Annotated in this window: 53 protein-coding genes and 1 riboswitch (2 of these 54 cut by a window edge); of the genes, 13 read left to right on the top strand and 40 right to left on the bottom strand. The window is 46.8% G+C overall.

Annotation, left to right across the window (positions count from 1 at the left end; all coding sequences use genetic code 11):
- From arfA to AB4Z29_RS12540, 4 genes are all read left to right on the top strand, one after another.
- Positions 1-1,134: the 3' portion of an arabinosylfuranosidase ArfA gene (arfA, locus tag AB4Z29_RS12555; protein ID WP_441943533.1), read on the top strand. 363 nt of this gene lie to the left of the window's left edge; the window shows 1,134 of its 1,497 coding nt (coding positions 364-1,497); its start codon lies off the left edge, out of view; the stop codon is at positions 1,132-1,134.
- 979 nt (positions 1,135-2,113) lie between these two features.
- Positions 2,114-2,434 (top strand): ArsR/SmtB family transcription factor, encoded by a 321-nt coding sequence (locus AB4Z29_RS12550; RefSeq protein WP_441943396.1) that lies wholly within the window; start codon positions 2,114-2,116, stop codon positions 2,432-2,434.
- The gene (locus AB4Z29_RS12545; RefSeq protein WP_441943395.1) at positions 2,427-2,870 is read left to right on the top strand and encodes an SRPBCC family protein; all 444 of its coding nucleotides are present in this window, start codon (positions 2,427-2,429) and stop codon (positions 2,868-2,870) included. Before AB4Z29_RS12550 ends, AB4Z29_RS12545 begins: the two co-directional genes overlap by 8 nt.
- A 168-nt stretch (positions 2,871-3,038) precedes the next feature.
- A complete protein-coding gene (locus tag AB4Z29_RS12540; RefSeq protein WP_441943394.1) occupies positions 3,039-3,491 on the top strand; it encodes a cupin domain-containing protein in 453 nt (150 codons plus the stop codon).
- A 383-nt stretch (positions 3,492-3,874) separates the two neighbouring features.
- Here the strand turns inward: AB4Z29_RS12540 and AB4Z29_RS12535 are convergent, their stop codons facing one another.
- The 6 genes from AB4Z29_RS12535 to AB4Z29_RS12510 form a co-directional block, all read right to left on the bottom strand.
- Entirely contained in the window at positions 3,875-5,497 is a 1,623-nt protein-coding gene (locus AB4Z29_RS12535; RefSeq protein ID WP_441943393.1) for a glycoside hydrolase family 5 protein, read from the bottom strand.
- A 20-nt stretch (positions 5,498-5,517) separates the two neighbouring features.
- Positions 5,518-6,375 (bottom strand): carbohydrate ABC transporter permease, encoded by an 858-nt coding sequence (locus AB4Z29_RS12530; RefSeq protein WP_441943392.1) that lies wholly within the window; start codon positions 6,373-6,375, stop codon positions 5,518-5,520.
- Positions 6,372-7,259: a carbohydrate ABC transporter permease gene (locus AB4Z29_RS12525; protein WP_441943391.1), complete on the bottom strand. Its 888-nt coding sequence runs from the start codon at positions 7,257-7,259 to the stop codon at positions 6,372-6,374. The genes AB4Z29_RS12530 and AB4Z29_RS12525 overlap by 4 nt, the downstream gene beginning before the upstream one ends.
- A gap of 31 nt (positions 7,260-7,290) precedes the next feature.
- Positions 7,291-8,562: an ABC transporter substrate-binding protein gene (locus AB4Z29_RS12520; RefSeq protein WP_441943390.1), complete on the bottom strand. Its 1,272-nt coding sequence runs from the start codon at positions 8,560-8,562 to the stop codon at positions 7,291-7,293.
- Positions 8,563-8,673: 111 nt separating this feature from the next.
- The gene (locus AB4Z29_RS12515) at positions 8,674-9,756 is read right to left on the bottom strand and encodes a response regulator transcription factor (protein WP_441943389.1); all 1,083 of its coding nucleotides are present in this window, start codon (positions 9,754-9,756) and stop codon (positions 8,674-8,676) included.
- Positions 9,749-11,527, bottom strand: coding sequence for a sensor histidine kinase (locus tag AB4Z29_RS12510; protein ID WP_441943388.1), 1,779 nt, complete (start codon positions 11,525-11,527; stop codon positions 9,749-9,751). Before AB4Z29_RS12510 ends, AB4Z29_RS12515 begins: the two co-directional genes overlap by 8 nt.
- A 233-nt stretch (positions 11,528-11,760) precedes the next feature.
- On the opposite strand from AB4Z29_RS12510, the gene AB4Z29_RS12505 reads away from it, so the two are divergent.
- Positions 11,761-12,036: a hypothetical protein gene (locus AB4Z29_RS12505; protein WP_441943387.1), complete on the top strand. Its 276-nt coding sequence runs from the start codon at positions 11,761-11,763 to the stop codon at positions 12,034-12,036.
- 156 nt (positions 12,037-12,192) lie between these two features.
- Here AB4Z29_RS12505 and AB4Z29_RS12500 read toward each other — a convergent pair whose 3' ends face one another.
- From AB4Z29_RS12500 to AB4Z29_RS12470, 7 genes are all read right to left on the bottom strand, one after another.
- The gene (locus tag AB4Z29_RS12500; RefSeq protein ID WP_441943386.1) at positions 12,193-12,453 is read right to left on the bottom strand and encodes a hypothetical protein; all 261 of its coding nucleotides are present in this window, start codon (positions 12,451-12,453) and stop codon (positions 12,193-12,195) included.
- Positions 12,454-12,707: 254 nt separating this feature from the next.
- Positions 12,708-13,859, bottom strand: a complete 1,152-nt coding sequence (locus tag AB4Z29_RS12495; RefSeq protein ID WP_441943385.1) for a TolB family protein — start codon at positions 13,857-13,859, stop codon at positions 12,708-12,710.
- Positions 13,860-13,895: 36 nt separating this feature from the next.
- Complete coding sequence (locus tag AB4Z29_RS12490) at positions 13,896-14,585, bottom strand: metal-dependent hydrolase (RefSeq protein WP_441943384.1); 690 nt, start codon at positions 14,583-14,585, stop codon at positions 13,896-13,898.
- Between the two features lie 75 nt (positions 14,586-14,660).
- The gene (locus AB4Z29_RS12485; RefSeq protein WP_441943383.1) at positions 14,661-15,278 is read right to left on the bottom strand and encodes a cyclase family protein; all 618 of its coding nucleotides are present in this window, start codon (positions 15,276-15,278) and stop codon (positions 14,661-14,663) included.
- A 205-nt stretch (positions 15,279-15,483) separates the two neighbouring features.
- On the bottom strand, positions 15,484-15,735 hold the full coding sequence (locus tag AB4Z29_RS12480; RefSeq protein ID WP_441943382.1) for a hypothetical protein: 252 nt from the start codon (positions 15,733-15,735) through the stop codon (positions 15,484-15,486).
- A 162-nt stretch (positions 15,736-15,897) separates the two neighbouring features.
- A complete protein-coding gene (locus tag AB4Z29_RS12475; RefSeq protein ID WP_441943381.1) occupies positions 15,898-16,620 on the bottom strand; it encodes a hypothetical protein in 723 nt (240 codons plus the stop codon).
- Between the two features lie 127 nt (positions 16,621-16,747).
- Entirely contained in the window at positions 16,748-17,284 is a 537-nt protein-coding gene (locus AB4Z29_RS12470) for a GNAT family N-acetyltransferase (RefSeq protein WP_441943380.1), read from the bottom strand.
- 112 nt (positions 17,285-17,396) lie between these two features.
- On the opposite strand from AB4Z29_RS12470, the gene AB4Z29_RS12465 reads away from it, so the two are divergent.
- Complete coding sequence (locus AB4Z29_RS12465; protein WP_441943379.1) at positions 17,397-17,612, top strand: small, acid-soluble spore protein, alpha/beta type; 216 nt, start codon at positions 17,397-17,399, stop codon at positions 17,610-17,612.
- Between the two features lie 47 nt (positions 17,613-17,659).
- On the opposite strand, the gene AB4Z29_RS12460 is transcribed toward AB4Z29_RS12465, so the two are convergent.
- Positions 17,660-19,477, bottom strand: coding sequence for an APC family permease (locus AB4Z29_RS12460; RefSeq protein ID WP_441943378.1), 1,818 nt, complete (start codon positions 19,475-19,477; stop codon positions 17,660-17,662).
- Positions 19,478-19,605: 128 nt separating this feature from the next.
- Positions 19,606-19,766: riboswitch (cyclic di-AMP (ydaO/yuaA leader) on the bottom strand.
- 293 nt (positions 19,767-20,059) lie between these two features.
- On the bottom strand, positions 20,060-20,485 hold the full coding sequence (locus AB4Z29_RS12455) for a hypothetical protein (RefSeq protein ID WP_441943377.1): 426 nt from the start codon (positions 20,483-20,485) through the stop codon (positions 20,060-20,062).
- Between the two features lie 212 nt (positions 20,486-20,697).
- Here AB4Z29_RS12455 and AB4Z29_RS12450 point away from each other — a divergent pair, with 212 nt between their 5' ends.
- Positions 20,698-21,780, top strand: a complete 1,083-nt coding sequence (locus AB4Z29_RS12450; RefSeq protein WP_441943376.1) for a GIY-YIG nuclease family protein — start codon at positions 20,698-20,700, stop codon at positions 21,778-21,780.
- 474 nt (positions 21,781-22,254) lie between these two features.
- Here the strand turns inward: AB4Z29_RS12450 and AB4Z29_RS12445 are convergent, their stop codons facing one another.
- The 5 genes from AB4Z29_RS12445 to AB4Z29_RS12425 form a co-directional block, all read right to left on the bottom strand.
- Positions 22,255-22,545 carry a hypothetical protein gene (locus AB4Z29_RS12445; RefSeq protein WP_441943375.1) on the bottom strand — a complete coding sequence of 97 codons (291 nt, stop codon included), beginning with the start codon at positions 22,543-22,545 and terminating at the stop codon, positions 22,255-22,257.
- Positions 22,546-22,774: 229 nt separating this feature from the next.
- A complete protein-coding gene (locus AB4Z29_RS12440) occupies positions 22,775-23,755 on the bottom strand; it encodes an alpha/beta fold hydrolase (RefSeq protein WP_441943532.1) in 981 nt (326 codons plus the stop codon).
- A 265-nt stretch (positions 23,756-24,020) separates the two neighbouring features.
- Positions 24,021-25,388, bottom strand: coding sequence for a sensor histidine kinase (locus tag AB4Z29_RS12435; RefSeq protein ID WP_441943374.1), 1,368 nt, complete (start codon positions 25,386-25,388; stop codon positions 24,021-24,023).
- Positions 25,385-26,059: a response regulator transcription factor gene (locus tag AB4Z29_RS12430; protein WP_441943373.1), complete on the bottom strand. Its 675-nt coding sequence runs from the start codon at positions 26,057-26,059 to the stop codon at positions 25,385-25,387. Before AB4Z29_RS12430 ends, AB4Z29_RS12435 begins: the two co-directional genes overlap by 4 nt.
- Before the next feature lie 264 nt (positions 26,060-26,323).
- Positions 26,324-27,517, bottom strand: coding sequence for an MFS transporter (locus AB4Z29_RS12425; RefSeq protein WP_441943372.1), 1,194 nt, complete (start codon positions 27,515-27,517; stop codon positions 26,324-26,326).
- A 349-nt stretch (positions 27,518-27,866) separates the two neighbouring features.
- Between AB4Z29_RS12425 and AB4Z29_RS12420 the strand changes: the two genes are divergently transcribed.
- The gene (locus AB4Z29_RS12420) at positions 27,867-28,445 is read left to right on the top strand and encodes a TetR/AcrR family transcriptional regulator (protein WP_441943371.1); all 579 of its coding nucleotides are present in this window, start codon (positions 27,867-27,869) and stop codon (positions 28,443-28,445) included.
- Here the strand turns inward: AB4Z29_RS12420 and AB4Z29_RS12415 are convergent.
- The gene (locus tag AB4Z29_RS12415) at positions 28,432-28,602 is read right to left on the bottom strand and encodes a hypothetical protein (protein WP_441943370.1); all 171 of its coding nucleotides are present in this window, start codon (positions 28,600-28,602) and stop codon (positions 28,432-28,434) included. The two genes, AB4Z29_RS12420 and AB4Z29_RS12415, sit on opposite strands and share 14 nt — an antisense overlap.
- A gap of 814 nt (positions 28,603-29,416) precedes the next feature.
- Here AB4Z29_RS12415 and AB4Z29_RS12410 point away from each other — a divergent pair.
- Positions 29,417-29,608 (top strand): hypothetical protein, encoded by a 192-nt coding sequence (locus tag AB4Z29_RS12410; RefSeq protein ID WP_441943369.1) that lies wholly within the window; start codon positions 29,417-29,419, stop codon positions 29,606-29,608.
- A 163-nt stretch (positions 29,609-29,771) separates the two neighbouring features.
- Positions 29,772-30,623 (top strand): arylamine N-acetyltransferase family protein, encoded by an 852-nt coding sequence (locus tag AB4Z29_RS12405; RefSeq protein WP_441943368.1) that lies wholly within the window; start codon positions 29,772-29,774, stop codon positions 30,621-30,623.
- Positions 30,624-30,688: 65 nt separating this feature from the next.
- On the opposite strand, the gene AB4Z29_RS12400 is transcribed toward AB4Z29_RS12405, so the two are convergent.
- The 4 genes from AB4Z29_RS12400 to AB4Z29_RS12385 form a co-directional block, all read right to left on the bottom strand.
- Positions 30,689-30,961 (bottom strand): DUF2277 domain-containing protein, encoded by a 273-nt coding sequence (locus AB4Z29_RS12400; RefSeq protein ID WP_441943367.1) that lies wholly within the window; start codon positions 30,959-30,961, stop codon positions 30,689-30,691.
- A 184-nt stretch (positions 30,962-31,145) separates the two neighbouring features.
- A complete protein-coding gene (locus tag AB4Z29_RS12395) occupies positions 31,146-31,922 on the bottom strand; it encodes an Imm51 family immunity protein (protein ID WP_441943366.1) in 777 nt (258 codons plus the stop codon).
- A 107-nt stretch (positions 31,923-32,029) separates the two neighbouring features.
- The gene (locus AB4Z29_RS12390; protein ID WP_441943365.1) at positions 32,030-33,466 is read right to left on the bottom strand and encodes a glycosyl hydrolase family 28 protein; all 1,437 of its coding nucleotides are present in this window, start codon (positions 33,464-33,466) and stop codon (positions 32,030-32,032) included.
- Positions 33,467-33,735: 269 nt separating this feature from the next.
- Positions 33,736-34,866: a glycoside hydrolase family 88 protein gene (locus tag AB4Z29_RS12385; RefSeq protein ID WP_441943364.1), complete on the bottom strand. Its 1,131-nt coding sequence runs from the start codon at positions 34,864-34,866 to the stop codon at positions 33,736-33,738.
- A gap of 177 nt (positions 34,867-35,043) precedes the next feature.
- On the opposite strand from AB4Z29_RS12385, the gene AB4Z29_RS12380 reads away from it, so the two are divergent.
- Positions 35,044-35,889: an AraC family transcriptional regulator gene (locus tag AB4Z29_RS12380; RefSeq protein ID WP_441943363.1), complete on the top strand. Its 846-nt coding sequence runs from the start codon at positions 35,044-35,046 to the stop codon at positions 35,887-35,889.
- A 14-nt stretch (positions 35,890-35,903) separates the two neighbouring features.
- Here AB4Z29_RS12380 and AB4Z29_RS12375 read toward each other — a convergent pair whose 3' ends face one another.
- The 3 genes from AB4Z29_RS12375 to AB4Z29_RS12365 all read right to left on the bottom strand — a co-directional run bounded on the left by AB4Z29_RS12375 (position 35,904) and on the right by AB4Z29_RS12365 (position 39,275).
- Positions 35,904-37,127 carry an MFS transporter gene (locus tag AB4Z29_RS12375; RefSeq protein ID WP_441943362.1) on the bottom strand — a complete coding sequence of 408 codons (1,224 nt, stop codon included), beginning with the start codon at positions 37,125-37,127 and terminating at the stop codon, positions 35,904-35,906.
- 27 nt (positions 37,128-37,154) lie between these two features.
- Positions 37,155-38,186, bottom strand: coding sequence for an ROK family protein (locus AB4Z29_RS12370; RefSeq protein ID WP_441943361.1), 1,032 nt, complete (start codon positions 38,184-38,186; stop codon positions 37,155-37,157).
- A 162-nt stretch (positions 38,187-38,348) separates the two neighbouring features.
- A complete protein-coding gene (locus AB4Z29_RS12365) occupies positions 38,349-39,275 on the bottom strand; it encodes a nucleoside hydrolase (protein WP_441943360.1) in 927 nt (308 codons plus the stop codon).
- 141 nt (positions 39,276-39,416) lie between these two features.
- Here AB4Z29_RS12365 and AB4Z29_RS12360 point away from each other — a divergent pair, with 141 nt between their 5' ends.
- Positions 39,417-40,175, top strand: coding sequence for an AraC family transcriptional regulator (locus AB4Z29_RS12360; RefSeq protein ID WP_441943359.1), 759 nt, complete (start codon positions 39,417-39,419; stop codon positions 40,173-40,175).
- 103 nt (positions 40,176-40,278) lie between these two features.
- On the opposite strand, the gene AB4Z29_RS12355 is transcribed toward AB4Z29_RS12360, so the two are convergent.
- The 6 genes from AB4Z29_RS12355 to AB4Z29_RS12330 form a co-directional block, all read right to left on the bottom strand.
- Positions 40,279-41,172 carry a carbohydrate ABC transporter permease gene (locus tag AB4Z29_RS12355; protein ID WP_441943358.1) on the bottom strand — a complete coding sequence of 298 codons (894 nt, stop codon included), beginning with the start codon at positions 41,170-41,172 and terminating at the stop codon, positions 40,279-40,281.
- Positions 41,173-41,198: 26 nt separating this feature from the next.
- The gene (locus AB4Z29_RS12350) at positions 41,199-42,110 is read right to left on the bottom strand and encodes an ABC transporter permease (protein WP_441943357.1); all 912 of its coding nucleotides are present in this window, start codon (positions 42,108-42,110) and stop codon (positions 41,199-41,201) included.
- Between the two features lie 77 nt (positions 42,111-42,187).
- Entirely contained in the window at positions 42,188-43,804 is a 1,617-nt protein-coding gene (locus AB4Z29_RS12345; RefSeq protein ID WP_441943356.1) for an ABC transporter substrate-binding protein, read from the bottom strand.
- Positions 43,805-44,157: 353 nt separating this feature from the next.
- The gene (locus tag AB4Z29_RS12340) at positions 44,158-45,540 is read right to left on the bottom strand and encodes an ABC transporter substrate-binding protein (RefSeq protein ID WP_441943355.1); all 1,383 of its coding nucleotides are present in this window, start codon (positions 45,538-45,540) and stop codon (positions 44,158-44,160) included.
- A gap of 21 nt (positions 45,541-45,561) precedes the next feature.
- Positions 45,562-47,418 carry a sensor histidine kinase gene (locus AB4Z29_RS12335; RefSeq protein ID WP_441943354.1) on the bottom strand — a complete coding sequence of 619 codons (1,857 nt, stop codon included), beginning with the start codon at positions 47,416-47,418 and terminating at the stop codon, positions 45,562-45,564.
- Positions 47,419-47,436: 18 nt separating this feature from the next.
- Complete coding sequence (locus AB4Z29_RS12330; protein ID WP_441943353.1) at positions 47,437-49,041, bottom strand: response regulator transcription factor; 1,605 nt, start codon at positions 49,039-49,041, stop codon at positions 47,437-47,439.
- Positions 49,042-49,380: 339 nt separating this feature from the next.
- Here AB4Z29_RS12330 and AB4Z29_RS12325 point away from each other — a divergent pair, with 339 nt between their 5' ends.
- Complete coding sequence (locus AB4Z29_RS12325; protein ID WP_441943352.1) at positions 49,381-49,923, top strand: NADPH-dependent FMN reductase; 543 nt, start codon at positions 49,381-49,383, stop codon at positions 49,921-49,923.
- 143 nt (positions 49,924-50,066) lie between these two features.
- Here the strand turns inward: AB4Z29_RS12325 and AB4Z29_RS12320 are convergent, their stop codons facing one another.
- From AB4Z29_RS12320 to AB4Z29_RS12295, 6 genes are all read right to left on the bottom strand, one after another.
- Positions 50,067-51,173 (bottom strand): Gfo/Idh/MocA family protein, encoded by a 1,107-nt coding sequence (locus tag AB4Z29_RS12320; RefSeq protein ID WP_441943351.1) that lies wholly within the window; start codon positions 51,171-51,173, stop codon positions 50,067-50,069.
- A 121-nt stretch (positions 51,174-51,294) separates the two neighbouring features.
- Positions 51,295-51,417 (bottom strand): hypothetical protein, encoded by a 123-nt coding sequence (locus tag AB4Z29_RS12315; RefSeq protein WP_441943350.1) that lies wholly within the window; start codon positions 51,415-51,417, stop codon positions 51,295-51,297.
- Positions 51,418-51,536: 119 nt separating this feature from the next.
- Complete coding sequence (locus AB4Z29_RS12310) at positions 51,537-54,584, bottom strand: GAP1-N2 domain-containing protein (RefSeq protein WP_441943349.1); 3,048 nt, start codon at positions 54,582-54,584, stop codon at positions 51,537-51,539.
- Positions 54,584-55,843 carry a TRAFAC clade GTPase domain-containing protein gene (locus AB4Z29_RS12305; RefSeq protein WP_441943348.1) on the bottom strand — a complete coding sequence of 420 codons (1,260 nt, stop codon included), beginning with the start codon at positions 55,841-55,843 and terminating at the stop codon, positions 54,584-54,586. Before AB4Z29_RS12305 ends, AB4Z29_RS12310 begins: the two co-directional genes overlap by 1 nt.
- A 14-nt stretch (positions 55,844-55,857) precedes the next feature.
- Positions 55,858-56,493 (bottom strand): beta-mannanase, encoded by a 636-nt coding sequence (locus tag AB4Z29_RS12300; protein WP_441943347.1) that lies wholly within the window; start codon positions 56,491-56,493, stop codon positions 55,858-55,860.
- A gap of 19 nt (positions 56,494-56,512) precedes the next feature.
- Positions 56,513-57,671: the 3' portion of a vWA domain-containing protein gene (locus AB4Z29_RS12295; RefSeq protein WP_441943346.1), read on the bottom strand. 131 nt of this gene lie beyond the right edge of the window; the window shows 1,159 of its 1,290 coding nt (coding positions 132-1,290); its start codon lies off the right edge, out of view; it ends in the stop codon at positions 56,513-56,515.

The following is a 57,671-nucleotide window of genomic DNA, read 5'->3' as shown; positions in this document are numbered from 1 at the left end:
CTAGGTACGCGGGGCATTGATGCGGCACGAAACCTGGTAGAGTATTGCAATCATCCATCTGGATCCTACTACAGCGATCTGCGGATTTCGCATGGTTATAAAGATCCTCACAAATTCAAAACCTGGTGTCTGGGCAACGAAATGGACGGCCCTTGGCAAATCGGTGCGAAGACGGCAGTCGAATATGGCAGGCTCGCGAATGAAACGGCCAAAGCCATGCGCTGGGTAGATCCCTCCATTGAGCTTGTAGCTTGCGGCAGCTCATCCAGCGGAATGAGCACCTTCGCAGATTGGGAAGCAACTGTTCTCGACCTTACCTATGATCAAGTCGATTTCTTGTCGCTTCATACTTACTATAATAACAATGAAGGCGATAGCGCTAATTTCCTGGCGAAATCACTGGATATGGATCAATTCATATACGATGTGACGGCGATTTGCGATTACATCAAGGCAAAAAAACGGAGCAAGAAGAAGCTTATGCTCTCGCTTGATGAGTGGAATGTGTGGAAGTCGATCGGAACTAGCCGAGCGGAGGAGCTGTGGCAGGTTGCACCTCCTGAATTCGAGGATGTCTATACACTTGAAGACGCGCTTGCAGTTGGATGCTTCGCCATTACATTATTGAAGCACGCGGATCGCGTGAAAATGGCATGCCTTGCGCAACTAATTAATGTAATTGCTCCTATCATGACCGAAAATGGCGGGCCGGTATGGTTGCAGACTACTTATTATCCTTACATGCATGCTTCCATTCACGGCAGAGGCACCGTGCTGCAGCCTATCATCACTTCACCAAAATACGATTCTAAGGATTTCACTGACGTGCCTTATCTGGAGGCGATCAGCGTCCATAATGAAGAAAAGAACGAAGTGACGATCTTTGCAGTCAACCGTCATTTAACGGAAGGACTTGCCCTGGATGTGGACTTGCGCAGCTTCGGTGAAGTCAGCATCATCGAGCATATCGTTCTCGAGCATGATGATTTGAAAGCGAGCAATACGAAAGCGGCTCCTTCCAATGTTGTTCCCCATAACAATGGCAACGCCAAAGCGGAGCAAGGGAATGTTACGGCGGTACTGGGCAAAGCATCTTGGAATGTGATCCGGCTGCAGGTGAATGCAGCCCATTAGAATCCTTCAAATACTACAACTGGAAAGAGCAAATCAGCAAACTGCACATTTAAATATTCTTCCGATCGCCATTGCTCAGGGATTCCTTTGAATCAACGAGTAAAGGTTGGAATCCCCCTCACAAAAACGACCGCTGACGCTTCTCCAGAATCATTTAAATGCTCCGTTTACCAAAATTTGCTTAAGAAAGTAGCAAGAGAACTAGTCAAAAAAGCGGTGTAGGGATTGCCCTCTGCACCGCTTTTCATGGGATTTTCTTCTTCTTTTTGATTGTACGTGTAGAAAGAAAATAAAACGGAAGTTATAAAGCAACTAGGCTTGAGTCTGTTTATTTTGAAGCGAAAACGATGTAATACGGTTCCGGATTATCAGATGAATTCTTGGTCTATTGGGTATACACTCCTAGACTAAGGATTCATTTTCGTTCAAGGTGATCGGGTATATAAATCTATCCGCCCGGCGCGCAGGAAGACGCTTATCCTGTAGAAAATCAATCTTCGGATAGTCAACTTACCGTGGATGGGTGCTCGATTCCCCATAAGACTGTCGCGCTCGAAGTGTCGGAAGCTGAAGCTAAAAAACTGCGCGAAGAAGCTGGCTATTCATCCGAAGGAGTAAGCGGAGGAGTCATAGTCGAGTTCAAGAGACTGGTTCCTGCTCTTGAAAAAAATGAACGATCCGGGCTGAGCGATCGCACTTTAGCTATCTATAAGCCGCGAACCCAATTGGAACGATTTAAAAGGCTTAAAACGCAATCACATGGAGAGATACATTCAATGGTTATAACCCAAAAATGCAAAATCAAAGCACTGGAGAACGAGAACAAAGAACTATGAGAAGAAATGGAAAGGCTTATGCTCAGATTTATGAAAAATTTTAGTTGCACTTCATTGAACGGGCAGGATAATTTATTAAACTGTTTGGATATGCTTTACAGTGGCGCTTGACATGCAATCATTTAGTTGCATATAATAGAAACATGGACAAAGTATTTAAAGCACTTGCCGATGGAACTCGCAGAGAATTACTCGACCTCTTGTTCGCGAATAACGGACAATCCTTAGGAGAACTCTGTAAACAAATGACTATAACCCGTCAAGCTGTGACGAAGCATCTTTTGATTCTCGAAGAAGCAGATCTCGTTTCTGTTGTTTGGCATGGCCGTGAAAAGATGCATTATCTCAATCCTGTTCCCATAGGGGAAATTCATGAGCGCTGGATTGGCAAGTTTGAGCGTCACCGAATTGAGGCATTAAACACACTAAAGCAAGCCTTAGAGGAGGATTCTAACCATGAATAAAGCTTCATTTGTTTACACGACTTACATCGCAACTACACCCGAAAAGCTTTGGCAAGCCCTAACTAACAGTGAATTCACCAAGCAGTATTTTTTCGGTAGTGAATTTGTTTCAGATTGGCAGGTTGGCTCCAGCTTTAAATTGATGAATAAAGATAAGGTTGATCATTATGGTGAAGTTCTTGTTTATGAGCCCTATCGTTTACTCACAGTAACCTGGAGCGTCAAAGACGTTGAGGGAGATCGGATGTCTAGGGTTAGTTATGAATTAACACCCTTGAACTCTACTGTTAAACTGACGCTCCTACACGAGGATTTATTAGAGAAGGATATTCGCAAAGATGAAGGAAAGATTGATGGATTTAATAATGGCTGGCCTGTCATTCTCAGCAATTTAAAGAGCTTGCTCGAAACAGGCAACATCCTGCCAGCCTTTTAGTTTATCATTGGTCTTGGCTAAACCTCTGGAAGTCCCCCTACTGGAGTGTAATCGTAGTAAAAACCACGGTTGGCAACGTCTACGTCTGCAATGACAATGGCGTCATTGGGGTTGCTCTTCGAAGGACAATTATCACTCTGTTACTAATACAATTAAATCTAAGGTGAGGTGTACAAATTGGAGCCGAATCAAGCGAATTACTCTGTTAACCATGCAGGTGCATTTTCGAATTTTGGAAACGTCACGGAAGGAATGCTAAAAGGAAAAATTTTTCTAAAAGATTCCTTAAAACTTACGAGCATGGAAGTTTCACTCAATAATCTGCCCCCAAAGGCGGAAATCCCCTTCTATCACAAACACCAAGAAAATGAGGAACTCTACATCTTTCTTAAAGGACAAGGTCAATTTCAAGTGGACGGAAATGAATTAGATGTGTTCGAAGGAACTTCAGTTCGAATCGCTCCTGACGGAGTGAGAGCGTTGAGGAATACGTCCGCTTCAGAAGACCTGTTTTTTATCGTTATTCAAGCCAAAGAGAACAGCCTTACCCAATGGGTGGAGACAGACGGGGTAATCCTGACACAACCTGTCGAATGGGGGAAGAGCGTTGAATTCAACTAACGAGTGATGATAGTTAAACATAAAGGGTTCCACATATTACGCATGACTAATATGTGGAACCCTTTATGTTAATTGATTTTCTTAAGTTTAGGTCTTGATAATTTTCAGTCTAATGGTTTATTTTTTTGACAGTACGAGTTGTTTCGTCAGCGAACGAATCCCTTTTGAGACAGGCCATTTGTCTGTTTCCGCTGTTTCTGCTATTTTCTCATTTTCTCTTTCTGTTCTTTCTGTGCTTTCAGCTTCTTCAATTCTTTCAGCTCTATCGGCTTATTCTTGTTTATCTTCTTTTTATGCTTTTTATGCTTTTTCAGCTCCCTCTGCTTTTTCGATTTTTTCAATTCTTGCTATTATTTCATCTTATTATTCGATCACTATGACTGCTAAAGCTTAACGATACTCACCCTCAGAAGATCGACGGATTGCCCTTCTGCACGCAGCAATAACCGTTGGACGCCTTCCGTTTGAACAGCTGCTTGCATCTGAATAACCTGCCATTCCCCATCCCCAAGCTGCGGCGACCCGATGAAATCACCGTTTAGTGTAATCGACAGCCTTGCGCTATGATCGCCCCGAGCATCAATCTCCAAACGAAACCTTGCAGGAGAGACCAGGTTGGCATCAGGCACTAACCATTCATATTCAACCCAATCGGAGGCGGCTAACCTCACGTAAAGCAGCTCATCCGGCTGCCATGGCTCACCCTTCATATGCTGGAAATTCGGTTCGGATCTTCCGCTGTCTACAAAGCGGATATCAGTCCCATCCATACAGCGGAAACCTGTCTTGCTCTCCATTCGTTCATTAATTCCGAAGCTTTCTCCCTCGCCTCTATAGCCATAGAATATAGCTGGAATGCTGACTGGCGCTCTACGGAACAATGCATGAACCACTGCTGAATGATACGTACAGTGCTCGATAGCCAGATTATCCAAATAGGACCATAATATCCGTTCAGCAGACAGTGCATCCAGCTTACCGCCCTGCATATAGTCAATGAGCAGCTGCCAATCTTCCGGTATATTCACCGAGCATGGCGAATTGGTACAATCAAGCTTCTTCCATGTCCAAAAATTCCATGAGATCTCTTGATCCTCGTATAGGCGAAACGCACCTGTAAACCAATCGCAATTGTTCTCGCCGCCCTCCCCCATATAGATGGGCATATCGAGCTCTCTTCGTTTATCCAAATAGGGCTGTATGCTCTCCGTATCGGGGTTGTTCCAATACTTGTGAAACTGAAGCATAAGGTTAGAATCGAGCCGCTCATCAAATATCGACCAATCTGTCGCCCAGTGCGCGCCTTCCAGAATGATCATATGACGCACATCGACCTCACGAATAGCCTGAACGATATCCCGGTATAGCGGCATGATTCTCCCGTTGTATTCCGCGAACCAATTCGGAAGAGGCTCGTTTAACAGATCATAGCCCGCAACAATCCATTCATCCTTATACCGCTCCGCAAGCAGCCTCCACAATTGAATCGTCAAGCGCCTATACTGCTCATTCAAAAACAGTTCAGGCAGGTCATTCGCCGAATCATCGATATTTGTTCCCGTTTGTCCGCCAGGTGCTCCATGCAGATCCAGTACGGCATACAGCGAATACTTTCGGCACCAGCCGATAGCACGGTCAAGCAGCTCCAAGCGGCCTGGCTTCAGTTGGAGCTCTTCGCCCTCCTCGATCAGAAATCTCGCATTGATTGGGATTCGAACGGAATTAAACCCCTCAGAGGCTATCTGTGCCATATCTGCTTCCGAGATATAACGGTCGTAATAAAGCTCCCAGAATTCAGCCGCTTTCCGGCTGCCTATTAGCTCTTCTATCACCCGCTCGATGCGTCTAGGCCGGTCACCTGCATCGGGAAACCTCCACATGTACCCCTCTGGCAGCAGCCAGCTCCCTAATCCGACGCCGCGCAGCACGATTTCCATGCCGTCCCCGTTGACGATTTTTTGACCGGACGCCCTCAGAAATCCGCTCACTTCTTGATGCTTTTTCAACTAAGTCCACCCTTTCTGCGTTAACCTTTAATCGCACCCTCCGCTATGCCGCTCAATATATACTTCTGGAGCACCAGATAGACAGCCAATATCGGCAGCATGGTTAGAACCAAAGAAGCTAGAATCGCTGACCAATCATTATTGTACTCGCCGAACAGCATATTCGTAGATATCAGCAAGGTATAATAGTCCGAGTTCGTCAGCATCAGCAGCGGTAGCAGAAAGTCATTCCACATCCACAGCGCATTCAGAATCGCAACCGTTGCCGTGATAGGCAGCAGCAATGGGAAAATAATCGTGGCATACAGCCTCAGCTCTCCGCAGCCGTCCATGACAGCCGCTTCATCCAGATCCCTAGGAATCGATTTTACGAACCCATGATACAGGAAAATCGCAAGCGCTACGCCAAGTCCGATGTAGATGAAGCCGAGTCCATAAGTCGTGCCTTGCACTTTAAGCTCCTTGGCGATCTTCACAAGCGTAATGAGGATCGAATGAAACGGAATCAAGGAGGATAAAACAAACAGACTGAATAGAAAACGGCTGAGCTTGCCAGGCGTTCGCGACATTTTGTAACCGGCCATCGAGGCGAATACGACAATGCCGGTAACGCCGATCAGCGTCACGACAACCGTATTAACGAAGCTGCGCATGAAATCTATCTTCTCGTAAGCATCTGCATAGTTGGCGAATGTGACGGATGAAGGCCATGCAAGCACCTGATTCAGCATTTCGCCGTCTGATTTCAACGAATTCAGAACGGCCATATATATTGGAAATAAAGTGATGATGGCCGCAGCTAGAAGGAAGAGAAGGATAAAGGTATGACCTGCGCTGCTTCCCATCGTTGAACGGATCAACCTGCGCGGAGCCTTCATGCTTCCACCTCCCGCTTCTTCATGACCCACAGCTGAATAATGGTCAGAATCAATACAATGACGAATAAAATGATCGCTTTGGCGCTCGCATATCCATATCTCTGGTTGAAGCGAAAGGCTTCATCGACAATGTTGAGGGCAATCACCTGAGTAGACCTGCCCGGACCACCGCCTGTAAGCGCATATACAGCGTCGAACACTTTAAATGAGGTGCTCAGTGTCAGAAAAATACCAATCGTAATAGCCGGATAGATCATAGGCAGCGTTACATACCGAAAGGCTTGCAAGCTGCTCGCCCCGTCAATGGCAGCCGCCTCGCGCAGCGAAGCCGGAACGCCTTGGAGCGCGGCTATATAAATAACCATCTGATAACCGACGCCGCCCCATAGCGATAGAATAATAATCGAATAAAAGGAGTACGCGGGGTCGCCGATCCAAGATTGATCCAGCAGCTGTATACCCGTCTGTTCAGCTAGTATCGGAAGCACCTTCGTAAATATAAATACCCACATAAAACCGCCAATAATGAGACTTAGCATATTGGGCATGAAAAAAATAGTCCGGAACAGTACCTTGCTCCGCTTTCTTGATTCGATGAATACTGCAAGCGTTAACGCGATCGCATTCTGCAGGATTACCATAAAAATCACATACTTGAACGTGAAACCTACTGACTTTATGAAGCTCGGATCATTCGTCAGCGCTTCGGCATAATTGGCGAATCCGACCATCTCGTAGGTGGGATTCAATCCGTTCCAATTCGTCAAGCTGTACCACACGCCGCCGAAAGCGGGAGCAATCGTGAATACTGCATAGAACAGCAGAGCCGGAAGCACGAAAGCCAGAAGAATGACCGTTTGTTTATTTTTCCTGATTGTACTCATCCTCGTCGCTCCAATCGGTCCGCGGCCTTCATTATTGCGCGCTTTTGATGGCGGTAGCCCATGCTTTGTCCATGCTGCTAATAAACTGCTCCTTATTCACTTCTTTGGCAAAATAGCTCTGCAGCAGCTTCGCTTGCTCGTCTGTTACTCCGTTTGGCAGCTTTAAATCTTGATAGGCTTTGCCTTTGGCTACGTATTCTGACGCTTCGTTAACCCAAGGGAATACCTCATATTGATGCACGCTGGATACCGGATTGAATTTCAATTCTTGGAACAACGCGGACGAATCTTTTGCGTCATAGAAATAGTTCAGCAGATCAAGCGCGACTTCTTTGTTTTTGCTCGTTTTGGAAACGGCCAATGTGGTAGAGGTGGACAAATTAATCATCGTTCCCGCAGCATTATTGCTGACTGGCAGCGGGGCAACGCCAAATTCCATATTAGGATTGACCTTCAGAATCGTTTCTGCGTTCCATGGCCCTTGCACCCACATCGCTGCTTTTCCATTTGCGAACTCGGTTGAACCTGCTTCGTTGCCGACCTCAAATGGCTTGGCCGTACCGTTCTCCATAATAAGGTCGATAATGTTGAAAATATCCGATACGTCCGCATATGACGCTTCGCCTTTGTTCATCTTCTCGATCCAATCCTGATGCTCTGACGATACGAGTCCGCCCAAGGACAATGCCGTCATCAGCTGCGGTACCCACGACTCCTGAAAAGCGAGCAGGAAGGGTTTTTTATCGGCTTCGTTCAGCTTCTTTACGACTTCTTTCATCTCATCGAGCGTTTGCGGAGGCGTCAAACCAAGCTCATTAAATATTTCTTTGTTGTATAGATAGCCCCATGACAAGCTCTCAAGCGGAAGCGCAATGATACGCCCCTCATTCATGACTGTGTTCTTTACCGTCTCATACAATGTCTCGGTAGCTGGCTGACCGGTTAAATCCTCTAAATAACCCGCTTTGTCATACGTGTTCAGATCATTGGCATGAACGTCGAATATATCGGGTGCATCGTTCGAAGCAAGTCTTGCCTGCAGCACTTGCTTCGCCTGATCGGGATTCGGCATCTCCAGATCAATGGTGACGTCTATATTTTTCTCCGCCAGCTCCTTTGCCTTAAACTGCTCGAAATACTTCTCGAATTGGTCCTTGAATCTCGGTGAACCAATCTGAACTTTTAATTCCACCTTCTGCGCAGCTTTTCCGCCGTTGCCGCCGTCCGTTTCCTCCGAACCGCATGCCGAAAGCGACATCGCAAGAATAGCGCTTGCCAATCCCAGAACCAGCTTTTTCTTCATTCTCAAATCCCCCTAATTGATTCGGTTAGTTGCTTCTTCAGTATAGGCAGGCGAGAGGCTTGAAGCATTACAGCCGATTAGCAGCTTTTATTGCATAATATTGATAGCGCTTTATTCCAGCTTGCTGTTCTTCGCCTGGCCCGGCGTCATGCCGAAATGCTTCTTGAAGACACGGTGGAAATACGGAAGCTCCGTATATCCGCTAAGCAGCGCCGCTTCTTTAATCGAGACATGCGGCAGCAGCAAGAGATTCCTTGCATGATCCATTCGTTTGCCAATGATATAATCGGTAATCGTTTCATCTCGTGCAGCTTTAAAGGATCTGCTTAGATGTTCTTTGCTGACATAAAATTGCTGGGCAACGCTTTCAAGCGATATCGGGTCTATAAAATGTTTGTCCAAATAGGCTTTCACCTCTCCGATGAGGAGATTTCCTCTCTTTTTCAAAGTCGCTTCGATTCGTTCAATAGCCGCGCTGTATTGGAATCCGATGACTTCTATCCGATCGCTGAGGTTCGTAAGCAGCCGCATAGAATCAGAGCTTAGAATCTGTTCACCCAAATTGTATTCCCCTAAAAACTGCTCCAACAAGGCTGCATAGTCTTCATAGAGCCGCTCAAGCTGCTTGTGACTAAGCCCCTCGGGAAATGTTTCTGCTAATAACTGTTCCAATTTCCCTAGGTTCTGCAGTACTGCCGGCTTGTTCAGCTCAAACAACGCTGCTAGAGTCCGCTGCTTTAGCGATAGATAGCGATCCGACAGCGCCCTGCTTGGAAACGGCAATGGAACGGTGCGTGCCTTCTCATCCGCAACAGATACTGCTTCCAGTTCTGCAGCGCATTTGCGCAGCGCGGCAATCAGCTCATCCGGATCGACAGGCTTGAGCAAATATTCGACAGCCCGTGAGCGAATCGCTTGCTTCATATAGGCAAAATCATCATAGCCGCTCATCACGATAATTTTCACCTGTGGGAATTGCTCGTTCATTTGCTGCAGCAGCTCCACTCCGTCAACACCAGGCATCCTCATATCCGTTACAACGATGTGCGGGGAAAGCTCCACAATAGACCGCAGCCCCGATTTGCCATCCTCAGCTTCGCCTACAACCGTCATATTCAAAACGTCCCATTGCCCAAGAGCCTTTATTACTTCCCGCGACCAAGGCTCGTCATCAATAATAAGCACTTTATGCATAAGCATGTTCCCTCCTTTGCACGGGCAGCTTGATCGCAATGATCGTTCCTTCGTGAAGGCGGCTGAACATACGCAGGCTCGCGCCTTCACCATAATGCAGCCTCAGTCTTGCGTTAACATTCATCAGACCGATGCCTTTGTGGCTCCTCGGTTTCCCTTTGACGTCCTCTCGAGACTCCTCCCTCATGGCGATGCCATCGCTGAGTCTTTCTCTAAGCAATGCTAGACGCGCCCTATCCATGCCCACTCCATTATCCTTAATCAATATCACGCAAGCATCCTGCCTTACTTTAACGCGGATTTGAATGTCCCAGCTTCCCTCCTTAGGCTGAAGCCCATGCTCAAACGCATTTTCCACGATGGGCTGTAGAGTAAACCTCGGCAGCTGTATGCCAGCCACTGCACCTTCATATTCCATGCTGACGGTGCAGCGCCCTGCGAAGCGCTGCTCTTGAATGAACAAGTAATTGCGTATATGCTTCAGCTCATCATCCAATGCCGCAGCATCATTCCCGGAGCTTATGGCGTAACGAAGCAAGTCGCCAATGACATTTGTCAGCTTGTAGATTTCGGGCGCTCCCTTTACAAGCGCCATACCGCCAATGAGATTCAACGTATTATTCAGGAAATGCGGATTAATCTGGGCTTGAAGCGCCATGAGCTGCGCATTCTTCACTTCGATTTCTTTGCGGTATTCATTGTCAATAAGCTCCTTCATCCGCTGCATCATGGAATTGTAGCCTCTTTCAAGCAACCCGATTTCATCAATGCTTTGCACAGAAGTCAACTCGAATTGCTGGATGTGCGCCATTCGCATCGTTCTAGCCAAACGGACGATAGGCCTAGTGATTCGCAACGAGACCATGACCGAAAGTATGATGGAAGCCAGCGCGAACAGCAAACCCGTAACGATGCCCGCCCGAACCGTATTGTTAGCGCTCTCAGTAATGGCCGTGATAGGCAGCGCTTTGATCAAGACAAGCTCTCCGTCGTCCACTCGCTTAATAAAGATATAATGGCTATCCGTCTTTTGGATTTCCAGCTCCTTATTCTGCCTTTCTCCCTGGCCAATCAGCTCAGTAAAGGATGGCATGCCATGCAGCGGAGCTGCGCCAGAGAGCTGTTCCCCTTCGTCATTAATCAGGAAAACCGAGCTGTTCGTTTCTGATTCAAGTATGGCTCCGACACTCTTCCATACTTCCTCATTGATCCGGACTGACAGCCCCCCAAGCAACTCGCGATCTGAGAATCGGTTCATGCTGTGGAATGCATAGATGCCGTTGCCAGATTCCTTGAAATACATATTGATTGGCGTGTTCAGCATTCTGCTCCAGCTACCCGTCCGAATATCGAGTGAATAGCTGAGGCCGCTGCTCTCATTATTGACGGCATACACCTTCTGGCTCTCGTGCGAGTAAAGTGCCAGCTCGTCGATTTTTTTGGAATTGGCGTAATAAGCCTTGATTAGCGTGTCCTGCATGTATTTCTGCGTGCGGAACTGTTCGGAACCGGTTTGGCTGTCCAATACACTCACGCCATCGAGCAGCGGCTGATTAACTTGCAGGGAATAAAACAATACATCAATCTGCCGAATCACCTCATCCAAATATTGATCCGCTGACAGCATTCGTGAGCGGTTAGCCTCAAGCATCTCTTTCTCCACCGAGCTTCGGGTATTGTTCATCGCGATCCACGTGACCGTCAGCACCGGCAGTGTCGTCAAGCATATCATCAACACCATAAGCCTATAACGAATGCTGGCTCGCTTCATTTTCTAATCCCCCTTGCTGAATGCTTACGCATGCCTTGCCTCTATAAGTGTACCAAATCAACGCCTGCTTTCATTGTCTTTTATTAGCGATCAGCATTGCACTTTATTGATATACACCATTGTCCCCCCCTAATTGTCTTCGCACGTCATATGTCTCGCAAGGCTCTAGCACAAGCATTGTATAAGGTAGTTTCATATTGTATAGAAGACTACTAGAAGAGGAGCTGAACAACATGTCTTGCCAACCTTTTTGCCCAACAGTACGGGTGTACGATCCTCCTGTTACCGTCGTTAATGACGTTTTCCACCCGCAAATCGTAGAGGTCGTCCATCAAATCAACGTCGTAAATCGCCATCATTGCGTACCTTGCGAGAAGCACCTTTATCAGTACTGCTATCAGGATGAAGTCGCTTCCGAACAGGACAGCAACAACTCTAACCGTTCCCATAAACGTCATAAAAGCGGTAAATCTTATATATCCAAATCTAAAAAGAAAAAAATGAAATAACGGATTTACGAACGTTCAAAAAGAGAGGTTGCCTTTTCGAAGGCACCTCTCTTTTATTTGCCGCTTTTGCCTATACATATCCGTTCGTACATAACGAAAAAAGCAAAAAAAAAGACCTTTTCGGTCTCTTTCTTTGAAACTGCCTATGAAAATTAATCAATAAAACGATTCCTTGCGGTATTCCGTAAAATGAAATAAGCCCGTTCGATGATTGGAATCTCTTACCTTCTCGATTATTTCGCACAAGCTAACCATCGAGTCAGCATCTCTCGTCGACGAGGCGATCTGATATAGGGTGTTAAAGCTGCCCAAAGCATTTTCTTTGTTTACTGCCCCCGTTTTCAGATTCATTAATACGCGCTCAATTTCGCTGTTAATGAACCACACAATTCTTTTTCTAAGATTTGAATTATTCATGAGCAACCCTCCGCTGTCAATGAAATAGTACCTGTTTAGTATAGCCCTGACCCTGCCAAAACGTTGTCGAAGCGCGAAGTCGAAACACACTTATTTACCAACAAAAAGCCCGTTCCTTCACGCACATTGCGTAAGGGAAAAGGCTTCTTCCATAAAATATTCTGAGTCGATAGATTCAATTCGGCAGTGGATCATGAGGACATCTGTCGGATATTCCGTATTTCATATTTTTTTCGACAAAACGGTTGCTACACTTAAATCCGGTAGCTGACAAAGGCTAAATATCGGCTGTCTGGAGACCACGAGTTAACATTAATGGTCCCTTGACCTCCAAAAAGCTTCACCAATGTTCTCTCTTCACCGCCGTTGACCGGCATGATTCGGATTTCAACCTCTTTGTTAGCGGGATGGTCATTCGGTGCAACATCCCCTTTCCGATAGGTCAAAAACGCGACAGAAAGCCCGTCAGGAGAAACATGAGGGAACCAATTGTTGCTCTCATCGAAAGTCATTTGCGTCTGATCGCTGCCATCCGTATTCATCCGCCACACCTGCATGAAACCGGTTCTTGTAGAATTGAACCATATATGGCGTCCATCTGGCGAATATTCAGGTCCATCATCAAGGCCAAGCGTATCCGTTAACCGTGTCTCCGTACCTCCAACAGCTGGAATCGTATAGATATTATAATCACCGCTTCGTTCTGCACAATAAGACAGCGTCTTTCCATCTGGCGACCAACCATGCAGATAGCTAGGAGCAAGTGCCGTTAGCAATTCAGGATGACCGCCTTCAATCGGAATGATATAAATGCGGGAACGCCCGTCCTCCTGCGTATGATGGCTAATCGCCAGCTTCGTTCCATCCGGAGAGAGTACATGATCATTATTGCAATGGGTGGCATAGCCTGAATCGATGCGTGCACTCTCCAGCGTCTCAAGCTCAAATCGATACAGCTGACCTTTGCTGTTGTAAATCAAATATTTATGATCCGGCGTCCAATTCGGCGCCTCGATTAAATAATCGAACTCTGCCAGCGTTTTACGCTCACCTGTTTGTGTATCGACGATTTCCAATATGCTGTATAACGGTTGCTTTTCCAATGAATTGACCCCCGGTTTCTGCTTGTCCATTCCAGCATCTTCCTTTCTGCCCTGATCATGCGAATCATGCTCTATTCTTTTTTTATTCTCGTTATAACGCATAATGGCTACCGGAAGATTGCCAAGTCCCATTAACAACGTTCCAAATAGAGGTGAAAGCTGATAAAAGGTCGGCTTTTGTATGCCATTTCCGACTGGACCTGTTTTGGGCTGACTAACGTCCCAATAGATATATGCGATAAAAAAAAGCGGCATAACGATACAGAATACACTTGTCACGATATAAGTGACATATTTATTCATATGATCTCTCCAATGCCCAGTGTCCTCTGTGCAAGCTTATACCGTTGCTGTTTCACCTGGCTTTAGTACCAATCCCTTTATTCCTTTACTTTCCAGAAGCTGGACATAATGCTCTGCCTCTTGCTGGATAACCGGGAAGGTGTTGTAGTGCATAGGAATGACGAGCGTAGCATTAAACCATTCAGCAGCCTGCAGCGCATCTTCAATACCCATCGTGTAATGATCGCCAATAGGTATAAATGCAATGTCAATCGCATGTCTTTCGCCGATCATTTTCATATCGCTGAACAGTGCGGTATCACCCGCGTGGAGAACAGTTAAGCCCGCCATATTGACGATATAGCCCGCAGGCATGCCTCCGTAAATAATCGTTTTCTCATCGGATAATACGATCCCTGAGGAATGAAACGCTTGCACCATTTTCGCCTTGGCAAATCCAAGATCTACCGTCCCGCCGATATTCATATCGATTGTTTTTACGCCTTTCCAGGACATATAAGCGGCAAGCTCGGCAATCGCAACTACGGGCGCATCATTGCTTTTGGCGATAAGATCTGCATCCAATATATGATCCATATGTGCGTGCGTCAGAAGTATAGCATCTGTCTTGATCTCCTCTGGCTTGGTCACAGCAAGCGGATTGCCTCTCAAAAAGGGATCGATCACAAGCGATTTGTCTCCATCTACCATTTGAATACAAGAATGTCCATGATAAATCAATTCCATTGTACGCTCAGCCTCCGTTTGCGATATGGTCTATCCGATATTTACATGCATCATATGAAATGTCTTAGTCGAAACTTAAAGCCGTACAATTGCAATAACGCGGGCTACGGAAGAATCTGCTTGAATTCGCAGAGGAAGCGCAATAACCTCAAAGGCTCTTACGCCAATTAATCGGTCTACATGAGCTAGGTTTTCAATGATCGGAATTTGACTGCTGAATAAGGCCTGATGGCATTCGTATGGAAGCTTGTCTGGTGAAGGCGTATCCAATCCGAGCATTTTTACTTTTTTGCGAATGAGCAGATCAACAAACGCTAAGGACAATGTCGGATAGTCCTCAAAATAGGCAGGCTGGCCATAAAGCTTGCCATGCCCCGTGTGCACAAGCACGATATGCCCCTCCTGAATGAGGGCTTCGTACTCTTCCTTGTACTCGACAAGGTCAGTACCATTCGTATCAATCAAAGTACCTTCCCCAACAAATGTGGTGATCGGAATGTCACTTATGTACTGCTGCACATCCAGTAAGTGCATAGGTCCATCGATATGGGTGCCTGCATGCATATTGATGGACAATTGATGATTGTTGAAGCCGTCCACGCCGAATTGCTGTGTATGGATGATGCTCGTTTCGTCATCTCCAGGGTATACAGGCATTCCGGTCATTACCTTATGGGTTAAATCAATAACCAAACTGCCGCAGCTCCTTTCTGCATTGCTCATTCAACACTGCTTTCTTTGCGTTCCGATCTTACATAAAAACTATAACATATCTGTACTTATAGAAAAACAAGGAGCGGCGCAAGGATAAATGGACATTACCTGTATGTGCTAGAGGCGCGGATAGGAGACAATTGAGGAGTTTATCAGATAAACTGCGGAGATGCTTTCTTCGCCTTTAGAGCGCTTGCCGCAATAAGGAGGCTTTAGTGGAAAGTGAAGTTTGGATCACCTTGCGTTTCATTAGCTGCATGCGATGCCCGCACTCGTGCGTGAAAAACGCTTCATCATAAAGGAGTTCTGCCAGCGCGCTGGACGCGGCCTGAGAGGCGAGATCCTCGTCTTCGAGCAAGTAATATGCGACTTGATAGGCATAGTGTTCATGCTGCTTCAAAACCGCAGCCCTCTGCATCATCACGCTTCTTGTCATCGTGTCCAATCCCTCCCTGCAGCCCATAGTCGTCTCTTTAGCTCAACTATACACAAGACGGCAGCGCTCACCTAGTACCATATTTCTATGGTACCAGGCAGCGTCGGGAATGAAAAAACGGCAAGCATTGGAATGTCCAAGCTTGCCGTTTAACCTTGCCGCTTAAGCTAAAGGAACACGCTTAGACAAAGCTTCAAACTTCACTAAGTGCGGGTTGATCTGCGCTTGAAGATTTTTCAGATACGCAAGCGTTGCTTTGTTCTGCTTAATTAATGAAGGATTTTCGTTAAAAGCAATGGAGTAATGCTTCATAACGTTCCCCTTTTTGTACTGGATCAAAGGGAATTTCCCCGTTTTCCAAGCGTCCTTCATATTAACGTTCGTGCCTGTAATTTGCAGGTTCATCTTTGCATCTTTGTAGTTGTAGCTGTAAATAGGATCAGCCTTCTTATGTGCAACGGAGTAGCCAGCAGCAAAAATATCATTGGCAAATGTACCGAACTGGATTTTATGATATTCAACCACGCCCAAATAATCGGTAATTTTCGTATTTAAAGAACCATTACCTACTTTAATATCGTTTTTCCACTCACCATTATATGTAATAACAATATCTTTGCTATCTTCCTTGTACTTGTTCACATACGTACCCGTGCCGGTACGTTTGCCGTTAACCCAATCACCGGAATACGATTTCGTGGAATACCATGTCATTGTACCTTTACCGTGCGGTTGCCCATCTTTTACTTGACCGTAATAATTTTCGTATTTGGAAATTTGCAAAAACTCTTTTTGGGCGCCAGCTTCAACCTTTGAAGCAACTCCACCTACCGTTAACACAAATACCAATGCAAAGCTGAGCAACATCATGACCGTTTTTTTCATTGACCATCACTTCCCCTTATCTAGTTATATAGTATCATTCTATTAGGATAATAAACACGGTATGCAATTTCGAAACAGGCTTAAAAACATATTTAGGGTTTTATTTCATTTGTATATGCTTCGTCAGTTATACATCCTCCGTTGTTATGGCATACAATGCGTGGTCTTCCCATTCGCCGTTGATCTTCAAGTAGCGTTTGGCCAGCCCTTCATGCCGGAAACCAGCTTTCTCCAGAACGCGGACAGACGCCAGATTTCGCGGCATTACGCCTGCTTGGATACGGTGAAGGCCTATTTCCGAGAATGCATACTCAAGCACTAATCCAATTGCTTCCGTCATATATCCCTTTCCGTTATGCACCTCATCCATGAAGTAACCTAGACTGGCATTCTGAAAGGGTCCGCGGGCAACGCCGGAAAGCTCGATTCTCCCCATTAACGACTCTGATTGTTTTTCAAATACACCAAACACATAATTACGGTCTTCTTCTGCTCCCTGGATGCCAGCTTGGATAATTCGCCGCTGCTCTTCCAGCGTGAAATATTCATCCGGTCGGATCGGCTCGAAGGGCTTAAAAAAATAAAAGTTCCGCTGTCTTATTGCATGTAATTGTTCCGAATCCTTGTCAGCCATCAGCCGAATATAAACTCGGTTACCGTTCATTAATTTGATCTCCTCCGTGTTTTAAATTATTTTGAAAATTCTGTTCTCTTTTCTGTATAGATTTACAAAACTCACACATAATAACCTCACATCCCATGAAGGAGTGATTGAAATGAGCAGAAGAAATTCGAATACATTAGTTGTACCGCAAGCAAGAGGCGCGATTGAGCGATTGAAAACAGAAGCCGCACAGCAACTTGGCGTAGCCTTCTCACAAGACGGTTACAATGGCAATCTGTCCACACGCGATGCAGGTTCAATCGGTGGTTATATTACGAAAAAGCTTGTTCAAATTGCGGAGCAGCAACTAGGCCAACGCAATTTCTAAAGCAGCCTTCGAAAAGCCCTCCGAGCTGGAGGGCTTTTCTTCTGCGCTTACTTCCTTAAATGGTAAGGTACCGTTGCGATAACGACATCTTTTTGCGCGTACAGATAGGCACGCAGCATCAAGCTCGTTTGGTTGTGCAAGAAGTAGTGCCACCAATGCTTTGTAATAAACTGCGGGATAAGAACCGTAATATGATCCGTTTCGGAAGTTTTCCACTCAATCGTATCAATAAACCTCATGAGCGGCCGAATGATGCTACGATAGCTCGAACGGAGTACGATGAGCCGCACTCCAGGATTCCACTCCTCCCATTTTTTCTCCATCCGCTCAATATCCTCGTCGTCGAACCCGACATAGACAGCGACTACGTTGTCCGTCAATGACTTCGCATAGCTAAGTGAATGATTGACGACGCGAGTGATTCCAGCGATCGGCACAACAATCGTGCTCCCTTTGATAACAGGCTTATCTTCGTTCATGTTGATCCGCAGCTCATTCGCCATATTCATGTAATGACGATGAATGCCATAAAACAACATAATAACCAGCGGAAGGAAAATAAAGACCATCCATACATGGCTGAACTTCGTAAATATAAAAATAAGCGTAATCGCAAGCGTGGTGAGCATGCCGATCGTGTTTATGATAAGACGCGTCTTCCAGCCAGAAGGTTTCAGCTTAAACCAACGCACCATCATTCCAAGCTGAGAAAGCGTGAAAGGAATAAATACACCAACCGCGTATAATGGGATTAAATTTTCTGTGTTGCCATGGAAGGCGATAACAAGCAATGCGGATAATACGCCCAATATTATGATTCCGTTCGAGAACCCAAGCCGGTCGCCGCGTGCCATAAACATATTCGGCATGTATTTATCCTTCGCCAGCATGAAAGAAAGCAGCGGGAAAGCAGCATAGGCTGTATTCGCAGCCAGAAATAGAATGAGTGCTGTTACTCCCTGAATGATATAGTAGATCACGCCTCTTCCGAATGTTGCGTTCGCGATTTGCGATACAACTGTTTCTTTCTCATTCGGCATAATGCCGTACCAATAGGCCAGCAAGCTAATGCCGATGAACATCGCACCTAGAATCGTTCCCATCATGATCAGCGTCTTTGCTGCATTGCGTTCGGCAGGCTGTTTGAAGTTCGGTATCGCGTTAGACATAGCCTCCACGCCTGTTAATGCAGAACAGCCTGAGCTGAAAGCTTTCAATAATAAAAACAAGCTTATGTTCGATACCGTAGCGCCAAGCTCTGGGACGGCTGTATGTGCGCCGCCTGCCATAAACTTAACAACGCCTGAAATGATAAGGATAAAGATGGCAATAACAAACAGATACACCGGCATGGCAAGTACGGAGGCCGACTCTGTAATTCCCCTGAGATTAATGATCGTCAGTAAAACAATCATGACTAATGCGATGGCAACCCGATGGTCATGCAGCGACGGAAAAGCAGAAGTGATCGCGTCCGTTCCCGCAGACGTGCTGACCGCAACCGTCAGTATATAATCCACGAGGAGCGAGCCCCCTGCCAGCAAGCCCGTAGAAACTCCGAGATTATCCTTAGCAACGATATATGCCCCTCCGCCGGCTGGGTAAGAGAATATCGTTTGCCGGTACGATAAAATAAGCACTAGCAATAGTCCCAATACAGCTATTGATATAGGAATCGAATACCATACTGCCGCAAATCCGGCAACCATGAGTACGAGCAGTATTTGCTCTGTTCCATATGCAACAGATGATAGTGCATCGGAAGAAAGGACCGCGAGCGCCTTCAGCTTGCTAAGCTTTTCCCCTTCGATCTCCGAGCTTTTCATCGGACGCCCGATCAGAATCCGTTTGAACCTGCTAACCATGTTGACTCCCCATTCCTTAACCATAGGTGTTAATAACTTGCTTCCTTGTTTAACGGCAACAAAAAAAAGCCGCAGGAAAGTAAGGACTCTCCCGCAGCTTTCCAAAAAAAGTTGGATGGCTGGCGTTAAGTTCCTCTCTTGGACGCTTACGAGGTTAGCTGACGGATTCGGGCGCAAAAGTCGCCCTACGGTTGAAAAGCTCCAACCGATTCACCCCTGAGCACGGTCCACTTGGATCCACGCTCTTTGGTTCCCCCGATTCTTTGTCAGAATTCAGCGATTAAGGATTATAGCAATCAATCGTTTGCAATGATCACGCTCTGAATCTTACTCCTCTGCAAAGCCATTGTAAACGAGCATAAATGGCTAAATTATTTTAAATTGGAATATCGCGCATTCATTTAACCGCTTACATTGCGATGAATCTTTCCGTATCACGTTTATGCTCTTGTTATCTTCGCTTTACAACATATGAGCAGCGCTTACTGCACCTTGCACCGCTTAAGCAACGATTTCAAGTTTGCAAATCGAATTCCTTTTAACGCGCTACAAAAAAAGCAGCCATCGAAGCTGCTTTCTCATTTAACCTTTTTGAATTTTAAAATGAAACTCCCACTTCGCTACGTTCCCCGAATACCTGCCACGATTTTCTACAACCGAGACTTCAAGCTTCTTGTTCACCGCTTTTGCACCGATTGCCGATACTTTAACACTCGCGTCCGTCGCACCGTCGTCTGGATATTTATCCTGCTCCTGTGCCTCCGCTCGCAGCTTAACGAGATCGGTTGCTTTAAGGTTGAGGACTACCGATGCGCCTTCCTTTACTTCTTTCCCGTTTATCGTCGCTCCGCTCCACCATTCATTTCCGACACTGTTTTTCTCAATAAGCTCAGCGCTTACAAACGTTACCTTTATCTTGATCGTCTTGGCGGCTGCAAACAACGGCTGTGCTGATAAAGATAAGAGAAGAATGATGCTGATAATGGCCGCGGTAAATGATTTCTTCATTTCGGAATCCCCTTTATTATCTCTATTATTCCAATATATTCTATCACGACTATTGACTCAGGTCTACGGACTCTATCAAGTTTTTAACATACTCAAATGATTATGAGTAATCATGATTTATCCTTTCAAATGACGACCTCTCAAAAACAAGGAACCCGCGGCACTGATGTCGAATACAGCCGGAAGAGAATTCAATAGGAGGAGGATACTGTATGTCATTCCCGTTCAAAGCTGCCGATTATCCTTCGAGCCCTGGCTGCTATCTCATGAGAAATAAGGATGGCCGAATGATTTATATCGGAAAATCCAAAAATCTGAGAAGCCGGCTTCGCTCTTATTTTTCGAAAAAGCATACCCATAAAAAAATCATCCAGCTTGTGCAGGAGATTGCATCGATCGAGGTTGTTCTTGTCAATAATGAGGCGGAGAGCCTATTGCTTGAAAATAATTTAATTAAAAAGCATAAGCCTCCATTCAATAGAGCATTGAAAAAAGATAACAGCGGATACGCCTACTTGCAGCTTACGGCTGAACCGCTTCCAAGGCTGGACGTTTATTACCGGAACCGTACCGGCAAAGCACATCCCCGTGAGCTTACAGCTCCGCAGCGACTAGGACCATTCAAAAACGCGAGATTCCGGGATGCGCTGCTTGAATTTGTAACCGAGCACTACGGCCTCCGCACCTGCAAAACGATGCCCAAAAAAGTCTGCTTGCTCTATCATATCGGAAAATGCAGTGGCGTATGCGAGGAGAAAATTTCAAAACAGGAGTATCTGAGCCATGTCGATCAAGCCTCGGTGCTGCTTGCTCACCGCGGAAAGGCATTAATTCAAACGCTATATCAAAAAATGGACGACTATGCCTCCCGAATGGAATTTGAGAAAGCACAGCAAATGCTAGTCAGCATTAGAAATTTGGAGCAGGCTTCTGATAAGCAAATCGTTGACCGAGAAGCGTTCATCGATCAGGATGTTATTTACTTCGGGTCCTTGCACGCGATGGTCGCGAAGGTGCAGGCTGGCATGCTAACCGATTTCCAGCTGTATAAGCTTGAACCATGCTCCGAAAATGCCTGTGACCAGTTTCTAATGACTAGATACGCGAATGAAATGCCAGATGAGCTGATCGTGAACAGGCTTACCGACCGAAAGAAGGTTCAACAATTTTTCAAAACAAAACGCCGAGCTCCGCTCCTCACCGAGCCCAAACGAGGTTTAAAGCATGATCTGCTGCAGCTATGCAAGCATAACTATGAATATCGCATCGAACATTTGTCACCTGCGAGTAGGTAATCCGCTTAAGATCATCGTCGAGGTATGGGCATACACGTGATAATCCTTTCCTACTTCAAAATGATAGCCTCAATCACCGTACCCAAGCTCCGTATGTACCTTAAGCTGAGATTGTGCTGCTCCTTTCCATATTTGATTCGTTTCGACCAGCACAACTTAGAGCTGTTCGTCAATCAATTGTGCGCTCACTTATAACTTATTGACCATTGCCCTGCACGGAAACAGAACAGGCTGCCGATTAAATATCCGGCAGCCTGCTTTTGATATGTGTTTCTATATAAGTTGAACGAATGAATGATCTTTCAAGCGGAGAGAATAAAGTCGTTCTGGAGAAATGGAATGTTCGCTTTTGCAGACCAAATGGTACTTCGAAATATTCTTAAATATATTCTTGAAGGCGAGCAGAAGACCCGTAAGTAGTCCGCTTCATTGCCGAAGCATCCTTACTTACGGGTCCGTACTTGCTTGGAAGGACTATTTATTCGAACGTTTTTTGGAAGATACTTTAGCACGTTTCTTTTGTTTCGCACTTGAAACCATAACGTTTTTCTCCGTATGCGTATATTGATGCTGATAGACTGGGCAGCAATGATGCTGCTTCACCGTTTCGATATTTTGAATGACATTCACAAGCTGCGGATGGTAATAATTCTCGTATTGCGTAATTGGCGGATCATAAATCGTCTGCGTTGGACAATCGGGACAAAATTCAGCTTCGTTCACGCCGCCTACATTTCCCATATTATTGTAATAGTTACGGTTCACAATAATTATCCCCTTCCTGATTTGGAATACACCTTATTGTATTCACGAAGAGGGAAAACGACCTGTACGCTTGACCCGCAAGGCAATGGCCTGTTATGTTTCAGCGGTTTGCAGGCCGAGAGATTTACCGTGTAACTTGAAATTTACTCCATGCCATTTGTCCCCTCTTACCTCTGTCTCATGCATCTACTCCTTGCACCGTCGCTTTGCCAGCAACGTCAATTCAAGTCTATTGGGTTTCATCCATAAATGCTCTAAAGTTTTCAACGATTTCTTTGGACCTTGTATGATGCAAATAATGCCCTCCTTCAAAGGTCATCACTTTGCCATGCACAGAATCCTTGGCCTGCTCTTCGTGCAGCGGTATCCAATTCTCTACGTCTGTATTGTTCGCTTGTATAAAGAAAACAAGCGGAAGTTCTTTTGGGAACGCTACATTTCTTGCTGCTACAAAATTAGAATAAATATGTTCCATCTCATTTAGAGTGGTGGATTCATACATGTTTTTGAGAGAGAGCATTCTCATTTGTTCTTTAGTCCCCTCATCAAAAGGCAGGCCCGCATAGGGATCTTCTCCGAATTTCAGCATCAATCTGCCGAAGCCCGATTGTTTAAGCAGTTTAAACATTCCGATTGGAAATTCAACATCCATTCCGCCTTGCGTGGGAACGCTGCTGTCGATTCCAGCAAAAGCACTCACTTCGTTCGGATACGTATTGACATAATCGATCCCGTAAATGCCTGCAATAGAGTGACCCATTAGTATGTAACGGTCAATATGAAGACTCTGCAGCGCTTCGTGAATCTCACTTACAATATTTTCAGTCGTCCGTTCTTTCGTGGTTCCGTCACTTAATCCATAACCAAACGGCTCAATTACGACAACTTTATAAAACGGTGACAGCTCATCAATTAGAGGCTTAAAATCAAGTGCTGGCGCTGCCGTTCCATAGCCTGGCAGGAGCACGACTGTTTCCTCGCCTTCTCCTTGAATCAGAACATTCATCTGTTTCCCATCTACGGGTACGAGCTGACCATAGGCCTCAATTTTCCCTTGTTCCGATTTGCTGCTGACCTTGTTAACAATAAAGACAATGACAATAAAAACCATGACAGCTATAACGAGTACGGCTAACGATTTCAGTATATTCTTAACTATTTTTTTCAATTTACTAGCTGGATTCTTACCTGTTGTTGCATCCGACCCCATTTTCTTTGCCTCTCGTAATTTCACTCGCATCTTCTCCTGTCATCTTCTCTGTATTCGGCTCCCGCCACAAGGACAAGCTTACATGACCAAAATGTACTCTCCATGACGCCAATATGAACGGAATATGAACGGACAAAAAAAATGCTGCGCCATCATGCAAGAAAGCTTGCATATGCTACCGCAGCATGGAGAATAAGAGACAGCTTAAACCAAACATTTTATGTTATTGAGAAACAGCTTGTCAACATTCTCTATTGAAATGAAATTACGCTGTCGGAGCTTTGTTCGGCAACGTCACCATAAAGGTCGTTCCCTTCCCTGGTTCACTTTCCACTCGGATATCGCCTTGATGAAGCGATACGATCTGCTTAACGATGGCGAGCCCCATACCGCTGCCGTCATATTTGCGACTGTGAGAACGATCTGCCTTAAAAAACCGTTCGAAGATCCGCTTCTGATCCTCTAAGGAGATACCAATACCCGTGTCGGATATTCGGACAGTCACGTTTTTGGTATCTGATTTGATGCCAACGCTAATAATTCCGCCAGCCTTGGAAAATTTAATGCTGTTACCGAGTATGTTGGTCCATACCTGGTTGAGCTGATCATGATCAGCCGTTAGCGTAATTGCCTTCAAATGGAGCTCAAAATGGATGCTGCGCGCCGACCATTGCGGCTGAATCGCAACAATTACGCGTCTTATCTGCTCATCCAGTCTGAGCGTTGCCAGCTGCATCTGCTGCGACTGCGATTCTAGCAAGCTTAGCTTTAACAGGCTATCGCTCATCTTGGACATCCGCTCTGCTTCCGTAATAATGATATCAAGATAACGGCTTCGCATTTGAGCTGCAATGTCATCTTGCTTAAGTGCGATAGCATATCCGGATATCGAAGTGAGCGGAGACTGCACTTCATGTGAAACGTTCGCTACGAATTCTCTGCGCAGCTGCTCCAACTGCTGTAGATCGCGCATCATATCTTCGAAGCTGCGAGCCAAAGTGCCCAGCTCGCCTGATTGCTTGATATTCAACTTAACATCGAAATCTCCAGCAGCTATCCGTCTAGTCGCTATTGTCAGTTTTTTAATCGGCCTAACGAGAAATATAGAGGCAATCAGAACAAATATACTTCCTATAATCAAAGAAAAGCTCACGAAATATAATGCCCACTTTATGACAAAAGCGGCCGAAGGCGGCGCGAGTGGCTCGAGAAACATCGCTTTTGTTCCAATCTCCGTTTTCAAAGGCATCCCTAAAAGAACGGTAGCAAAACCAATCGTATTGTATTGAACCATTTCTCCATGGAGGACTTTCCCAACTTGTTCTTTCGTTACAGCAGCAATCTTCTGCCCGTGAACCTCTCCATAAGACTTGAATTGACCGTCTGCATCGTAAATTCGAATGTGATAGGAATTGAGCATCTTCAATTCGCTTACGAACGCATCCGCTTCACGCAGCGGAAAAGTCTCATAGATCTGTGCAATGTCTTGCCCAAAATTACGCAATAGAATTTGCGAGTTTTCGCTTAGTTTTTCTTCAAATAACCAAGTAGCCAAAAAAAACGCGATGACCGTTCCACCGACCACGGATACTAGAAAAATGAAGACTACACGTGTATATAAAGATTTAATCACGCTTGCACCTCTAGACGGTAGCCTAGCCCACGAACCGTTTCAATATGAAAATCAGGTGTAGTCGCAAACCGCTCGCGCAGTCGTTTAATATGTACGTCTATCGTTCGATCATCGCCTGCGTAATCGAGTCCCCATATTTGATCGATCAGCTGCTCGCGCGTATAAATTTGCCCAGGCGTTCCCGCCAGCTTATAAAGCAATTCAAACTCCTTTAGCGGCAGCGTGAGCGACTCCGTCCCTCTCATCACTTTATAAATCTGCCGATCAAGAACGACGCTGCCCAGACGAATTGTCTGCGTGGAACCAATCCGGTATCGTTTTAGCAACGCTCTAACGCGTGCCGTCAATTCCAACGGATCGAATGGTTTCGTCAAATAATCATCCGTCCCCAGCTGGAACCCTTTCACTTTCTCCCATGTTTCGCCTCTCGCAGTAAGCATTAGCAGCGGAAGATCCGGATTGCTCCTTCTGAGCTCCTTGCATAACGTCCAACCGTCCATAATCGGCATCATAATATCGAGAACGACAAGATCAACATGCGTCGAAGCATAAATAGCAAGTGCTTCCTTTCCATCCGCAGCTTCCACCGTTTCGAATCCGTCGTTGCGTAAAAACAAACAGACAAGTTCGCGAATGTTCGCGTCGTCATCCGTAACCACTATAGTAGCCATTCGTTCCCTCATTCCTTGTTTTCCATCCCATATCGTATTAACCATTATACTATACAAAGCCCATTCATGATTATGGAAGGCTCGTAAGCTCATTTCCATCTGAAAAGAACGACGTCTTAAAGCTTCGTTTCCATCTGAAAAGAACGATGTCTATAAGCTGCGTTTCCATCTGAAAAGAACGACGTCTTAAAGCTTCGTTTCCATCTGAAAAGAACGATGTCTTAAAGCTTCGTTTCCATTTGAAAAGAACGACGTTTTAAAGCTTCATTTCTTCTCTGTAAAGTAATAAAGCAGCGCGATGACCGGGAATACAATGCCGATCCACAAAGCTGCGCTCCAGCCTCCCCATGCGTAAGCCCATCCGCCTACCGCGGATCCCAAAGCCCCGCCAAAAAAGAAAATAGCCATGAAAAGACCGTTTAATCTGCTGCGGATCTCCGGACCAAGTGCAAAAATCGCGCGTTGCCCGAGTACAAGATTGGCCGATACACCTGCGTCCAACAGGATGGCTGATACCACTAAAACGGTTATTCCAATGTAAGAATTTGATTGTATGACCAGCAGTAGTAAAACGGAAACAATAACCATGCTAAGAGCTATACCTGTGGCGGATCTAGTCCAGCCGCGGTCAGCTAATCTACCAGCCACAGGCGCAGCTATCGCGCCTGCCACACCAACAAGCGCATACAAAGCAATCGCTTTTTGAGAAAAATGAAAATCGGGACCAGATAATAATAGCGGAACAGTAGTCCAGAACAAGCTGAAGGTTCCAAACACGCACGCATGATAGACGGCACGACGACGCAAGATCGGAGTTGTTCGCAGGAGATGCCACATGGAACTAAGCAGAGCTCCATAGCTTGTACTTGACGTTGGCCTTCTCTCTGGCAGCACTTTTGATAGGACGATCGCCAGCACAATGATAGCTGCAGCCGATACCGCGAATATACTAGGCCAGCTAAAGTAATCAGCCACCAAACTCGACAACGGTCGCGAGAGCATGATGCCAAGCAGCAGGCCGCTCATGACATTGCCAACGACGCGGCCGCGCGAGGAATCTGAAGCAAGGTATGATGCAAAAGGTACAAGCACCTGTGCTGCGACCGACCCCAATCCGATAAATAAGGAAGCTGCCAAAAAAAGAATTGGGCTTTTCGTCATGGCCGTAACAACCAAAGCAACTGACGTAAGAAGCAAGGATAATACGACTAGCCTTCGGTTTTCAACAAGATCGCCCAAAGGCACGATAAAGAGTAAGCCAAGGACATATCCGATTTGGGTCAAGGTCACGATTAAGCCAGCACTGCCAGCAGACAACCCGATTGAAGAGCTAATTAAGCCCACCAATGGCTGTGCATAATAAAGATTGGCTACAATAATTCCACATGCGGTCGCAAGAAGTACAGTTAACCATGTCGGAATATTCTGTTCGATTGTTTGTTTATTTGATGCATTCATAGCAATCACTCCTTAATTTTGGTAAGTATACAGAGCTTAATCGGTTGCCTGTTCATCATGTGTTGTTTAATAACATCCCCCTCGGCTCTTATTTTAAAATCAACGATTGACATGATGACGCGCCAGAGCAAAATCGAATCCATGAGTGGGAATAAGTAGTTTTGAACGAAATACTAATGTCCTTTCGCCTCCATCAATTAAATACTAAACGTATCGTTTATTAATTATGTTTAAATCATATACTGAACGTATCGTTTTGTAAATAGGCATTAATGCTTTTTATTCTGTCTTCATCTTTGATATACTATACGTACAGTTTATATATGAAAATCTGAAGGGAGTGATTAGCTTGGAGGCAAAAAGAGGACGGCCGCGTAACGTTAAAACGCAACATTCGATCCTTACCGCTTCTTATGAATTATTGCTGGAAGATGGCTTTGGATCGGTCACCGTTGAAAAAATTGCTGATCGCGCTAAGGTGAGCAAAGCAACGATTTATAAATGGTGGCCTAATAAGGCAGCTGTTGTGATGGACGGTTTTCTAGCTGCCGCTGCGGCAAGACTGCCCGTGCCTGACACTGGTTCGACATTCGATGATATCGTTATTCATGCCACAAATTTAGTTCGGTTTTTGACAAGCCGCGAGGGTACGATCATTAGGGAGCTATTAGGCGAGGGGCAGTTTGATTCCGGATTGGCGGACGCCTACCGGACAAGGTATTTCCAGCCACGTCGGCTTGAGGCTAAGAGCCTTCTAGAAAAAGGGGTTCAACGCGGAGAATTGAAAAAAGATCTTAATCTTGAATTAAGCACCGATCTCATTTACGGTCCTATTTTCTATCGTTTGCTCGTGACAGGCGGAGCATTGGACGCTTCCTATGTGCAGCATTTGGTGACGAATGCATTTGAAGGAATCAAGCCGAAGTAAAGCAAAAGACGATGACGATGACAATGACATAGTCAATGACAATGACAATGGCAATGACATAGTCAATGACAATGACAATGGCAATGACAATGACAATGACAATGACAATGACAATGACAATGGCAATGACTATGACAATGACCGACGGAGAACGCATTCCTCCAATGGTTATATCCCGCCATTACAGCGTTTTGAGGCGGTTTTATATTTAGACTAGCAGTTGTAATTAGGTTTCTTACTGTCTACATAATTAAGTCAAGGTCAGTGCAATGTACACTTTACTCCATAATCGATTGGTGAGTGAAAAAAGACAATAATCAGTTGGTGAGTGAAATATAATCGATTATGGAGTGAAATGAGACTATTCGCCCAACGTAGGACAAGCTACGCTGCACTTTGTACACTCTATTCGTCTTTTAAGTAATCAGAGCCTTGCTACGTTGTAGTTTTTGCAACAGAATGGCGCTGTTGGAACCATATTTCACTCGTAAGGCTGATTCTACTGCACTTTCTGCAATGTAGCCTCTCACGGTTCTCTTTATATGTGGTTTCTATTGTACAAAGTGCAATGTAACTGAAGTAATGGAAGGTATTGGTTGGCTATGGTTGGCTATGGTTGGCTATGGTTGGCTATGGTTGGCTATGGTTGGCTATGGTTGGCTATGGTTGGCTATGGTTGGTGATGGTTGGTGATGGTTGGTAATGGAAGTTAATCATAAGTATGGTTGGTTATCTCTGATTTTCTCCTGCAAATGTGTTTTTTATAGACTCGTTGGCTACTTCAGCTTTCTACAGCTTACCCAGCTACTTTGTCGTTTCTAGTGGTTGGTTTTTTTACTTGATTGGCTACTTCAACTTCCCCCTGTCGACTACCCAAGCTACGCTGCACATTGTACACTCTATACATTTGGAGACATAGCAATGAATTTGAGAATGATCAGAATTGGCAAGATATTAAGCGTTTTTTCCAAATGATGGGTGGTCAATCGGACATCTGGTATGCAACTAATATTGAAATTATTGATTATATGGATGCTGTCGAAAGGCTTCAGTTTACACTAGACAGCTCCGTCGTTCATAATCCAAGCAGTTTAGCAGTATGGATAACGGCCGAGGGGCAAACTGTTGAAATCGCAGCTGGACAAACCGTGCAGCTCGATTGAGTGTTTCGAAGACAAGTTGAAAAAAACGATTTCCGCTTGACTGTACCGGTACAGATCATCGTTTTATCTGTTGTTGCATTCCGACTAATCGTTTACGCTAGACACATCAGCCCCGCGAACTACTGCGACGGCATAGATAGTGAATCCGGCGAGGTGGCCCAATATGATTGCATTGACTGCACAAGAAATAAGAGCTTATTTAAACCGGATTGGCATCGTCGACATCGAGGCTCCAACTCCATCCTTTTTATTCAAGCTTCACAAAGCGCATGTGAGAGCCTTATCCTGGCAAACCGTCGATATTTACGGCGGGAAGCCTGCTTCCATTGATTACAAACAATCGATAGCACTTATCATTGGTGGCCGCAGTGGCTATTGCTTCCACTTGAATGGAGCGTTCAGCGCTCTGCTGCATTCCTTAGGGTACAACGTTTCGCTCCACCGGGCGGGTGTTCAGCCGATTGGAACGGAGCCGCGCATCAATTCTTTTCATCTCGGCGTATTGGTGAGGCTTATGGATAGAGCTTGGATTGTTGATGTCGGGCTTGGCGATATGCCATACGAGCCCTTGCCATTGGTTTACGGAACGTACGAGCAAGCGCCGTATACGTACCGGGTAGAATCGTCCTCCGTTTCCCCTGGCGGCTGGCGTTTGGCTCATGACCCCCATGCGTCCTTTATTGGTGCGGATTTTGACCCAAATGTCGTATTGGATATCGGAATTTTCAAAGAAAACCATCATTTCTACAGCACCTCGAAGAACTCTCCATGGCATAATGTATTCCTGCTTCGGAACCGGAGCGAAAAGGAAGGGCATGAGCTTCGTGGCTGCATTTGGAGAAAACGCGACAAAGACGGCATTCAGCTTACGGAATTAAATCAGAAATCGCAATGGCTTGACGTCATGGCTGAGCTGCTTGGCGAGACGCTTAAGCACTATAACGCCATGGAGAGGGATGAGTTATGGAAAAGAGTTCGCGAAGATCATGAAACGTGGAAAAAACAAAAAAAATGAACCATTTAAAAAGTGGCGGGTACTGTATGATAATCAGCAGCCCGCCTTGCTATTTTTGCAAAAGCTTATGCTGAGCCGAATCTTTTGGCATTTCGGATACGGGCGCGTTCAAGCTCTGTTTCACGGTCGCGCGGCTCAGCGTTTGTGACCAATGAATCCAATAGCTTCTGTGCCGCAACCGTTACTTCAAGAACCGCGAGCTGGAAGGCCGCTTCATTGGCTTTGGAAGGCGCTTGAAATCCGGATAGCTTTCTTACGAATTGCAGCGAAGCTGCTTCCACCTCATCTCCCGTAGCCGGCGGGTCAAAGTTGAATAACGTTTTGATATTTCTGCACATTGCCTATCTCCTCCATCATCAGAATAGGTTTTTTTATAAATTATAGAAGCTAGTGAGAGGATTAGCAACCAAATGAATGACCTCCATCTTATCCAAAAAAGCTAAAACACAGAGCTCGCTGCTCCGCGAGTTCGATCGCATACCAAGGTGCCTCCCAGCATGGCTGACAGAGCAAGCTTCTCGTTCAGTCCAGCTCCGCACGCGAAAATAAATCACTGATCAGCGCGTCGTTCTCGCAAGCTTCCTTAAAAGCGAGTGCGAAGCTGAACATCGCTTCTTTGTTGTCCGTATACGCTGCGAACATGTCTGCTTCGGGATCGAATCTTATGACACCAGCCAGCTCAGGCTGCTGTTCCTGCAGAAATACAGCGGCTAATGAAGCCCAATCATAGCCGTTGCCTTCGAAGCCCTCATCTGCCCTTGCATCGAATACCTCGCGTTTGTAGCTGCCAACGTTTAAGATTAGCGATATGCTGCCGCTATTATGCGAAACCAGCTTGAAAGGGGCCAACTTTCCTTCCTCCGGCAAGTCCGCTTCCGCTGCCAAATTCGCTGAAAGCACATGCTCTGGTTGTTTGCCCACAGCATTGCGGCTCAGGCTCAGAAACATCTGGCTGTCCCGATCATCAGGATCCAGCTCCAAAGCCTGCTCAAAAGCCGCCACCGCTTCTTCCGGCTTTCCGCCATAATAGTACGCATAGCCTAACCGGTAATGCCATAGCGGATCACTGGATCCCTGTTCTTGAACAGAGAGAAAACAAGCTATTGCTTTCTCATATTTGTCTAAATTATTCCAAGCCCTGCCCAGGTAAGAGACTAGCGAATAGTCGCGTTCCGCATCCGGAATGTCCGAGATCGCATTTATAATGTTCTGGTGCTTATCCTTTTCATGCCACAGATCAAGCTGCTTCTTAAGCTCCTTCTCCAAATCATTGACCTCATTTCTATCTTTATTTTCCAAAACCTCCCTTAACTATAAACACAACTCCGTCCTATTAAAACTGCCATTAGCACCAATTCGGGCATTTGCAAAAAGAGCCGCTATGCCAGCGGCCCATCCCTGCTCATTTATTCCTCATCCTGCTCGTTCACAAAAGTAATATTTCGTGCATACTGGTTAGCCGATATCGCCGGGTGATCGAGATTGTCAATCCGCACTCCATCTATTTTTAGATTCATAAAGGTTACGCCATCCACGGCTCGATCACCGTCAAAACCTTGTATGCGCGAAGGATTTGGTGTGTTCCCGGCATACGAAATGTTACGGAATATAATATTCTCGATTCGTTTCCCAGGCGCAGGATTGTAATCAGGATTATGAACGACGCGTATATCGAACAGCTGTCCCTGCTCGATGGCCTCTACCCTTATCCCGTCATAGACGATGTTCCTCACCGTATTCTTGTCACCTGCGTTGATGGACATTGCACCCCAATAGTTAGGCTGCGGCTCATGATGCTCCAGAATATCGATATTTGCAAATCGTATATCCTCTACGATGTCACCTTCGCCATCATAATCGCCGTGAGTACCAATCATCAACGGATGGGCAACATCTGCCCAGAGCACGGAATTGGTCACTGCAATTCGCCGGGAATCTCCTCGGTAGCCCCAGCGGCTTCCATATATGGCGATACAATCATCCGAATTCCTCATAAATACACTATCGATTTGAATATCCGAGCTCGACATGATGTCAATGCCGTCCGACCAGCCTCGCGTACTGAATGACTTTAGCCCCTGAATGCTTATCTCTTTGGAGCCCCCGACATAGACGCTGTAATGCGGCGGATCGATGATCATAATGCCGTCAACGCTTATCCTCTCCGAATGCATAATGCGAACGCCTCGGAAAGCCGAATATCGGTGGAAATCCGCCAAATAAACCATGCCGCGCCCGCGGATTGCAACATCATTGACATGATCGCACACAAACGAGCCAACGACTGCCGCGCCTCCGTCTATGTACACCGTTTTCCCTGAGCTCAGCTGTATGATCGTCTCTTCGATATAATGCATGCCTGGCGCAAAATAAAGGATGCTTGCATCCGTCTCCAGCCATTCCCTACGATGGATGCCAGGCTTGATAACAAGCACGTCTGGATCATCTGCCGAAGGGACGCTCTTATCGATATCATTCGCAAACAAATGCAAATTACGGAATCGATCATCGTTGAACTCAATGGACAGCATCACGGGATTTTCAATAAACAGCGTGATCACATTCCCTATTCTTTCATGCTTGATTTCCCGAGATAAGGGACGGATTACAATAGATTCAGCATCTGTATACAGGCATGCAATCTCCACCTCAACAGGCCCCGCCATATCAAAATACGCCAACGAAGCTTGACGCACGTCATGCATATCAACCTTCACGCCATAAACAGGCAAGCTATGCCAATTACCCTCACAGCTTCGAATTTTAACTTCATAATCGCCGCTTTTAGGTATATCCCGCAGAATGGGATACGTATGCACGCAACTCATCTGTATTTCGCTCATTTCGATAAACTCCTTTGGATTCAGCTAACGCATAAGCTTAAGCATAAGCATTAACTTTACTTATCAAATTGTTCTTGATTATAGCACGGCAATCGCTCCAAAAATGTTTATTTCCTGCTTAAAAATGCAACTATATTGCGGATTGCCACGCTCGCTGCCAAGCAACATCCTGCTACGTAGGCTCATTCGGGAAATATAGCCAAAAAAATGCCCGCGCGGCCCAATGCTTTACGCATCGCCACACGGGCATTTCAGCCAAAGGAGCTGATTTATCGTGCTTTTTTCAGCTTCCGGATAGCTTCAACGAAATAATAATCGCCATAGATCAAAGCTCCGTTCTGAACGGACGCCCTCTGGAAAGCACCGTCAAAATAAGCAGAAGTCCCATTGGTCAGAATGCATGCATCCGAATCATCCCACACCGCGCATTTCTCATCCAGCGCCTTCAGCATAAGGAGCGCCGATTGCAGATATAGATTTTTTTCCGAATCCGGCACAGCCTGGGCAATTTCAATCAATCCGCAAGCCATGATCGCACCTGCGCTGCTGTCAAGCTTCAGAGGCGATGCGGGCTGCCTATAATCGCAAGGAGGCACATAGCCGGTTAAAGCCAGCGACGACAGGGCATAATGGGCGATTCGTTTGGCAGCATGCAAATATTCAGGTTTCTTCGTCCAATGGTAAGCCTGAGCAAAGCCATAAATCGCCCAGCTTTGACCTCTCGACCAAGCGGATCCACTCTCATACCCTTGTCCTCTCGGCGTATCCAGCACTTCGCCGTTATTCTCGTCGAATATGACGATATGATTAACCGATCCGTCTTCACGGACGAAATCCTTTAATGTTTTGTCAGCATGCATAATGCCAATATGTTTGAACCTTGCATCGCTGCTCTGCTCGCTTGCCCAGAAGAGCAGCGGAATATTCATCATGCAGTCAATAATCGCCCAGCCTGCGTTGTCTCCGTTCCATGCGCGAATATAACCTCCGGCAATATTCGCTCTGGCAGATAGTACGTTTGCTGCAAGCATCGCTCGCTTTCTCGCTTTCTCGTCCCCAGTCAGCTCATTATTCATGACACTCGACAATAACCACATAAATCCCACGTCATGATGCAGCCCATCATAGCCGTGAAGCACTTCATCCATCTTCTCTTCCATACTTTGCGCGTATTGCTTGTAAGTATCGTCTTTCGTTTCAGCGTACATATGCCATAGTATCCCTGTCCAGAACGTGTTGGTCCACCAAGAAGCATCATCCTGCCAATCGTCATATTGCCCTTCACGCGTCGTGTAAGGCATGCCATCCTTGATCTGCTTAGAAGTTTTGGCTAGCTTAGCTTCGATTTTCTCCCACGTTTGCTGAATAAAGCTCTGGTTCTCCTGCAAGATGTTCTCCATTCGTTCTCCCCCGTTACCTTAAGTAATGAAAACGATTATTGACTTGTTCACAAGATTAGTATAATTTGAACGCAGAGCAGTCGATATGGTGTTTCTTGCGATAAACATTGCAATATTTGCTTTTCATTCTAAGCCTTGCGAATAATCCTTCATAATTGAGAAAAGGAGACGATTACGATGAACGAAATTCTAACTTACATGAACCTTCATCACGGCTCCTTCACCTATTTACATTCGCTTACCCATTCTCCGCATGACGATCAGCATTCAAGTTACACGCAAAATTCTTATGAAATCTATTATCTAATCTCGGGCAGCGTGGTTTACCAGGTGGAAGATCAAAGCTACCCGCTAAATCCCGGTGATTTGCTCATCATTAACAATATGGAAATGCATAGGCCTTATTTCACATCTGAATCCAGCTATGAGCGGATTATTATCTTTTTCAAGCCTGAATTCTGCAGTCACTATATACAGGAGGGCTACTCCCTTCTCCAATATTTCGATCGCAAAAAACCAGGCAGCTTCAATCGCGTGCCTGGTCATCTAATAGAGCATTCCAAAGTAGCTGCCCAATTCATGGAAATGGAGGAGCTTCATCGCAGCCAATTGCCCGAAAGCAACCTGCTTATTGAATTAATCTTTATTCGAATTCTTATCCATCTTAATAAAATAATTGCTTCCCATATCGATAGCTTCGAGCTGGAGGGCAACGTCAATTCCAAAATCGAACAAATTATTACCTATATCCATGGTAACCTCTATCGCTCATTGACACTCGAGCATATCGAGCATACGTTCTTTGTTAATCGGTACTACTTCTCACACCAATTCAAGAAAATAACGGGCTACAGCTTCAAGCAATACGTGATCCAGAAACGTATTACAAAGGCCATTGAACTCCTAAAGCTTTCCGTTCCGCCAACCGAAGTGTGCAGCATGACCGGATTCCAGGACTATTCCAATTTCTACCGCACCTTCAAACGCGTAACAGGCGTCTCCCCTGCGAAATATGGACAATAAACCGCAGGATTGGGCTAATGCTTAACCGTAACTTGATTTCGAATAGCTTTACTTTTCAAAAAAGCATTCAACTTTTCCGAGAACAGGAGCATAGCCCCTGCAGATAAGACGAGAACGACCGGAAACACGCCGATCGTTGAAGAGGCTGCAAGAAAGCCGAGAAAAGGCGGCATAATTGTACTTCCCGTATAGGCAACGGCCATTTGGTAGCCCATGATGGTCTGAGCGTGCTTTTTCCCGAAGCGCACCGGCGTTTCATGCAGCATGCACGGATAGATCGGCGCGAGTCCAAACCCTACCAGCATAAAACCTGCTAGCGAGAATACGGGCGGGAGCGGCAGCAGCATGAACACAGCACCAACTAATGCTGTTATCTGACCCGTGCGAATAAGTATACGATTGTTAACTTTGAACGTAATAAACCCGCTTATAAATCTTCCGATGGTAATTCCTGCATAGAACAAGGATACCCATTGCGCAGCGGTTGACGCTGGTAATTCCTTAACATGGACAAGAAAGCTGCTTCCCCACAATCCCATGGTCGCTTCCACGCCGCAATAAAACAAGAATGATGCGAGCGCTAATTTAACACCTTTCATGCGAAGAGGCTTTACAGAGTGAATACCGGTTTCTGTGGCTTCCGTAGGCAGTGGTTCCTGTTCCGCTTGCTCGCCCTTGTGCTGGTTAGCTGCTGCCTTTTTCCATAAAGGCAAGGTTAGAAATAGTAAAATGACGAGGCCGAACTGAATGGCGGCAACGGTCAGATAACCATCCCTCCAAACGTTTTGACCCGTCATAAACTGAGACATGACGATTGGGCCGAGCGTTGCTCCTACGCCCCAAAAGCAATGCAGCCAGCTCATATGATGCGCTTTGTAATGCTCAGCAACATAGAGATTCAAACCAGCATCAACCGAGCCTCCCCCTAACCCAAGCGGGATTGCGCATATTACTAACCATATCAATGAAGGCGACAAGGCGAAGCCAAGCAGCGCGACGGCGGTCATGATGCAGCTGATCAATGTCACTTTTCCTGTCCCAAACCGCTTCAAAACAGCACCGCTCGCCAAGCTGGATACAATCGTGCCGGCAGCTATCGTCATATAAAGCAAGCCAGCAGTCTCAAGCGGTGCGTCAAAATCCTTTTGCATGACAGGCCACGCCGTTCCGAGCAAGGAATCAGGCAAGCCTAAGCTGATAAAAGCCAAATAAATGATGATCAAAAAGAATGTAGCCATGTTGTATGCCCCTATCCCAGCTTCTTATTAGATTTTCTCTCCTGCGAGCATGAGATCAAGTCCCAGCTTCTGCAATCCATACAAATAATCTTGCTTCCAATCGCTTATCGCCAGCTTGGGCAGATGCTCTTGCGGCGCATAATCAGCACTCCTCAAGGCAATCTCGGCGATTGAAGAATCGTTCATTTCATCCTTGCAAAAAATAATCGCATGCGGGTTAATGATGGCCGTGAAGGAAGCGACTAGCCGGCTAATGGCATCCAGCCTGACAAGCTTGACGGAATCTGAAAGCCTGCTATCCCCTTCTTTGTTCAAAGCCTCCCCAAAATTCATATGCTCATATTGCGGCACATAAGAAACCTCTCCGGAGAAAAAAGTGCTGCCTCTCAGCACCTGCCCGTTAACGATGATGCCTGCTCCAGGTCCATTCTGTCCGAAATACAAGTAAATGAACGACATTTGGCCTTTATCCGCTTGATGAGCGTTGTAGCCGAGAACAGCTGCGTTCATATCATTCTCTACTACAACCGGGATGGAGAAGCGCGCCTCCAAGTATCCTTTCAAGTCAAAATCATGAAAGTGCTCATAGCTCGGAATATGAATAATCCGTCCGTTGTTCACCGAGCCAGGCACGCCGATGGCAATGGATTTGACCTTCGGATATTTCGCAAGGATCACTTCAATACTCCTCGCAAGACTTTGAACATCATCCGCTATGGCAGCCGAGGAGCTGCCCGTCTCCTTTACTTCACCCAAGCAATTGAATAGCTTATAATTCATTTCTGTTTTTTCCAAAAAAACAGCAAGTCCGAGCATATGCTCCGGATTATAAGCATAGCGATTCGCTCTTCGTCCGCCGCTTGAATGATCAAGTCCTACGATAAGCAGCTCGCCCTCTTTGTCCATCTCGCTTAGAAACTTGGATACAGTAGGAAAGCTAATGCCTAATCTGTTGCTGAGCTCGACTTTCGTTGCGCTGCCAAGTGCAAGCAGCGCTTCACGGATATTGTGCAGAATCACTTTCTTCATCTCTTTCGTTGATGAAATTCGATCGCTCAAATCAATCACATCCTCCCTGCAAACCACTTATTAAACGCGTTTAATAAGTCTAGATGATAATAGCAGATTGTTCAGCAAATGAAAAGACATTTTAGCTGCTGCACAATCTGCTGTTAGGTGATGAGCGTTAACCGTATTCGTTTAATGCCTGCTTGCTAAGCTTCAGTATGAGGCTTGTTTCAGCTTCGTAAATAAATCATGAAATACGGCATCACGATCAATATAGCTTGCGCAGCGAATCAAATGCCGAGTGGAATCGACACTCCAGCGATAGTCCGCGGAAATTCTAGGACTCGGGATTAGCCTCGAAGGAACCGTATTCGACTGATTAAGCCAAGCGATAACCGATATGTCCCATATCACTCTGGAGTAGGCGAAATGGTCATCCTTGCAGTTTTTATATGTCTCATAAAGATATGCGCCGATAGCGCCAGATGGCAGCACATAGTCCCGAACCTCCGACAGGGTCGTTCTAAGATTGGAGGCAACACCCATGCAAGGAATCAGCATGAGCGGAACGCCGCTATCAAATATTACTCTGGACGCATGCAGATCCTGCTCCAGATTAAATTCACGAGTATCATGCCAATCGATCGCATGGCCGCCAAGCCAAACCACGACGATTCGCTCAATGATGCGCGGCTCCATGAGGATTGCGCTGGCTATATTCGTAATCGCTCCGATTCCGACAACGTACAATGGATTTGCTGGATCGCATGCCATTGCGCGCTCGACCAGATTTTGCGCAGCCGAGCTGTCTACCGGTGTATGCGGCGCTGTCAGATAGCTCTCAGAGCCGCGGTAAACAGGGACATCTTCCCGATTCATAAGCTTTAGGATTCGATGGATTTCCTCATAGCTTTTCTCCATTCCGTCCTTCGGTCCCGTTGACAGATCATTATGGAAAGGAGCGGCATAAAGCGCCTGAAACTCGATTCTCTCCGGCGAGAGAAGTGCATAGATAACCGCGAATTGATCGTCAATCTCATTAAACGTGTCCGTATCGAGCACCATTTTAATCTGGCCTGCCGGTGATTCCAGCTTGCGGACCCGCTCTCCGTCAGTCATTGCTGGATAGATGATTTCCATGATTAATTCCTCCGTCTATATAATGAATTGGTTTTTCAGTCATGCTATAATACATTCATTCTATAAGTATCCTATTCGTTTCTGTAGCATTAATCGGTTATCCTATATCACGAATTGGCTATTTTGAAAGGAGCAGCATACATGTCCGCTACATTGGACTTCTTCTATCAGGAGACGCGAGCTAGGCTTGAGTATATTGCGCTGCATAACCATCAGAGCTATGAGCTTGTCTATTATGTGAGCGGACAGGGAACGACCCGAATTGGTCATTCCGATTATGCCTTCAAAGCGGGAGACTACGCCATTATTGCGCCGCATACGCTGCATGATGAACGACACGAGGTACTAGCCAAGGTCCTCTTCGCAGGTTTCAGCAGCCGGCTCTATCCTTCGTTAATCGAAGGAATCTATTCGGATACGCCTGCGAGACTTGTCTTCACGCAAATGCATGCCATGTCAAGTGAGCTTCGCCACAAGCAGCCCTATTACAAGCAGATGCTGGATTCTCGTATTTCGCATCTCTATGTAGAGCTGTTGCGAGCCCAGCCCGCTCAGGAAATAGACAGCCGCACAAGCATTATTCAATTCGCCAAAACCTATATAGACGAGTACTACATGCACAAAATCGACTTTCAGGCTTTAGCAGATCAATCAGGCTATAGCTATGACCGCTTTCGTCATTTGTTCAAACTCAAGGTAGGCAGCTCTCCAAGCCAGTATATTTTGCTGCGAAGAATCGAGCAGGCCAAATCGATGCTCCAGCACACACGGTTGCAAATATCCGCCATCGCGATGGAGTGCGGTTTTTCAACGGACGCGCAGTTCTGCAGCTTATTCAAGCGGGAAACCCGAATTACTCCCAAGAGCTACAGAGAGCAAACCTCAGCTGACGGTCTATAGATTACGTTTTTCCTATTCATTTACTTTCGAAATGGCAAAAAGCTGATACCGAAATTACCTGGTACCAGCTTTTCGAGTGCTATGAGAAAGCTGACCGAATTAGTCAGCCTTTGACTGAGCCAATCATGACCCCTTTCTCGAAATACTTCTGCAGGAAAGGGTAAAGTATCAATATCGGCAAGGTCGATACGATAATAACGCCGTATTTGATCTGGTCCGCGTATTTCTGCGCATAACCGCCCGCGTTCCCGCCCGACCCGGCACCATTCTGGAATACCTGGTTGGACAGAAGAATATCTCTTAAAATGATTTGCAGCGGCTGAAGATTGTTGTCCCGGATATAGATCAAGCCGGTGAAGAAATCATTCCAATGGCCAACCAAATAGTACAGCCCGACGACGGAAATCAAAGCTTTGGACAAAGGCAGCGCGATTTTGATGAAAAATCTGAAATGCGAGCAGCCGTCGATTGCCGCAGCCTCATACAATTCAGAAGGCAAAGATGACTCGAAAAACGTTCTTGCAATAATGAGATAAAACACATTGACGCAAAATGGTAAAATAAACATCCAAATCGTATTGGTCATATGCAAGTCCTTCATCAACAGATAGGTTGGGATTAAGCCTCCGTTGAAAAACATCGTAATGACAAATACGAGCATGATGATTCGTCTAGCCCGGAATTCACGTCTGGACAGCACGTATGCTGCTGGAAGGGTAACGAGTAAATTTACGAGCGTTCCTGCGAACGTGTAGAATACCGTATTGCGGTATCCATTCCAAATGCGGTTATCCTGGAAGATCTGATCGTAGCCGAAAAAACTAATGTTCCGGGGCAGAAACAATACCTTCCCGGTTGAAACAAGCGTCGAATCACTGATCGAGGCGATAATGATGAAATAGAGCGGATATACGATCGCCAGAAAAATAATGGCGCATATGACAAACAAAACAAGCCGGAAGCCCCATTCACTACCGCTAACACGGTTTCGCACCATACCTACCACTCCTCCTTGCAGCCTGCTTAGAATAAGCTCGTATTGGAAGCTTTTTTGGCGATCGCATTCATCGCGAATAAGAAAATAAAATTAATCAGCGTATTAAACAAACCGATAGCCGAAGCATAGCTAAACTGATTGGACACAATCCCGATTTTGTACACATAGGTGGCGATAACTTCTGAAACGGGCAGGTTTAATGAGTTTTGCATCAAAAATATTTTTTCAAAGCCCGTGCTGAGTATATTCCCCATGCTGAGTATGAACAGAATGACGATCGTCGGAATCAAGGCTGGAAAATCAATATAACGGATCGTCTGCCATCTGCTGGCGCCATCCATCTTGGCGGAATCATAAAGCTGCGGGTCTACTGTAGATAGAGCCGCTAAGTAGATAATGCTGTTCCAGCCGCAGTGCTGCCAAATATCAGACACGATATTGACAGGGATGAAGGTCGAGGTGGAGGCTAATAAATTGATATCCCCAAAACCGATAGTTTTCATGAAATATCCGACAATGCCCGTTTCCGGCGAGAGCAGGACATTCATCATACCCACCAGTACGATAATCGAGATGAAGTGAGGCAAATAAACAGTGGTCTGCATCAAGGTTTTAAATCTTTTTCTACGGATCTGATTCAGTACGAGCGCTAATATAATCGGAGCAGGAAATCCAATAATGATTGCTGTGAAGCTGATTAGAAACGTATTGGTCATCAGATCGGCAAACAGGAAGCTCTCGATAAACTGCTTGAAATAAAATAATCCGCGCCATTCCCCGCCTGTAAGCCCTTTACTGAAGTCGAAATCCCGGAACGCAAGCTGGATACCGTACATGGGGATGTAGTTGAAAATGATAATGGCTGCTATAGCCGGGAAAATCATCACCCACAATTGAAAATCACGTTTGAAGGCATTGAAGATCGTCCGTGTGCCCATAGGAAATTCCCCCTTTACTTTGAAAAAGAAGCTATGCCTGCTTGTAGACGGCATAGCTCCCTTTCATGCGCAGCCTATTATTTGCTCATATACTCGTCATAATATTTTTGCATGATTTCGAGATTTTGGTCTAAGCCCGCTTTCTTGCTTTGATTCACGTATTGCTCCCACTCGGCTTCGACGCCGCCTTTCGTTACCCACTTGGCAAAGCTCGTGTTCGCAAGGTTCATAATATTCGTGTTACTTAGGCTCATCGTGTTATTATCTGCCGTTGTGTATTTGATGAACATGTTCGGGAATATATCCTTCTCCGTATCAACCGCCAAGGCATCCTTCAGAGGCTCTGACTGAACGAGCACCTCCTGCATATCCTTTCCAAGCGTCAAATTAAGGGTATCGGGAAGATACAATGCCCCGTTATCGGCCCACGTAGAGGTCCATTTCCATGTGCCTGGATCCATCTTGGCATCGGCTGGCGGCAGAACGCTATAAGAGCCGTCTCCGTTATCCTTAATATTCGTTCCGATTGAACCAAATAGCACCTGCATGCTCACTTCTTCTTTGTAGAGCTCATTAATAAACCGCATAGCCGCTTCTTTGTTTTTCGTTTTCGCTGACATGACGATTTGATTTACCCCGTAATTCAGCGTATCGAAATCGTAGCTCCACGATACTTTGCCGGAGAAGCCAGCCGTTTCCTTAAGCGGGGACATCGACGCATATTGCGGCGCCAGTTGTTCCCCGAATCGGTCAGACGCCACCCAGCCCCATGTAAAGCCAACCTTTGCGTTGTCGCCTTCACCGCGGGCAACCGACTGAAACTTCGTATAATCATGGGTAAACACCTCTGGATTGATCAATCCCGCTTTATACAGCTTGCCAAGGAATACGACCATCTTTTTGTAGCGCTCATCAGTCAAGAAGTTTTTCACTTGTCCGTCTTCGACGAAATAGCCTTGCCCGCTTCCGTCTGTTAAGGTGATGCCTAAGCCCCCAAGCAGAACAGCCGGGTTAAAGAAGCCGCCGATTCCGCCTGGCCAGTCCATTGGAATTTCATCGTTAGCGTCTCCATTGCCATTCGCATCCTTCTCTTTGAAGGCAACTAAAACGTTATAGAGCTCATCCCATGTCGTAGGCATGTCTAGGCCCAGATTGTCCAGCCATGTTTGATTAATAAATTGCCGAGTGGCGGATGCCGGCCAGAATCTTTGGTATTTCGGCAGCCCGTATATTTTACCGTCAGGCTGCGTCGCAATGACCTTAGTCTCCGGCTTCGTATCGAACATGCCCTGCACGTTCGGCGCACCTGCAACCAGCTCCGTTAGATCCTGAAACAATCCTTGGAACTGTGCGAAATCGGCATCCGTAATGACATTTGGTCCGACAAAAAGATCCGGCGTATCACCGCTAGCGAGCATGGTTCCTTTTTTCTGAGCCCAATCCGCTGTAATTTCCTGCCACTCAATATCTACACCTGCAGCATCCTCCGCTTTTTGCAGCCATTCCATCTCGGCAAGCGGCTTCGTTAAAGGATGCTTGGTTATGATCGCGGTTAGCTTTACCTTCTCCCCGCCCGTACTTCCTTGATTATTGCCGGCGTTCGGGGATCCTTGATTATTGTTGTTGCTGCAACCTGCAATGAGCAGTGAAGTACATAAGCATGCTGTCAGAACGAGGTTCAACGATTTTTTCATCCGACATCGACTCCCTTTTCTTTTCTGATATCGCTTACAATACGCTTTGCAATTTCTATTACGCGGTGCCAGCTCGCTGGCCATTTTCGCTTGTCTTTCGTTTGTCTACTGCTAATCTATCGCTTGCCTATTGCTTGTCTATTGCTTGTCTATTGCTTGTCTATTGCTTGTCTTTCGCTGCAGCTCCTGACAGCCCTAATGTTAGCAAGCGTTTTCATAGCGAACAATACGTAAAATCATTGGATTTGGACGACTTTCATTAGGTCCTCCGTTTTGAACGTATGGATGATGGCCTTCATCACACAAATAGAAAAAGGCCTCCGGCAATCGCCGAAGGCCTTACGTTTAACTCATTACGGGTACGTGCCTTTGAAAGCGGCGTCGATCTTCTCGGCTACGCTCTCGAAAGCTTCCTTTACGCTTTTCTTGCCCAACCATACTTGGTCTAACGCCGGATTCAGAATCGCGGTAATATGTTCGTTATTTTTGAGATAGAAGTCGTAAGAATTAACGCCATTCTCGATTGTCTGCCGCATGACTGCATCTTGATAGCCGCTCGGATGGCCAGGCTTCACGTCCGCCCAGCGTGCTATTAATTCGGGCTTCTCATAATAATCCTTAAGCAGCGGCATCCATAGGCCGCTTGCATGCAAGTCGATGGAATTCTCAGAATCCAGCTGCCATTTGTAGAACAACCAGGCTTCCTTCGGATGCTTCGTCGTAGCGGACATCACCAGCGGCTCTCCGAATTGCACCGTTTTGCTGGACTTCAGCTTGGGCAGCACGCCGACCCCGAAGTTGACGCCTGCAGCTCCGAGATCGAGCTGCACCCACTGGCCGTCAAGGTCCATGGCGACCTTTCTGCTTTGAAGCGCAAGCGCAGGCTGCGGCAGGTTCTTCTCTTGAACCGGCGAAGGCGAAACATGATGGACATAAATAAGGTCGGCTAGCTTTTGCACGGCATCGATGACAGCTGGATCATCGAGATTCATTCGGCTTCCGTCAGGGGTGATCACGCTCGTATTGTTGGATGGCACCATTAAATGCCACATCCATGTGTTGAATCTTACGCCGAACTGGACGATATGCGCAGCATCGAATTCCGGACTGAGCGCGTTGCGCCCATTTCGATCCAATGTCAGCTTCTTCGCTGCCTCTAGAAACTGGTCCCACGACCATGCGTTCTCTGATTTGGCCGGAGGCAGCTCTACCCCTGCTTCATCGAAGAGGTCAGCATTGTAATAAAGAGCGAATGCCTCCTCCGCAACTTTGACTCCTGCAACCTTTCCCTCATCCCAATACATGAGCGCATTCGGAATAAGAGTTTCCTCATTGATCTCCGCATCTTCATCCAAGAAGCCTTTCAGATTATAGAACTTGCCTTGCTCCGCCCACTGCAGTGCGGTATGCTTGTACATCATAAATACATCGGGCGCTTTGTTGCTCGCATACATCGTCGTCAGCTTTGTCGTATAATCGCCGGGCTCATACATGTACTGAATCGTAATCCACGGATATCGCTCCATAAACTTCTCGATCATCCGCTCCTTGGCTTGCTTCTCATTAGGTGAGCCCCAAGAAGCATAGGTTAACACGACTTTTTCTTTGTCCCACTCAGCCGATTTGTCATGTAGACCAGCACCGGTCGACTCGGCCCCCCTTTCGCGGCAGCCCGCAAGCATCAAAATTGCGCATAGGAACAGCATAAAAGACAATGCGCTCCTCGTTCGGTTCATCCGTCAGCCTCTCCTCTCTGCTCACTTTATTTCCAATATGTCCTGTCTGCTCGCAATTAAGCCCATGCGGATATGAACAGTCGTACCTCCGTCTTCACTTGAATGTATGTCAACGCCATACTCGCTGCCATAGAGCAGCTTAATTCTTTTTTCCACATTCGGCATGCCTGTCGAATTCATCTTGCCAGCCTTTAACTGGTCGATAAGCGCCTTATCCATCCCACTTCCATTATCCTCAACGGTGAAATAAACCATCAGTCTGTCCGACCAGCCATTAATCACGATCGTTCCATCCTGTTCTTTCTCCGCAAGACCATGGATAATCGCATTCTCGACAAACGGCTGCAGAAACAGCTTCGGCACCTCCATGTCCAGAAGCTCGTCTGCCACATCGATCTGCACATGAAACACATTCTCGAATCGGCTGGACATGATGTAAATATATTTGTTGAGCCAGTCCAAATCCGTTCGAAGCGGCCACGTTTCCTTTTTGTTTCTGGTCGATGTCTGGAGCATATCGGCTAGATTATGAATGATCAAGCTCATCTCCTGCTGATTGTTCTCGACAGCAATCCAGTATAGCGTCGTAAGCGTGTTATACAGGAAATGAGGATTAAGCTGCAGATTCAGCGCCATAAGCTCCGCTTCCTTCTCCCGCAGCCTTGAAGCATAGTTCTCCTCGATCAGCGCCTCTATACGGCCATTCATATGATTGAACGTACGGATCAAATGGCCGAATTCGTCACGACCATGCTCAGGTATATGGATATGAAAATTACCTCGCTCCATCAGCTTCATGGCCTTTTTCATCCGACTGATCGGCTTCGTAATGAATACGGACATTGCATACGCCAGAATAATCGAAACGATAAGCATAATGATTAGAAATAAAGTCGAATATCTGCGCAGCGCATTCAAATCCTGCAAAGCATCCTCAACCGGAATTTCAATATAAGATATCCAGCCCGTGCTTTCCATGCGGCTAAAGCTAATGACGACCGGTTTGCCGTCAATGACCTTCTGTATGCTGCCATGATTCATATCCGTTGCTTCTTCCAACCAGTCAGGCGGCTTATGTTTCGCGATCAGCGCCTCGTCCGAATGGATGACTACTGCCCCTCCATCATCTACGATTCCGTAGGACAAATGACGGTACTCGCTATGCTCGGCATAGTCTGCGAATAACCGCCCAATATAATCCGTCGTCAAATTAACCATTAGAACCGGCTCGGGTATCATGTCCGGCAGCGAGTGAAAGATTCCCTTCTCGTCGACAAACGTGAGCTTGAGCTGCTTGACGGCGGATGCGAGCTTATTGAACTCGAAATTCAAGCCGGACATATCCTTCTCACCGAGCGTTTCGGCATAGCGATACGTTGGAATCCAAACGAGATTACCTTTCCCTTCAATCGATTTGCGATACAAAGAGGAAGCCAAAAAACCGTCAGGCATGACGAACATTCTTGCCGTGTTCCCGAAATTATAGGATGGAGTTACGATAAACGAAGAGTATATATCCATATCGCCGCCAAAATATTTGAATAAAATTTGCGTAATCTTGCGGTCTGTCTTCAGCAGCGACTCATTATCCGTCGCATCTGTCTCGATAATGACACGATACAGCTCATTGTCAATGGGGAGCATTTCGCTTTTGTCCCGAATAGATTGCAGCTTCTCATCAAGCAACTGATTATTATTAATAACGACGTTGCCTAGGCTCTCTTTCACGTTCGAGAGCATATTTTTGGCACTAATTTGATAATAGGCAAAGCCAAGAATGAGGATGATAAAGCTTACCAGCAGGAAATAAGAGACCAGCAGCTTGATTCGAAATTTTGCATTGGCAGCCATATCTGCCATTTTTCTCAGGATGCGCATCGGTTTGGCCTCTTTTAATTAGGATGAGAACATTCTTCGGAATTCTTCCGGGGAATATAAGAACGTTTTTTTGAACACCTTGTTGAAATACTTAATGTCTTTATAGCCTGACTGCCTGGCAATCTCCTGCACCTTCAGGTCCGAGTGCAGCAATAAGCCGCGCGCCTTCTGCATTCGCATTTTGACAAGGTAATCGGTAAACGATACGCCGACGTTATTTTTGAATAAAATGCTGAAGTACGACGGGTTATAAAAAAATCGTGTCGCTACCAGCTCAAGTCCCAAATCCTCGTGCAGGTTGTCCTCAACAAACTCGCGGCATTTCTGCATAATCAAGTCGCTGCGCGAGGATTTGTCCTTTTTCATCTGCTTGATCATGTCGGCAAGCAGCTGCGCCGCGATTTCTTTCATGGACTTGAAGGACTTCGCTTCCAACAGCTCCTGGTCGATTCGTCCCGCAAGCAATCGGTATCCTTCCTCATCGATGACCAGCTGAGCTCGCTTCAGACAGGTCGACAACAGCTGCGCTGCGCTGCATTGCAGCCGAAATGGGGCTGGATATCCCGCAGCCAACCGATCCAGCAGCGATACTAGGGTCGATACCGCCAGCTCCGTTTGAATCTCTGAGACTGCACGCTCCATATCGTCAATGTCCTTGGCGGCAAGCGGTGAGCTGTGCTCTTTGCCTTGCAGGCTTCGCAGCTCATTCGCGGAGAGCCACATGCCTTCAGGGAAGTAATACAAATGCTGCAGTGCATGTTTAGCGCCGTCACAGCAGAGACGCATATCGACTTCAATGCTCTCCGTTTCTTGTCCAATACCGACGCTGATTGACCTCCCATACTGCATTTCCAGTTGGTTTAACGCTTTACGCAGCTGCTCCAAACATGCCGTTCCCGTCGTCTCCGGCTTCCATGCAGCCATAATATAAAGGCGGTCCTTCTCATGCTCTGGGGCGACCATGACTGCGTCCGCACAGCTCGAAAAGGCTTGCGTGACCGCTCGTTTTAGGATGCTTTTCCATTCGGAATCATGATGTAGACCGCCATCAGATTTGGATTCAAGGATCAGTACAGTTCCCTGGCCGCTTAGTGCACAATGGCTTCGCAATTCGCTTCTTTCGGCTGCGTGGAGTTCTTCCGTCAAGCATTTGTACAGCAAATGCTCGATATAGACAGGCTTTGTATGTGCAAGCTGATCACTCAGCCTCTTCTTCTCTAATTGAAGCGCACTCTCCTGCAGAAGCTGATGCTCCAGCTCGCATATAATAGGCTCCAGCTGCTCGGTTATGACCGGCTTGACCAAATAGTCTTTTGCACCTAGCCGCAGTGCCTGCTGTGCATAATCAAACTCATGGTATACGCTTACAAAAACAACCTTCGGCATGTCCGAGCCTTGATTGTTTAACGCTTTCAAGAAATCGATGCCATTCACCAGCGGCATCTGAATGTCTGTAAATACAATATCCAGCACGCGAGCTTCAGCTAGCTCCAATGCCTCTTTTCCATTTTTTGCCTCATGGACCTTATACTCGGGCCGAAGGGAACGTACCATAGCTGCTAAGCCGCGGCGCTGCTTGGGCTCGTCATCCACCACTAGAATTTCCATTCGATTCGAAATCATAATCACATCCCACTAGCGGTATGGTTAAACGAATGTCTACCTTTATTGTAGCGCCTACTCGCGCAATTGGGAATGAAGCTGAGGGAGAAAATAGTTGGATAAGGAGAATCTTATTAGATCATTGTCGCATACATAAAGAGGCTGTTTTACAAACTATTTGTAAGTAGCTTGACATTAGGTATCCTGACCGCTATCATATTTGTCGTACAAGCAATTGGAGAATAAAACCAACGCTTACACATTGTATCGCAACATCCTGCATAATTCTAAGAGCTGGTTGACCATTCTAATGCTTGAAAGACGATTTAGAAGCAAACTACTTTAGAGGAGGCAATACACATGTCAAAGCTAAATATCGGTATTATCTTGGGAAGCACCCGTCAGGGACGCTTAAGCCCGCAAGTCGGCGAATGGGTGAAGGGTGTTGCTGACAAGCGCGATGATGCCAATTACGAAATCGTGGATATTGCGGAGTACAAGCTTCCTTTGCTCGGCGAGGAAGATGCGACGGAACAGGCAACCGCATGGAATACCAAGCTGGCAAGCTTGGACGGCTTCGTATTCATCGTGCAGGAATATAACCACAGCATCTCGGGAGCCTTGAAGAACGCGCTTGATTATGCGCGCGATGCTTGGAACAATAAAGCGGCTGGCATCGTTAGCTATGGTTCAGTCGGTGGCGCTCGCGCTGCTGAGCATCTCAGAGGCATACTTGGCGAATTGTCTGTTGCAGACGTTCGCGTGCATCCTGCGCTTTCGCTGTTTACAGATTTCGAGAACGGCTCCGTGTTCAAGCCTGCTGACCTCCACCTTACGAATGTCAATGGCATGCTCGACCAAGTACTCGCTTGGAGCGGCGCACTAAAAACGCTGCGTTCATAATGAAAACCTCGGCTCTTCATAAGAGCCGAGGTTTTTTTGAGTGCACATCCTTCATTCTTACGATTCAATTAAACATCCTTTTATTCTTACGCTTTGCTTAAACACCCTTCATTCATACAACTGCTTCATCTGACTTGCAAATGCTAATCCTCAGCTATTTCGACCGTTTTCCCGGTTTCCGCCGATTCGTAAATCGCTTCCAGTATCCGAGTGACCATATACGCTTGCTTCGGCATCACAACGGGATCGGTATCTAGCATGATCGCATCGATCCATTGCCCGATTTCACGGTCTGCGATCGTCTCTTCCTCCGGCGAAATATACGCGATGCCAGCTGCGGTTTGCAGCTTTGTTTCAACTAAATTGCCGAACATTTCACCGTTGAACACGAGCTCATCGGTATTCGTCAGCGCATTTCTGCGCATCTCTGCCCCGCCTCGGGTCCCCGACAAGGTTGTCATGGCTTCACGCTCATCAAGCGTATTCAGCGCCCAAGCCGCTTCCAGATAGATTGTCGCGCCGTTCTTCATCTTGATGAATGCAAAAGCCGATTCCTCCACGTTGAAATCTTCAGGCTCCCAAGGACCGAACGGATTCGCCTCGTTCTGTTCCCTTAATTTATTGTGGGTTACTCCGGTTACCGATTCTACCTCGTAATTGTCCATTAACCACAGTGTCAAATCCAGCGCATGGGTTCCGATATCGATGAGCGGGCCTCCGCCCTGCAAATCCTTGTCCATGAACACGCCCCACGTAGGAACGCCGCGGCGGCGCACCGCATGGGCTTTGGCCACGTAAATTTCACCCAGATCTCCCCTTACACAAGCGTCCTTTAGCAAGAGAGCGTCTTTTCTAAATCGGTTCTGATAGGCAATGGTCAGTTTTTTGCCGGTGCGCTCTGCTGCATCCAGCATTCTCTTCGCTTCATCCGCATTAATGGCCATCGGTTTCTCACACATTACATGCTTGCCGGCCTCAAGCGCAGCAACCGCCATAGGTGCATGATGCACGTTAGGCGTGCAAATATGGATGACATCAATGTTGGTATCCTTGACCATATCCAAATAATCCGTATATAAGGCAGCCTGCGGTGCATACTCGTCCGCGGCTTTGCGAATCGTCTCCTTATGCCTGCCGCAGAAAGCGACCAGCTCTACTTTGTCGCTGAGCTTTGCCAAGGCGGGGAGATGCTTCTCAAGCGCGATGGCTCCGCAGCCAATGATTCCTACTCTCAGTTTGCCCATATCCATATGAGCACCTCCTTTTTTGCTAAACACTTCGTTTTCACAAGACCGAATTATTCTGATCCCAGCGCGCTATACTGTATTTAACCGATTTTGAGGCTAAGTAAACGTTAATAAATGATCGCCTTCACTTTTCGCCTGCCTGTGAAAGCACAGTACTCCATTCTTTCATAAACAAAAAGCCTGCCCCACCGATTGTAAACGGCTGGGCAGGCTGGCTGACATATGACAAGCTCGTCACTCTAGTCATGATATCTCATTCTCATTAAACTCGTTAACGCAATTACGAAAAGAAAATAGTCAGCTCGTATGTTTGACTATCCAATTCGCCGATTAGCGCCGTTCCTTGGGGAACGCTGCAAAACCTTATTAAAGCTTTGTCAGCCTATATTCCGTCTCTCCAATCAGAATTGCGCTATCGTCAGGAATATCGACCTGTTTGCCTAGCTGTATGACCACTCGGCTTTCATAATCTGCGAACAGCGTGTCCGCTGTGCTGCTCGGCGAAGACAGCGTATTCGAATCCGTAGTGCTATCCGTAGCACCGCCAGCATTCACTTGATCGTCAGTAGCCGATGCTCCGTCCGCAATAGGCGTTTCTGAAGGCGTAACAACTGGAGAAATCCGAGCTTCTGTCTCAGTAATATCAGAACCGACAGTTCCGTCAGTTCCATCAGATCCATTGGTTCCATTAGTTCCATTAGTTCCATTAGTTCCATTCGTTTCTTCGGTACTTTCAGTACCTTCAGGATTAACCGTATTCAAGGCAGCATCAGTCATATTCGCGCAATCCGCATGCAGCTCCAGTTCCTTATACTCAACCGCCTCCGCGCTTGGCGCCTGTATCTTTAACGTGTTTGGCGCAAATGCGGCGCAGGCTGCAGCGTCCTTGAACAAAAATACGAGTGAGGTGGATGCCACTTCCCCCTCGGCTGCCTCACTATCCTCCGCATACACAAGCGTATCTGGCTCGTCGGAGCCCGCTTCGGCCGTTGGCGTTGCTCCAGGCAGCATGGCTCCTTCGTTTTTTGAATCTCCCTTATCGGATAACGAAAGCATTATCCCTGCGGTCACCAGAACAATGCCGATAGCTGCTAGTGATGTAATCAGCGTCCCTTTACGGTTCTGCCTGAAAAGTCTGGCTAGCGGAGATGCCAGCTCCCGCTCCGCTTGTTTATATACAGCCTTCAAGGCAGGTCCAGCCTTTTCGAAAAAGAGCTTGCGATTGGTGCGTTTTTTGAACGCATTCCGATCATGCTTTTTGAAGTAGCCGACAACTGCCGTTGCATAAGCCGGCACAAAGCCTCTTGCCTTTATGAAGTCAGGCTCCTTCTCCGTCCATTGAAAGAACCGGTAAATCAACTCTTTACTTTGAGCGTGCTGCTGCCAGTAATCAATCAGCCCCTCATAATCCACCGCCTCCAAATCCGAGCTGCTCAGAAAAGCCAGCGTAAGCCTGGGAGCTTCCTTCAGCTCCGGCTGGTCGGACAGCATCCGTCGGCCAGCCTGCTGTACACGATCCACCTCCGCTGGGTCCAATCGGCCGAAAAGGTCAGCGGTTGGCTCGGGAAGCATCAACCAGTCATACAGCGCAAGCAGCATTTGAGCTGACGATTTCTGCCTTTGATCACGCAGCTCGTTCTCCCACTGCTTAAGCTGATCCTTATGACTTAGGAAAGACGCTTGTCCGAGCTGATCCTTGGTCAGTTTCTCCAGATTTAGCTCCGACAGCATGCCGCGATATACGGCTAGCTCAAGCAGCTCATACAAATCAGCTCCGGGATAGGTAGGCTGCCGCTTTCTTGACTGCGTGCGAGCTTCCCCAGCCAACTTGCTCAACTGCGTTAATACCATGCTGCACGTCGAGATTGCATATCTCTCTCGTTCCAGCTTTGTAGTTAGCTGCCGGCGGGCAAGCTCGTGAAACGATTCATAACCGTACAGTGCCGGATGAGAGCTCCCAAGACTTGCAATCCGCTCAAGCACGCTTCTGGCACCCGTCAAGGCGCTGAGCTTTTTGTCAATAAAGGGCAGCAGCAAGCGGTCAGCAAGCCTCCCATCCGACAAAACCTTATCGAAAAAAGCTTGACTTAATGCATGATCGCTCTCGACGGCTGCATAGATCGAATCCATCGTATCCTGCCCGTTTCGCTTTGACGCATCATGAAGGGCGTGGATAAAATAGGCAACAAGCTTGCTTTCGATGTTCGGTCTGTCGATTAAATAGTAGTCTCTGAACGCCTCGATAAGATAAGCTTGCGGCACAGAGTCTTGCCTAACTTGGTCAAATTCGTAGTCGAATTGCGAAAGTAATAGATCATTTAAGCGAAGCTTGGATTCGAGTGCTCCTGCCGGCCGCAAATAATCGAGCAGCACGCGAAGCACCATCGGTTTATGCGCTTCATACAACGCTTCATTGCCTTCCTCGATCTGATACAGCACGCTTAGCTCATGATAGCTCGCAGCTGCAATTCGACGGTCTGGATCCATGCCAGCTAGCATCGACTCCGCGAATTTAAAGAATCGGTCGGCATGCTCAGCATGCTCCAAATGGTTCCAGACAAAATCCAAAAACGGATGCTCCATACCGTCCAGCTCGACATTTGATATTCGGCCGCTTACGAAATCGAACGTATAATCCTTCTCGATGCTCCGGTCTCCCGGGCGCAGACTTCCTTGCTCCACAAACGTAAGGTGGACCGATTTGCGGCTCTGAGGCTCCTTGGCATAGGTAATAAAGCCGAGCTGATTTCGATAAGCATATGGCAAGCTTGCATAAAGTACATGCAGCAGCTGCAAGGCCTTTTCAGGCAGCTGTGCAATCGGAACGTCAAGTGAAACGTAAATTTTCTTCTTGCCGCCGACAGCTGACATCACCGCGTACAGCAGCTGTTTAAACGGCTTTTCCCCAATATTCAGCAGCGACAGCAGCGAGCGATTCGACGGTTTGACGGCAGAAGCCGCATGAATCGGAAGACTGCTGAGCTCGGGCAGCTCCATGCCATTATCGATATCATAGCTATTCGAGAATGCGGCTTTCAGCCAGCTCCTATAATCATCAGCAGTTTCACGGCCCGCCTCGTGTGGAATCAAGTAGTTATGCGTAAAAAAAGCGCTGCGAAGCCCGGTGAAATCCGCTGCTTGATAGATGCTGCGCCCGAGCAGCACATCGCCATTTTCCAGATGAAGCAAATGCGTGGTCTCGGGATACAACGCTTCGTCTTTCTCGCCGCGATTAGTCAGCTCGGTCGGCGCATCGTACACGCAATACGGATGGAGCGTTTTTTTAACGAAAGAAGGGTCTAAGCCGCTTGACTTGGCAATCGTATCGTACCCCTCTGTGGATCTGAAAATACCGCGTCTCTCCCGTGCGTACATCTGCTGCTGGATCATCCTGCGGGGCGTAGAATCGCGCACTATTCTCTTCTCCCTTCAATGAAATTCAGCTTGTAAAGCAGCCAGATGAAGGGCTCGTCCACGCGAATCGGACTAACGACGGTTTGCAGCTTCTGATCAACAGGATTGCTGCCGAGAGCCGAAACCGCATAATAGGCCGTTTCCTTGAAGTAAACATCCATTGTGCCTTTGAAGGGCCGATCGACCTTTTCTATAAAACGGCGGATTTCCCCATCGATATTTTCGAATTCCGTCAGATTGAAATAATCACGGTGGACCATATTATTGAAAATATTGCTGTTGGATTTAATATATTCGCCGTCCTCATCCTTAAGGGAATGAAGCATATCGCTTTTGGTAAGCACCACGGCTGTCGGAATATCCGTTTTGTTATTGTCCTGATAAGCAATAAAGTCGCCGAACATCGTCAGTACGACATCGCGGGGCTCATCATATTGGGAAACCCACTCGCCCGGCTTGTCGCCTAGCTTAATTCGGATTTTCTCACGTATGGAACGGATTTGGAGCGGATCAACCATTAACAGGATGCCTGCCGAGTTTTTAATATGCTGGCCATGCAGGCCAAGATAATCCTGTTCGACCATTCCCTCGCCCGCCACATCGAAAAAAACAAGCGTAAGCGGAGGTTTGGACTCATCCTTAAAGACGAATTGGAAAATAAACGGCTCCTGCATCTTTTCTTTCTGCGTGGACGCCAGCAGGTCGCCGCGCTCGAACAGCGGCTCCTCGTAATTGGTGCGGAACTTGCGGCTGATCTCCGCGTTCAGCGGCATGCAAGCCGCATTGAAGTGGTCGGCAGTCGTGTTCTGAAGCGTATGGATCAATGCGGTCATATAAACCGATTTCCCGACTTGGGATGCGCCAATAATCGATATGATATTGCTTGGCACCTTGCCTGCCGTTACCGGAATCTCATTATGGCATTTCGGGCAAAGCCTTCTTCGCGTAAGCTCTCCGTAACGATCGTTGATTCCGATCAGTACGTGATCCGAATAGACCCGATGCTCCTCGGGCACGTCATTCGGATATAGAACCGCCTCCATGTCATGCACGGAATCGAGGCCGAAGCGCTCGCGGTATTTGTTCAGCTCCTCATCCTCGCCTAGCGCATAATCCTCATCATCCTCACGGGAGTGGGCAGCGCGGAACACGACCTCGTCCGGCGTGAATTTACTGAAGCAGTAAGGGCAGACAATATCGTAAAACAGCGGTCGCTGCTTCGCTTCCGGCTTTTTTTTGAATAGATCGAACAAGCCCACGCAATCTACCTCCTTTATACTGAAATCAATTCATATAATTGTCCGTATATCTTGCCGTCCGTGAAAAACAGCCGAATGTAATCCTCTTTGCCAATCTCAATAGCAGGCAGCATATTTTTCCCGGCGTCAAAAGGGGCTACAAACGGGTATGCCATGCCATCTTCCTTATTGGCGGGATAGCTGCCTTGTTTCTTGACGTAGCACAGTACATCCTTCGCGATTGGCACTTCAGCCGTCACTTGGATTTGTACCGTTTTGAATTTGCGAAACAATCCATTTTTACTCATAACCGAATAATGGATTTTGGCTCTGCCGGCACTGATCTCGATCCGATTCTCGCGGTTAGCCTGCTGAATAAGCAGGGGGCCGTAGTCACCCTCTTGATAGGCATACACCGTAAAGGCCACTATGCCAATTCCTTCAATCCGGGTTTGATAGCCGTTATTCGCTTTATACTCCGCCCTAGTGTAAAGCTTGGGCTCGCCTTTGTTTCCAAAACCATCCGCTGATTGGCCGTCATCCATTTTCTCAATATATACGGCATCTATACCGCTTGGCCAAATCCAGCGCAGCGTGCAGCGATCCTCCTCCATAGAGCGAGTCAAGCCGGTGATGGCTGGAGAACCGTCCTCTGCATCGACAAACCGCATCTATATCCGCCTCCCGCTTTTATTTAAATCCATGGCTGCGGCTATCTTTCTCCCGCTGGCCGATACCCGCAGAAGCCGTTCGATTCAGACTGCCCGTTCTCCCGCCTCCGCGCGGCTTTGATGCGTTGTTATCCCTTATAGGTACGACTAGCGTAAACAGGCCGATGATGGCTGCGAGCACAAGCACGGCTATCAATCGAGACATAGCATCTGTCAGTAAATGACCGGACAAGCCTGAATCCAGAATCATACCGGCAAGCAGACCGCCAACAATGCCTCCGCTGCCAAAGCTTAGCGCCAAATACCGGTTGTCGAACAGCAGCCCTAAAGCTACTCCGATGGCTGCACCTATGATCACCAGTGATAAAATTCGGAGAATCGTATAATACGTACTCTCGGCTGCATCTCCGGTCCGCTCAGTCAGGAGTGTCTGCTTGTCGAGCTTATCGTAAATATTCTGAAAAACGAGCGATATCCCATTCGCTTCCGAAACGTCATAGTAGCTGCCGCCCGTCGCAGTAGCTAATTGCTGGAGCAGCTCAGCCCCTCCGCTGTTCATTACGCTAAGTCCAACCGTATTCACGGCAATTTGCTTTTCTTGAAATGCCGCAATCTGCTCATCGAGGCTTGATTCGCTGAACCCGTCTGACAGCAGGATGACCATCGTGCCTCGTCCCGGGTTCTCTTTGCTTGTGATCGTCTTCATGGATTCCGCCAAAGCAAGGCTGAAGTCCGTTCCCCCATTCGTCGGCTCAAGAGCCTCAATAGCCGCGTTTACGCGGTTTTTCTCCTCTTCGCTTCCGACCTTAACGAATGGCTGCAGCAGCTCCGCAGTATCATTAAACACGACGACTGCCACTCGGTTATCGCTCTCCATGTTGCTGATAAGCTGCTTCGCAGCTGTGTAACGCTCATTACCCGGGTCTGTCTCCGACATGCTTCCCGAATTATCAATCGCAAGCACAATGTCCTTCACCGGCTTCGCGCCGCCGAACTGCAGGCCGTAAACGAGCTGAACGAGTCCTCCGACGACGAATAATAAAGCTATCGTAGACGGTATTAGCAGCTTCCAGGATTGATCGGTGTAGCGCTGCCGCCATGAAGTCCCATTCAGACGCGGCGCTATTAATTCCGCGATTAAGCATGACAATCCGATACATAAAGCAATCATGCCGAAA

The sequence above is a fragment of the Paenibacillus sp. 2TAB23 genome, assembly GCF_052115165.1.
In the GTDB taxonomy this organism is placed as follows: Bacteria; Bacillota; Bacilli; order Paenibacillales; family Paenibacillaceae; genus Pristimantibacillus.
Note: the sequence above shows the minus strand (reverse complement) of the source record. Positions and strands in the feature narration are given on the sequence as shown.

Excerpts from the sequence above, each read along its gene's own strand:
- AB4Z29_RS12330 (WP_441943353.1), bottom strand. The coding sequence starts at position 49,041 with ATGATTTCGAATCGAATGGAAATTCTAGTGGTGGATGACGAGCCCAAG.
- AB4Z29_RS12335 (WP_441943354.1), bottom strand. The coding sequence starts at position 47,418 with ATGCGCATCCTGAGAAAAATGGCAGATATGGCTGCCAATGCAAAATTT.
- AB4Z29_RS12340 (WP_441943355.1), bottom strand. The coding sequence starts at position 45,540 with ATGAACCGAACGAGGAGCGCATTGTCTTTTATGCTGTTCCTATGCGCA.
- AB4Z29_RS12355 (WP_441943358.1), bottom strand. The coding sequence starts at position 41,172 with ATGGTGCGAAACCGTGTTAGCGGTAGTGAATGGGGCTTCCGGCTTGTT.
- AB4Z29_RS12450 (WP_441943376.1), top strand. The coding sequence starts at position 20,698 with ATGTCATTCCCGTTCAAAGCTGCCGATTATCCTTCGAGCCCTGGCTGC.
- AB4Z29_RS12320 (WP_441943351.1), bottom strand. The coding sequence starts at position 51,173 with ATGGATATGGGCAAACTGAGAGTAGGAATCATTGGCTGCGGAGCCATC.
- AB4Z29_RS12440 (WP_441943532.1), bottom strand. The coding sequence starts at position 23,755 with ATGGGGTCGGATGCAACAACAGGTAAGAATCCAGCTAGTAAATTGAAA.
- AB4Z29_RS12525 (WP_441943391.1), bottom strand. The coding sequence starts at position 7,259 with ATGAGTACAATCAGGAAAAATAAACAAACGGTCATTCTTCTGGCTTTC.
- AB4Z29_RS12415 (WP_441943370.1), bottom strand. The coding sequence starts at position 28,602 with ATGCGTTCTCCGTCGGTCATTGTCATAGTCATTGCCATTGTCATTGTC.
- AB4Z29_RS12505 (WP_441943387.1), top strand. The coding sequence starts at position 11,761 with ATGTCTTGCCAACCTTTTTGCCCAACAGTACGGGTGTACGATCCTCCT.
- AB4Z29_RS12360 (WP_441943359.1), top strand. The coding sequence starts at position 39,417 with ATGTCCGCTACATTGGACTTCTTCTATCAGGAGACGCGAGCTAGGCTT.
- AB4Z29_RS12325 (WP_441943352.1), top strand. The coding sequence starts at position 49,381 with ATGTCAAAGCTAAATATCGGTATTATCTTGGGAAGCACCCGTCAGGGA.
- AB4Z29_RS12545 (WP_441943395.1), top strand. The coding sequence starts at position 2,427 with ATGAATAAAGCTTCATTTGTTTACACGACTTACATCGCAACTACACCC.
- AB4Z29_RS12520 (WP_441943390.1), bottom strand. The coding sequence starts at position 8,562 with ATGAAGAAAAAGCTGGTTCTGGGATTGGCAAGCGCTATTCTTGCGATG.
- AB4Z29_RS12515 (WP_441943389.1), bottom strand. The coding sequence starts at position 9,756 with ATGCATAAAGTGCTTATTATTGATGACGAGCCTTGGTCGCGGGAAGTA.
- AB4Z29_RS12470 (WP_441943380.1), bottom strand. The coding sequence starts at position 17,284 with ATGAACGGTAACCGAGTTTATATTCGGCTGATGGCTGACAAGGATTCG.
- AB4Z29_RS12350 (WP_441943357.1), bottom strand. The coding sequence starts at position 42,110 with ATGGGCACACGGACGATCTTCAATGCCTTCAAACGTGATTTTCAATTG.
- AB4Z29_RS12430 (WP_441943373.1), bottom strand. The coding sequence starts at position 26,059 with ATGGCTACTATAGTGGTTACGGATGACGACGCGAACATTCGCGAACTT.
- AB4Z29_RS12385 (WP_441943364.1), bottom strand. The coding sequence starts at position 34,866 with ATGGAGAACATCTTGCAGGAGAACCAGAGCTTTATTCAGCAAACGTGG.
- AB4Z29_RS12410 (WP_441943369.1), top strand. The coding sequence starts at position 29,417 with ATGATGGGTGGTCAATCGGACATCTGGTATGCAACTAATATTGAAATT.
- AB4Z29_RS12455 (WP_441943377.1), bottom strand. The coding sequence starts at position 20,485 with ATGAAGAAATCATTTACCGCGGCCATTATCAGCATCATTCTTCTCTTA.
- AB4Z29_RS12530 (WP_441943392.1), bottom strand. The coding sequence starts at position 6,375 with ATGAAGGCTCCGCGCAGGTTGATCCGTTCAACGATGGGAAGCAGCGCA.
- AB4Z29_RS12365 (WP_441943360.1), bottom strand. The coding sequence starts at position 39,275 with ATGGAAATCATCTATCCAGCAATGACTGACGGAGAGCGGGTCCGCAAG.
- AB4Z29_RS12380 (WP_441943363.1), top strand. The coding sequence starts at position 35,044 with ATGAACGAAATTCTAACTTACATGAACCTTCATCACGGCTCCTTCACC.
- AB4Z29_RS12390 (WP_441943365.1), bottom strand. The coding sequence starts at position 33,466 with ATGAGCGAAATACAGATGAGTTGCGTGCATACGTATCCCATTCTGCGG.
- AB4Z29_RS12510 (WP_441943388.1), bottom strand. The coding sequence starts at position 11,527 with ATGAAGCGAGCCAGCATTCGTTATAGGCTTATGGTGTTGATGATATGC.
- AB4Z29_RS12300 (WP_441943347.1), bottom strand. The coding sequence starts at position 56,493 with ATGCGGTTTGTCGATGCAGAGGACGGTTCTCCAGCCATCACCGGCTTG.
- AB4Z29_RS12405 (WP_441943368.1), top strand. The coding sequence starts at position 29,772 with ATGATTGCATTGACTGCACAAGAAATAAGAGCTTATTTAAACCGGATT.
- AB4Z29_RS12315 (WP_441943350.1), bottom strand. The coding sequence starts at position 51,417 with ATGACTAGAGTGACGAGCTTGTCATATGTCAGCCAGCCTGCCCAGCCG.
- AB4Z29_RS12495 (WP_441943385.1), bottom strand. The coding sequence starts at position 13,859 with ATGAATAAATATGTCACTTATATCGTGACAAGTGTATTCTGTATCGTT.
- AB4Z29_RS12480 (WP_441943382.1), bottom strand. The coding sequence starts at position 15,735 with ATGACAAGAAGCGTGATGATGCAGAGGGCTGCGGTTTTGAAGCAGCAT.
- AB4Z29_RS12465 (WP_441943379.1), top strand. The coding sequence starts at position 17,397 with ATGAGCAGAAGAAATTCGAATACATTAGTTGTACCGCAAGCAAGAGGC.
- AB4Z29_RS12475 (WP_441943381.1), bottom strand. The coding sequence starts at position 16,620 with ATGAAAAAAACGGTCATGATGTTGCTCAGCTTTGCATTGGTATTTGTG.
- AB4Z29_RS12490 (WP_441943384.1), bottom strand. The coding sequence starts at position 14,585 with ATGGAATTGATTTATCATGGACATTCTTGTATTCAAATGGTAGATGGA.
- AB4Z29_RS12550 (WP_441943396.1), top strand. The coding sequence starts at position 2,114 with ATGGACAAAGTATTTAAAGCACTTGCCGATGGAACTCGCAGAGAATTA.
- AB4Z29_RS12375 (WP_441943362.1), bottom strand. The coding sequence starts at position 37,127 with ATGGCTACATTCTTTTTGATCATCATTTATTTGGCTTTTATCAGCTTA.
- AB4Z29_RS12460 (WP_441943378.1), bottom strand. The coding sequence starts at position 19,477 with ATGGTTAGCAGGTTCAAACGGATTCTGATCGGGCGTCCGATGAAAAGC.
- AB4Z29_RS12345 (WP_441943356.1), bottom strand. The coding sequence starts at position 43,804 with ATGAAAAAATCGTTGAACCTCGTTCTGACAGCATGCTTATGTACTTCA.
- AB4Z29_RS12500 (WP_441943386.1), bottom strand. The coding sequence starts at position 12,453 with ATGAATAATTCAAATCTTAGAAAAAGAATTGTGTGGTTCATTAACAGC.
- AB4Z29_RS12425 (WP_441943372.1), bottom strand. The coding sequence starts at position 27,517 with ATGAATGCATCAAATAAACAAACAATCGAACAGAATATTCCGACATGG.
- AB4Z29_RS12400 (WP_441943367.1), bottom strand. The coding sequence starts at position 30,961 with ATGTGCAGAAATATCAAAACGTTATTCAACTTTGACCCGCCGGCTACG.